The organism is Streptomyces sp. D2-8 (assembly GCF_023184515.1).
In the GTDB taxonomy this organism is placed as follows: domain Bacteria; phylum Actinomycetota; class Actinomycetes; order Streptomycetales; family Streptomycetaceae; genus Streptomyces.
Map to the genome: position 1 here is coordinate 114,448 of NZ_JAAHBP010000018.1, position 57,671 is coordinate 172,118.

At 69.0% G+C, this 57,671-nt stretch carries 51 protein-coding genes and 2 pseudogenes (2 of these 53 only partly in view); 42 read left to right on the forward strand and 11 right to left on the reverse strand.

Features of this window, described 5'->3' with window-relative positions:
* The 5 genes in view from G3I77_RS27755 to G3I77_RS27775 are tightly spaced (at most 35 nt apart) and all read left to right on the forward strand, a layout consistent with a single transcriptional unit that may run on beyond the window.
* On the forward strand, positions 1-892 hold the 3' portion of the coding sequence (locus G3I77_RS27755) for a beta-ketoacyl synthase (RefSeq protein ID WP_248508037.1). 377 nt of this gene lie to the left of the window's left edge; 892 of the gene's 1,269 nt are visible here — the last part of the coding sequence; its start codon lies off the left edge, out of view; the stop codon is at positions 890-892.
* Positions 889-2,139, forward strand: a complete 1,251-nt coding sequence (locus G3I77_RS27760) for a beta-ketoacyl synthase N-terminal-like domain-containing protein (RefSeq protein WP_248508038.1) — start codon at positions 889-891, stop codon at positions 2,137-2,139. The genes G3I77_RS27755 and G3I77_RS27760 overlap by 4 nt, the downstream gene beginning before the upstream one ends.
* A 35-nt stretch (positions 2,140-2,174) precedes the next feature.
* The gene (locus G3I77_RS27765; protein ID WP_248508039.1) at positions 2,175-2,429 is read left to right on the forward strand and encodes an acyl carrier protein; all 255 of its coding nucleotides are present in this window, start codon (positions 2,175-2,177) and stop codon (positions 2,427-2,429) included.
* Position 2,430: 1 nt separating this feature from the next.
* Positions 2,431-2,910, forward strand: coding sequence for an SRPBCC family protein (locus G3I77_RS27770; RefSeq protein ID WP_248508040.1), 480 nt, complete (start codon positions 2,431-2,433; stop codon positions 2,908-2,910).
* A 19-nt stretch (positions 2,911-2,929) separates the two neighbouring features.
* Positions 2,930-3,262 (forward strand): TcmI family type II polyketide cyclase, encoded by a 333-nt coding sequence (locus tag G3I77_RS27775; RefSeq protein WP_248508041.1) that lies wholly within the window; start codon positions 2,930-2,932, stop codon positions 3,260-3,262.
* 83 nt (positions 3,263-3,345) lie between these two features.
* Here G3I77_RS27775 and G3I77_RS27780 read toward each other — a convergent pair whose 3' ends face one another.
* Together G3I77_RS27780 and G3I77_RS27785 are read right to left on the reverse strand one after the other, a co-directional pair.
* A complete protein-coding gene (locus G3I77_RS27780; RefSeq protein WP_248508042.1) occupies positions 3,346-4,374 on the reverse strand; it encodes a methyltransferase in 1,029 nt (342 codons plus the stop codon).
* Positions 4,375-4,465: 91 nt separating this feature from the next.
* Positions 4,466-5,581: a nitrous oxide reductase family maturation protein NosD gene (locus G3I77_RS27785; RefSeq protein WP_248508043.1), complete on the reverse strand. Its 1,116-nt coding sequence runs from the start codon at positions 5,579-5,581 to the stop codon at positions 4,466-4,468.
* 242 nt (positions 5,582-5,823) lie between these two features.
* On the opposite strand from G3I77_RS27785, the gene G3I77_RS27790 reads away from it, so the two are divergent.
* The 3 genes and pseudogenes from G3I77_RS27790 to G3I77_RS27800 all read left to right on the forward strand — a co-directional run.
* Complete coding sequence (locus G3I77_RS27790) at positions 5,824-6,669, forward strand: RNA polymerase sigma factor SigF (protein WP_248508044.1); 846 nt, start codon at positions 5,824-5,826, stop codon at positions 6,667-6,669.
* 27 nt (positions 6,670-6,696) lie between these two features.
* Positions 6,697-7,278: a DUF2867 domain-containing protein gene (locus G3I77_RS27795; RefSeq protein WP_248508136.1), complete on the forward strand. Its 582-nt coding sequence runs from the start codon at positions 6,697-6,699 to the stop codon at positions 7,276-7,278.
* A 347-nt stretch (positions 7,279-7,625) separates the two neighbouring features.
* A pseudogene (locus G3I77_RS27800) lies at positions 7,626-7,958 on the forward strand (ATP-binding protein); the annotation flags it as partial.
* 146 nt (positions 7,959-8,104) lie between these two features.
* Here G3I77_RS27800 and G3I77_RS27805 read toward each other — a convergent pair.
* From G3I77_RS27805 to G3I77_RS27830, 6 genes are all read right to left on the reverse strand, one after another.
* Complete coding sequence (locus G3I77_RS27805) at positions 8,105-9,025, reverse strand: hypothetical protein (protein ID WP_248508046.1); 921 nt, start codon at positions 9,023-9,025, stop codon at positions 8,105-8,107.
* Entirely contained in the window at positions 9,022-10,470 is a 1,449-nt protein-coding gene (locus G3I77_RS27810; RefSeq protein WP_248508047.1) for a GH1 family beta-glucosidase, read from the reverse strand. Before G3I77_RS27810 ends, G3I77_RS27805 begins: the two co-directional genes overlap by 4 nt.
* A 13-nt stretch (positions 10,471-10,483) precedes the next feature.
* Complete coding sequence (locus G3I77_RS27815; RefSeq protein WP_248508048.1) at positions 10,484-11,284, reverse strand: carbohydrate ABC transporter permease; 801 nt, start codon at positions 11,282-11,284, stop codon at positions 10,484-10,486.
* Positions 11,285-11,344: 60 nt separating this feature from the next.
* Complete coding sequence (locus tag G3I77_RS27820; RefSeq protein WP_248508049.1) at positions 11,345-12,304, reverse strand: carbohydrate ABC transporter permease; 960 nt, start codon at positions 12,302-12,304, stop codon at positions 11,345-11,347.
* A gap of 11 nt (positions 12,305-12,315) precedes the next feature.
* Positions 12,316-13,527, reverse strand: coding sequence for a sugar ABC transporter substrate-binding protein (locus G3I77_RS27825; protein WP_248508050.1), 1,212 nt, complete (start codon positions 13,525-13,527; stop codon positions 12,316-12,318).
* Positions 13,528-13,658: 131 nt separating this feature from the next.
* Entirely contained in the window at positions 13,659-14,717 is a 1,059-nt protein-coding gene (locus G3I77_RS27830) for a LacI family DNA-binding transcriptional regulator (protein WP_248508051.1), read from the reverse strand.
* 750 nt (positions 14,718-15,467) lie between these two features.
* Here G3I77_RS27830 and G3I77_RS27835 point away from each other — a divergent pair.
* Complete coding sequence (locus G3I77_RS27835; RefSeq protein ID WP_248508137.1) at positions 15,468-16,757, forward strand: MFS transporter; 1,290 nt, start codon at positions 15,468-15,470, stop codon at positions 16,755-16,757.
* Positions 16,758-16,990: 233 nt separating this feature from the next.
* Here the strand turns inward: G3I77_RS27835 and G3I77_RS27840 are convergent, their stop codons facing one another.
* Positions 16,991-17,239, reverse strand: coding sequence for a hypothetical protein (locus tag G3I77_RS27840; RefSeq protein WP_248508052.1), 249 nt, complete (start codon positions 17,237-17,239; stop codon positions 16,991-16,993).
* Positions 17,240-17,382: 143 nt separating this feature from the next.
* Here G3I77_RS27840 and G3I77_RS27845 point away from each other — a divergent pair, with 143 nt between their 5' ends.
* Positions 17,383-18,288: a LysR family transcriptional regulator gene (locus tag G3I77_RS27845; RefSeq protein ID WP_248508053.1), complete on the forward strand. Its 906-nt coding sequence runs from the start codon at positions 17,383-17,385 to the stop codon at positions 18,286-18,288.
* A 213-nt stretch (positions 18,289-18,501) separates the two neighbouring features.
* Here the strand turns inward: G3I77_RS27845 and G3I77_RS27850 are convergent, their stop codons facing one another.
* Complete coding sequence (locus G3I77_RS27850) at positions 18,502-18,672, reverse strand: hypothetical protein (RefSeq protein ID WP_031106884.1); 171 nt, start codon at positions 18,670-18,672, stop codon at positions 18,502-18,504.
* 449 nt (positions 18,673-19,121) lie between these two features.
* Positions 19,122-20,009, reverse strand: a complete 888-nt coding sequence (locus G3I77_RS27855) for a YihY/virulence factor BrkB family protein (protein WP_248508054.1) — start codon at positions 20,007-20,009, stop codon at positions 19,122-19,124.
* Between the two features lie 567 nt (positions 20,010-20,576).
* Between G3I77_RS27855 and G3I77_RS27860 the strand changes: the two genes are divergently transcribed.
* The 32 genes and pseudogenes from G3I77_RS27860 to G3I77_RS28020 form a co-directional block, all read left to right on the forward strand.
* A complete protein-coding gene (locus G3I77_RS27860; RefSeq protein WP_248508055.1) occupies positions 20,577-21,620 on the forward strand; it encodes a ParB/RepB/Spo0J family partition protein in 1,044 nt (347 codons plus the stop codon).
* Positions 21,621-22,033: 413 nt separating this feature from the next.
* Positions 22,034-23,305, forward strand: coding sequence for a TrpB-like pyridoxal phosphate-dependent enzyme (locus tag G3I77_RS27865; protein ID WP_282574036.1), 1,272 nt, complete (start codon positions 22,034-22,036; stop codon positions 23,303-23,305).
* Positions 23,306-23,353: 48 nt separating this feature from the next.
* Positions 23,354-24,391, forward strand: a complete 1,038-nt coding sequence (locus G3I77_RS27870; protein ID WP_282574037.1) for a BtrH N-terminal domain-containing protein — start codon at positions 23,354-23,356, stop codon at positions 24,389-24,391.
* Positions 24,388-26,460 (forward strand): molybdopterin-dependent oxidoreductase, encoded by a 2,073-nt coding sequence (locus G3I77_RS27875; RefSeq protein ID WP_248508058.1) that lies wholly within the window; start codon positions 24,388-24,390, stop codon positions 26,458-26,460. The genes G3I77_RS27870 and G3I77_RS27875 overlap by 4 nt, the downstream gene beginning before the upstream one ends.
* Positions 26,453-27,142, forward strand: a complete 690-nt coding sequence (locus tag G3I77_RS27880; RefSeq protein ID WP_248508059.1) for a class I SAM-dependent methyltransferase — start codon at positions 26,453-26,455, stop codon at positions 27,140-27,142. The genes G3I77_RS27875 and G3I77_RS27880 overlap by 8 nt, the downstream gene beginning before the upstream one ends.
* Entirely contained in the window at positions 27,139-27,816 is a 678-nt protein-coding gene (locus G3I77_RS27885; RefSeq protein ID WP_248508060.1) for a hypothetical protein, read from the forward strand. Before G3I77_RS27880 ends, G3I77_RS27885 begins: the two co-directional genes overlap by 4 nt.
* Positions 27,803-28,789 carry a BtrH N-terminal domain-containing protein gene (locus G3I77_RS27890; protein WP_248508061.1) on the forward strand — a complete coding sequence of 329 codons (987 nt, stop codon included), beginning with the start codon at positions 27,803-27,805 and terminating at the stop codon, positions 28,787-28,789. Before G3I77_RS27885 ends, G3I77_RS27890 begins: the two co-directional genes overlap by 14 nt.
* On the forward strand, positions 28,786-30,165 hold the full coding sequence (locus tag G3I77_RS27895; RefSeq protein ID WP_248508062.1) for a phenylacetate--CoA ligase family protein: 1,380 nt from the start codon (positions 28,786-28,788) through the stop codon (positions 30,163-30,165). Before G3I77_RS27890 ends, G3I77_RS27895 begins: the two co-directional genes overlap by 4 nt.
* Positions 30,155-30,403, forward strand: coding sequence for a ferredoxin (locus tag G3I77_RS27900; RefSeq protein ID WP_248508063.1), 249 nt, complete (start codon positions 30,155-30,157; stop codon positions 30,401-30,403). The genes G3I77_RS27895 and G3I77_RS27900 overlap by 11 nt, the downstream gene beginning before the upstream one ends.
* Positions 30,404-30,410: 7 nt before the next feature.
* Positions 30,411-31,880 carry a hypothetical protein gene (locus G3I77_RS27905; RefSeq protein WP_248508064.1) on the forward strand — a complete coding sequence of 490 codons (1,470 nt, stop codon included), beginning with the start codon at positions 30,411-30,413 and terminating at the stop codon, positions 31,878-31,880.
* An 11-nt stretch (positions 31,881-31,891) separates the two neighbouring features.
* Positions 31,892-33,394, forward strand: a complete 1,503-nt coding sequence (locus G3I77_RS27910; RefSeq protein ID WP_248508065.1) for a 4-hydroxyphenylacetate 3-hydroxylase N-terminal domain-containing protein — start codon at positions 31,892-31,894, stop codon at positions 33,392-33,394.
* A complete protein-coding gene (locus G3I77_RS27915) occupies positions 33,391-36,426 on the forward strand; it encodes a flavin reductase (protein ID WP_248508066.1) in 3,036 nt (1,011 codons plus the stop codon). Before G3I77_RS27910 ends, G3I77_RS27915 begins: the two co-directional genes overlap by 4 nt.
* Positions 36,423-37,484, forward strand: a complete 1,062-nt coding sequence (locus G3I77_RS27920) for a hypothetical protein (RefSeq protein ID WP_248508067.1) — start codon at positions 36,423-36,425, stop codon at positions 37,482-37,484. Before G3I77_RS27915 ends, G3I77_RS27920 begins: the two co-directional genes overlap by 4 nt.
* Positions 37,485-37,553: 69 nt before the next feature.
* On the forward strand, positions 37,554-38,492 hold the full coding sequence (locus G3I77_RS27925) for a carbon-nitrogen hydrolase family protein (protein WP_248508068.1): 939 nt from the start codon (positions 37,554-37,556) through the stop codon (positions 38,490-38,492).
* The gene (locus tag G3I77_RS27930; RefSeq protein WP_248508069.1) at positions 38,489-39,274 is read left to right on the forward strand and encodes a carbon-nitrogen hydrolase family protein; all 786 of its coding nucleotides are present in this window, start codon (positions 38,489-38,491) and stop codon (positions 39,272-39,274) included. The genes G3I77_RS27925 and G3I77_RS27930 overlap by 4 nt, the downstream gene beginning before the upstream one ends.
* Before the next feature lies 1 nt (position 39,275).
* Complete coding sequence (gene mfnA, locus G3I77_RS27935) at positions 39,276-40,457, forward strand: tyrosine decarboxylase MfnA (RefSeq protein ID WP_248508070.1); 1,182 nt, start codon at positions 39,276-39,278, stop codon at positions 40,455-40,457.
* The gene (locus G3I77_RS27940; RefSeq protein ID WP_248508071.1) at positions 40,454-41,305 is read left to right on the forward strand and encodes a carbon-nitrogen hydrolase family protein; all 852 of its coding nucleotides are present in this window, start codon (positions 40,454-40,456) and stop codon (positions 41,303-41,305) included. The genes mfnA and G3I77_RS27940 overlap by 4 nt, the downstream gene beginning before the upstream one ends.
* Positions 41,305-42,081 (forward strand): ABC transporter permease, encoded by a 777-nt coding sequence (locus G3I77_RS27945; protein WP_248508072.1) that lies wholly within the window; start codon positions 41,305-41,307, stop codon positions 42,079-42,081. Before G3I77_RS27940 ends, G3I77_RS27945 begins: the two co-directional genes overlap by 1 nt.
* Positions 42,074-43,048, forward strand: coding sequence for an ABC transporter ATP-binding protein (locus tag G3I77_RS27950; protein ID WP_248508073.1), 975 nt, complete (start codon positions 42,074-42,076; stop codon positions 43,046-43,048). Before G3I77_RS27945 ends, G3I77_RS27950 begins: the two co-directional genes overlap by 8 nt.
* Entirely contained in the window at positions 43,045-44,427 is a 1,383-nt protein-coding gene (locus tag G3I77_RS27955) for a coproporphyrinogen-III oxidase family protein (RefSeq protein WP_248508074.1), read from the forward strand. Before G3I77_RS27950 ends, G3I77_RS27955 begins: the two co-directional genes overlap by 4 nt.
* Complete coding sequence (locus tag G3I77_RS27960; RefSeq protein ID WP_248508075.1) at positions 44,414-45,121, forward strand: class I SAM-dependent methyltransferase; 708 nt, start codon at positions 44,414-44,416, stop codon at positions 45,119-45,121. Before G3I77_RS27955 ends, G3I77_RS27960 begins: the two co-directional genes overlap by 14 nt.
* Positions 45,121-45,954: a carbon-nitrogen hydrolase family protein gene (locus G3I77_RS27965; protein WP_248508076.1), complete on the forward strand. Its 834-nt coding sequence runs from the start codon at positions 45,121-45,123 to the stop codon at positions 45,952-45,954. The genes G3I77_RS27960 and G3I77_RS27965 overlap by 1 nt, the downstream gene beginning before the upstream one ends.
* Positions 45,955-45,969: 15 nt before the next feature.
* Positions 45,970-47,469 (forward strand): B12-binding domain-containing radical SAM protein, encoded by a 1,500-nt coding sequence (locus G3I77_RS27970; RefSeq protein ID WP_248508077.1) that lies wholly within the window; start codon positions 45,970-45,972, stop codon positions 47,467-47,469.
* The gene (locus G3I77_RS27975; RefSeq protein WP_248508078.1) at positions 47,466-48,218 is read left to right on the forward strand and encodes a DNA alkylation repair protein; all 753 of its coding nucleotides are present in this window, start codon (positions 47,466-47,468) and stop codon (positions 48,216-48,218) included. Before G3I77_RS27970 ends, G3I77_RS27975 begins: the two co-directional genes overlap by 4 nt.
* 4 nt (positions 48,219-48,222) lie before the next feature.
* A complete protein-coding gene (locus G3I77_RS27980) occupies positions 48,223-49,260 on the forward strand; it encodes a BtrH N-terminal domain-containing protein (RefSeq protein ID WP_248508079.1) in 1,038 nt (345 codons plus the stop codon).
* Positions 49,261-49,275: 15 nt separating this feature from the next.
* A complete protein-coding gene (locus G3I77_RS27985; RefSeq protein WP_248508080.1) occupies positions 49,276-49,671 on the forward strand; it encodes a pentapeptide repeat-containing protein in 396 nt (131 codons plus the stop codon).
* 15 nt (positions 49,672-49,686) lie between these two features.
* Positions 49,687-51,465 carry a carbamoyltransferase C-terminal domain-containing protein gene (locus G3I77_RS27990; protein WP_248508081.1) on the forward strand — a complete coding sequence of 593 codons (1,779 nt, stop codon included), beginning with the start codon at positions 49,687-49,689 and terminating at the stop codon, positions 51,463-51,465.
* Positions 51,466-51,534: 69 nt separating this feature from the next.
* Complete coding sequence (locus G3I77_RS27995) at positions 51,535-52,542, forward strand: BtrH N-terminal domain-containing protein (protein ID WP_248508082.1); 1,008 nt, start codon at positions 51,535-51,537, stop codon at positions 52,540-52,542.
* Positions 52,543-52,679: 137 nt separating this feature from the next.
* Positions 52,680-53,576, forward strand: a complete 897-nt coding sequence (locus tag G3I77_RS28000) for a squalene/phytoene synthase family protein (RefSeq protein WP_248508083.1) — start codon at positions 52,680-52,682, stop codon at positions 53,574-53,576.
* A gap of 885 nt (positions 53,577-54,461) precedes the next feature.
* Positions 54,462-55,346, forward strand: a pseudogene (locus G3I77_RS41280) (helix-turn-helix domain-containing protein).
* 84 nt (positions 55,347-55,430) lie between these two features.
* Positions 55,431-57,044, forward strand: coding sequence for an MFS transporter (locus G3I77_RS28015; protein WP_248508084.1), 1,614 nt, complete (start codon positions 55,431-55,433; stop codon positions 57,042-57,044).
* A gap of 225 nt (positions 57,045-57,269) precedes the next feature.
* Positions 57,270-57,671, forward strand: partial view of a lytic transglycosylase domain-containing protein gene (locus tag G3I77_RS28020; RefSeq protein WP_248508085.1) — the 5' portion only. 198 nt of this gene lie beyond the right edge of the window; only the first 402 of its 600 coding nucleotides appear in the window; the start codon lies at positions 57,270-57,272; the stop codon falls past the right edge of the window.

A 57,671-nucleotide genomic window follows, 5' to 3' on the forward strand; every position in this document is an offset into this window, starting at 1 on the left:
GCGCTGGGACGTGGACCACGAGGAGGCGGCCCCGGAGCTGCACCGCGCCTTCACGCCCAGCACCCTCGCCTCGACGGTGGCGGAGCGGTTCGGGGCGCGCGGCCCGGTGCAGACCGTCTCCACGGGCTGCACCTCCGGACTCGACGCGGTCGGATACGCCTTCCACACCGTGGAGGAGGGCCGGGCGGACATATGCATAGCCGGCGCCTCCGACTCGCCGATCTCCCCGATCACCATGGCCTGCTTCGACGCGATCAAGGCCACCTCCCCGAACAACGACGACCCGGCCCACGCCTCGCGTCCCTTCGACGCGGACCGCGACGGCTTCGTCATGGGCGAGGGTGGCGCCGTACTCGTCCTGGAGGAGCTCGAGCACGCCAGGGCCCGCGGCGCCCACGTGTACTGCGAGCTCGGCGGGTACGCCACGTTCGGCAACGCCTACCACATGACCGGCCTCACCAGTGAGGGCCTGGAGATGGCCCGGTCCATCGAGGACGCCCTCGACCACGCACGGCTCGATCCCACCGCGATCGACTACGTCAACGCGCACGGTTCGGGCACCAAGCAGAACGACCGCCACGAGACCGCCGCGGTGAAACGGGTCCTGGGCCCGCACGCCTACGACACTCCCATGAGCTCGATCAAGTCGATGGTGGGCCACTCCCTGGGCGCCATCGGAGCGATCGAACTGGTCGCCTGTGTGCTGGCCCTGACTCACCAGGTGGTACCGCCGACGGCGAACTACGAGACGCCCGATCCCGAGTGCGACCTGGACTACGTCCCGCGCGTGGCCCGCGAGCGCAAGCTCTCCAGTGTGCTCTCGGTGGGCAGCGGGTTCGGCGGCTTCCAGTCCGCGGTGGTCATGAACCGGCCGAGGGAGAAGACACGATGAGCGAACCCCATGCTCGGCGCGCGGCCGTCACGGGAATCGGCGTGGTCGCGCCCAACGGAGCCAGTACCGAGACCTTCTGGAAGTCCACCAGGGAAGGCATCAGCGTCCTGGACCGGGTGACCCGCGAGGGTTGTGAACATCTGCCGCTGCGCGTGGCGGGCCAGGTCCGCGACTTCGACCCGGCGGCCGCGATCGAGGAGCGCTTCCTGGTCCAGACCGACCGGTTCACGCACTTCGCGATGGCCGCGGCCGACCTCGCGCTGGAGGACGCCCAGCTCCACCGGCCCGAGACCGACGGCGCGCCCTTCTCCGTGGGCGTGGTCACCGCGGCCGGCTCCGGCGGCGGTGAGTTCGGGCAGCGTGAACTCCAGCAGCTGTGGGGCAAGGGCAGTCGCTTCGTCGGCCCGTACCAGTCCATCGCCTGGTTCTACGCCGCCAGCACCGGCCAGATCTCCATCCGCCGCGGCTTCAAGGGTCCCTGCTCGGTCGTCGCCGCCGACGAGGCCGGCGGCCTGGACGCCCTCGCCCACGCGGCGCGAGCGGTGCGGCGCGGCACCGACGTGATCGTGGCCGGGGCGACCGAGGCGCCGATCGCCCCCTACTCGGTGGTCTGCCAACTCGGCTACGAGGAACTCAGCACGGTCGACGACCCGACCCGCGCCTACCGCCCGTTCACGTCCGCTGCCTGCGGGTTCGTGCCCGCAGAGGGCGGAGCCATGGTCGTGGTGGAGGCGGAGAGCGCGGCCCGGGCACGGGGCGCGCGCGTACGGGCCCACCTGGCCGGACACGCGGCGACCTTTACGGGAGCCTCCCGCTGGGAGGAGTCCAGGGAAGGGCTCGCCCAGGCCGTCCGGGGAGCCCTGGCGGAGGCCGACTGCGCGCCCGAGGAGATCGACGTGGTCTTCGCCGACGCCCTCGGCGTACCGCGGGCGGACCGGGCTGAGGCCCTGGCCATCGCCGATGCTCTCGGGGTCCATGGCACCCGGGTGCCCGTCACCGCGCCGAAGACCGGGATCGGCCGCGGCTACTGCGCGGCACCGCTCATGGACGCCGCTGCCGCGGTGCTCGCGATGGAGCACGGCGTGATCCCACCCACCCCCAACGTCTTCGACATCTGCCACGACCTCGACCTCGTGACCGGTCAGGCCCGCACCGCCGAGGTACGCACGGCGCTGCTTCTGAGCCGCGGACTCATGGGGTCGAACTCGGCGCTGGTGCTGCGGCACGGCGCCACCGACGCCTCGTAGCGAGGCGCCGTGGAACAGGAGAGGAAGGGATTGGCATGACTGACCGCATCACTGTGGAAGAGCTGTCCGAGCTCATGAAGAAGTGCACCGGTGTCACCGTCGCTCCGGAGGAACTCCGCCGCGACGAGGCGGCCTTCGACCACCTCGGCGTCGACTCGCTGGGCCTGCTGGGCATCGTGGGCGAGCTGGAGAACCGGTACGGCACGCCGATGCCCCCCGACGCCGAACGCTCCAAGTCGCCCCGGCAGTTCCTCGACCTCGTCAACAGTGCCCTCCTGACAGGAGCGTGAGATGACCGGACACACAGAGAACGAGATCACCATCGCGGCGCCGCTGGACCTGGTCTGGGAGGTGACCAACGACCTGGAGAACTGGCCGCGCCTGTTCAGCGAGTACGCCTCCGTCGAGATCCTCTCCCGGGAGGGCCACAAGACGACCTTCCGGCTGACGATGCACCCGGACGAGAACGGCACCGTGTGGAGCTGGGTCTCGGAGCGCGAGCCGGACCGCGACACGCTCACCGTCAGGGCCCGCCGGGTCGAGACGGGTCCCTTCGCCCACATGGACATCCACTGGCGGTACGAGGAGGTGCCGGCCGGCACGCGGATGGTCTGGACGCAGGACTTCGCGATGAAGCCGGAGGCGCCGGTCGACGACGAGTGGATGACGGACAACATCAACCGCAACTCCAAGGTGCAGCTGGGCCTGATCCGCGACCGCATCGAGAAGATGGCCGCGGAGCACGGCGCGACCCGCGGTCTGACCGACTGAGCCGGACGGAGAACACCCCATGCACCAAGCTCTGATCGTCGCCCGGATGGCCCCGGGTTCGGCGCCCGACATCGCCAAGGTGTTCGAGGAGTCCGACCGTGGGGAGTTGCCGCGGCTCGTCGGCGTGACCCGGCGCAGCCTCTTCCAGTTCGGCGATGTGTACATGCACCTGATCGAGTCCGAGCGCGAGCCCGGGTCCGCCATCGCCGAGATCAGCGGGCATCCCGAGTTCCGGGACGTCAGCGAGCGGCTGGCCGCGTACGTCAGCGCGTACGACCCCGACACCTGGCGTTCCCCGAAGGACGCCATGGCGCAGCGCTTCTACCTCTGGGAGCGCGAGCCGGCCGGCTGACCCCCGCCGCCCCTCACCGGTGGCCGGGCCCGCGACGCTGCGGGCCCGGCCACCGGTGGTCTGTGGACGGAGGAGGCGTTCGGTCAGCCGGGTACGTGGCAGTCGAACGCGTGCAGATAGGGATTGACCGGACTGATGTCGTCGATGACCAGGTCCGCCTCGGTCAGCCGGTCCACCATGCTCTGGGTGGTGTGCTTGGCCCCGCCGACGTTGAGGAGCAGCAGCAGGTCCATCGCGGTGCTGAACCGCATCGAGGGCGAGTCGTCGACGAGGTTCTCGATGACCACGACCCGCGTGCCGGGGCCGCCCGCCTCGCGGACGTTGCGCAGCGTGCGGGCCGTGCTCTCGTCGTCCCACTCCAGGATGTTCTTGATGACGTAGACGTCGGCCTTCACCGGGACGGCCGTCCGGACGTCTCCGGGCACCACCCGCGCACGGTCCGCGAGGTCGCCGCCCGCGCGCAGTCTCGGCAGGGCGTTCTCCACCACCCGGGGAAGGTCGAGCAGCGTCCCGTGCATGGCGGGGTACTTGTCCAGCAGGCTCGCCACCACATGCCCCTGGCCGCCGCCGATGTCCGCCACCGACGCGTTCCCCGTGAGATCGAGAAACTCTGCCACGTCGCGCGCCGACTGCACGCTGGAGGTCGTCATGGCGCGGTTGAAGACGTCAGCCGACTCCGGGGCGTCCTCGTTGAGGTAGGGGAAGAACTCCTTGCCGTACAGGTCCTCCACCACGTTGCGGCCGGTGCGCACCGCCTCGTCCAGCATCGGCCAGACGTCCCAGGTCCATGGTTCGGTGCACCACAGCGAGATGGCGCGCAGGCTGTTGGGGTCGTCCTCGCGCAGCAGCCGGGAGACGTCGGTGTGCGCGAACGTCCCGTCCGGGCGTTCGGCGAAGACGCCGTAGCAGGACAGGGCTCGCAGGAGCCGTCGCAGCGGGCGGGGCTCGGCCTTCACCGCGGCCGCGATGTCCTCCACGGCCATGGGGTCGTCACCGAGGGCGTCGGCGACGCCCAGCCGGGCGGCCGCGCGGAGGGCGGCGGCACATGCCGCCCCGAATGCGAGTTCCCGCAGCCGCATGGACGGCGGAGGTGCGGGCTGAGTGGTCGTCATGTGCCGCCTTTCTACTTGGATCACCTGAAGCACAAGGATTTCTGGGCATTCGCGGAGTCTCTTGGCTCCGCGAAAGGCAACGGTGGAACGGTCAGCACAGGCCGGCAGGCTGGGACGAGCGGCACGAGTTGCCGTGGAACGTGTTGCCGCTACCGGGGTCCGTGTTGACCAGGTCTGCTGGGGAATTGCCCTGCAGCAGGTTGTCGCTGATCCGGTTCCGCTCGCTGGTGGTGCCCACGAAACTCTTGAACACGACGATGCCGCCCGACAGCGGGGAGCTGCCGACGTTGTCCTTGATCACGTTACGGGTGATCAGGTTGTCCTCGGCGCCCGTCAGGACGATGCCGGATCCCTGCAGGGCGTCCAGCCGGGCGGTCTTCGGACAGAACTTGTTGTTGCGCTCGATGCGGTTGTCCCGCACGGTCACGAAGCCGGCCTTCGGCTTGTTCTCGTCGCCGACGACGAATACCGCCGCGCAGTTGCCCGTGAGGCGGTTGCCCGCGACGGTCAGGTTGCGCAGTCGGCGGACGGTGACGCCGATCCGGTTGCCCTCCAGCCGGTTGCGCTCCACCACCGTTCCCCCGGTGTCCGTGGCACCCTGCTCCTCCGTCACCGTGTTGGCGAGGAACAGGCCCGCGTCGCCGTTGTCCCGGGCAGTGTTGTTACGGAACACACCACGGGCCGAGTGCTCCGTGGCGATGCCCCACACTCCGTTCTTGACCGCGGTGACTCGCTGCACGGTCAGCCCGTCGGCCTCGTCGGCATAGAGGCCGGTCCTGTCGAAGCCGGTCACCGTCAGGGAGGAGATGGTGACGCCGTCGACGCTGTGGTCCTTCGTGCCCACGACGCAGATGCCGTTGCCGGCCGCGGCGCAGCTGTTCGCGTCCTTCGCGGCGCCCGATCCGGCGCCCGATCCGGCGCTCGGAGCGGTGGTGGCGGTGCTCGTGCGCGCTGCCGGAACGAGCACCGTGCCGCGGCCCATGCCACGCAGGGTGAGGCCGGGCGTGGTCACGTTGACGCTCCCGTGGTGGGTGCCGTGCGCCAGCAGAACGGTGTCGCCCGGCCGGGCGGTGTTCACCGCCTTCTGGATCGATTCCCCCGGTTTCACCAGATGGACCGTGTGGGCGGCGGCCGGCGGGGCGGCCCCGAGGCCCGTCCCGAGCAGCGCTGCGATGCACGCAAGAGGTGCGATATGGCATTTTTCCATATTGAGCACGTTATGACGTTAAAGGTCGCAAACCAGTGGGATGGGCCATCCGGCGGCGTGGCCCCCACCAGCCCCCGGCCATGTGCTGGTGGAAGTGAGCTCCTGACCGGATTCGATGACGCGAGGGTCCTCCCTTTCTCAACGTGCGGGCGTAGATGCAAGATGTGGGGGTATTCGCCTGGCGGCGTCGGCTGCACTCAGCCGGTCGCGGCGGGTGGCTTCGATCGTGGGAGGGGTACGTCATGGTGCTCAAGAGCGTGACGGCAGCGAAGACGCAGGCACGCGAGTTGCCGGAGGTCGCCGATCCCTCTCGCGTCGCGCCGCAGGATGCCCGCGAACTGTCCAGGTTGTTCTTCGACCAGCTTGCGGTGCTGGAGGAAGGCACGCCGGACTACCAGTACGCGCGGAACACGCTGATCGAAATGAACATGTCCCTGGTCCGCTTCGCGGCCGGCCGGTTCCGCAGCCGGGGGCCGGAGGAGATGGAGGACATCGTCCAGGTCGGCATGATCGGCCTGATCAAGGCGATAGACCGGTTCGACCTCTCCCGGGAGGCCGAGTTCACCTCCTTCGCCGTCCCCTACATCGTGGGTGAGATCAAGCGGTTCTTCCGCGACACCACCTGGGCCGTGCACGTGCCCCGCCGACTGCAGGAAGCCCGCGTCCAGCTCGCGCGCGCCACGGACGAGCTGCGCAGCCGCCTGGGGCGCACCCCGACCGTGAAGGAACTGTCGGAGCTGATGAGCCTTCCCGAGAAGGAGGTGCGTGAGGCCCGCCTCGCCGCGAACGGCTACAACTCCTCCTCCCTGGACGCCACCATCAACGGCAGTGAGGACGGCGAAGCGGCGCTGCAGGACTTCATCGGCGCCGAAGACCAGGCTCTGGAACTGGTGGAGGACTTCCACACCCTGGCCCCCCTGATCGCTCAGCTCGACGAACGGGAGCGGGCGATCATCCACATGCGGTTCGTGGAGGAACTGACCCAGGCCCAGATCGGCGACCGTCTGGGCGTCTCGCAGATGCACGTCTCCCGGCTGCTGTCGCGCACCCTCACCCGGCTGCGGGAAGGCATGCTCACCCATCGTTGAGAGGGCGCCCCGAGCGCGGACCCCTCCCTGGCCGGGGCCGCGGCCTGGCGGATCCACGAGATCGCCGGCGACTTCCGGCTCGAGGATCTGTGGGCGCTGCCGACGCCGGGCGGCCCGGACGACCTGCACCACCTGGTCCAGCAGATGGCGGATGGCAAGGACGGTCCGGACGGCGGCAACCCCGTCGGCCGCTTCCTCTTCGCGGTGCGCTGGAAGCTCGGCGCGCTGCTCGGCTGGGACAAGCCGGACGCCGGCGTCGGCGGCCGGGTGGCGACGCTGCGCGACCGGCTGCCGGACGACCTGCGCGAGGGGCCGCAGGGGCCAGACCTCAGCGCGGCTCCCTTCACGTCGGTCTTCCAGACACACGACGAGTGGGCCGCCGAGTACGCCAACAAGACCATGCACGGGGTGATGCACATCGGCTGGGTCGCCGACGGGAACGGCGGCTACCGCGGCCAGATGGCCGTCCTGGTGAAGCCCAACGGCCGCCTCGGCTCCCTGTACATGCTCGGCATCAAACCCTTCCGGTACCTGGGGGTATACCCGGCCCTGATGCGATCGATCGGCCGGGAGTGGCGAGAGAACACGGCGCGCCGAACGGCACGGTGACGCCGCCCCTCCCTGTAACCCAGGCTCCACCCAAGCCCCCGCCACCCCGCAGCCCGGTCTCGCAGCGGTCGGGACCGCCATGGACCAGGCGCGGCCCCGCCCACCGATCCGCATCCAAGGATCAGCAGCGAACTTCACCAAGACCGCTGAGGTGGCCTGCGGCCCGGCTCACTTCGCCGCGACGCCCCGGAGTGCTGCGGCATGCCCGGCCCACGCGGGTCTTCCGGGCGGAAGCGAATGATCCGGACCCGCGACAGCGAACGCAAGGGTCACGCCGTGCTTCGCGATGACCAACCGGCAGCCCTGCGCGACCCGTTCCTGCATCCGCTGCACCGTCCAACGCGCTCGTCCATACGCCGCCGGGCACTCCGGTCGATGTACGCGTGGGTAGGGCCCTGGCAGGGGCGACGACCGGAGGCTCACCGACGCTGGCCACGGGCACGCCGATCTGCGTCACCGAAGTCGCCGACCAGGGGCCGGGACTGTCGCCGGAGGAGGCCGAGCGGGTCTTCGAGCGCTTCTACCGCGTCGACCTCTCCCGCTCCCGTGACCACGGCGGCAGCGGCCTCGCCCTCGTCATCGCCACGGCGATCGCCCGGGGCCACGGCGGCCGCCTCGAACTCGACACCGGAGCGGGCACCGGGTGCACGTTCCGCCTGACGCTTCCGGTCCGGGACTGAGCGACGCCCCTGCGGGTGCGGCCCTTCGCGGCCATGCAGGTCAAAGCGGCGGCGCGGGGGAGTGCCAGAGGCCGCCGCCCTCGCAGGGGCGCGGCGCCCCACGACGAGTTGCTGCGTTCCGGACTGCGCTGTCTGTGAGAGCTGTGTCAGCTCCCCGTGAGGAGTGCCGTGAGGTGGGCCGTGCCCGCGGGAGCGGCGAGCAGAGTGCCGAGCGCGGTCCGCTCGGCCGACGCCGGCGAGCCGGTGTCGCCCGGTTCCGCCTGCGCTCCGACCAGCAGCACCTGCCACGGCCCCGATACCCCCTCCGCGTCGACCGTGACCGTGTCGCCGTCGCGCGTCGTCCGGAAGACGGCCGCCGTGCTGTCCCGGGCGCCCGGGGCCGGGATCCGCGTCACGACCGTCGCACCGTCGACGGGCGCGTGGACCCGCAGTGTCACCCCGTGCGCCCAGTCGTACGCCGCCGCGTCGTCGCTCACGCCGTACGGGACGACCGAGCCGGGCCGGGCAAGCAGCGGCAGGCTGTCGTAGCCGTACCGCTCGCGTCGCCAGCCCGGCCCCCGGACCTGTTCGCCCGACAGCACAGGCGTCCAAGTGCCGTCAGGGAGCGTGAGTTGCGCCAGCGAGTGGTGGCTGCCGTCGCCCAGGACCGCGAAGCCGGTGCCGCGCGCCTTCGCCGAGGTGAGGACGCGACCGTCCGCGGTGAAGTCCAGCCGCCACCGGGCCGCGGTGTCCACCCGCAGGGACAGCTCCCCGGTCGTCAGCTTCAGCAGCGAGCCCTCCCGGGTGACCTTCGCCGCGTGGCCGGGCTCGGTGTGCAGCGCGAACTCCGGGCCGCGCTCGGCGGCGCCCGCGTGGTGGGTGGAACGAAGGCCGATCACGCCCTCGGCGGGGGACCAGCACTCGACGGTCAGCAGCGGGCTGTTGAGGGTCTGGCCGCGGCGCGTGACGTGCCGCACCGGCGCATGCAGCGTGAACCGGTCCTCCTCGAAACGGACGTCGGCGACCTCGGCGGCGCAGGACGCCTGGACGCCTTCGCGCATCAGCCAGTAGCCGTCGGTGAACTTCATCGAGGGTCCTCACCAGGGGTGGTGCGGGCGCGGTGCGCGGCGATCAGCCGCTGGTACCAGCGGTAGCTGTCCTTGGGGGTGCGCGTCTGTGTGTCGTAGTCGACGCGGACGATGCCGAAGCGCTGGCCGTAGCCGCGGGCCCACTCGAAGTTGTCCAGCAGCGACCACACGTAGTAGCCGCGCACGTCGACGCCCGCGCGCAGGGCGGCGGCGAGCGCGTCCAGATGGCTGTGGAGGTAGTCGACCCGCTCCACGTCGCGGACCCGGCCGTCGGCGTCGACGGTGTCCGCCTCGGCCGAGCCGTTCTCGGTGATCACGAGCGGTGGCAGCGCGGGATAGCGCTCGGCCAGGTCGACCAGCAGATCCGTGAAGGTGTGCGGGACGACGGGCCAGCCCATGGTGGTGTGGCGGACGTCGCCGCGCCAGGTCTCCTCGGCCCGGACGTCGACCGCGGTGCGGGTGGCCGGGTCCGGGGCGCGGTACGGGGCGTCGGCGACGGTGATCGGCCGGTAGTAGTTGATGCCGACGAAGTCGAGCGGCGCGCCGATGAGGTCGAGGTCGCCGTCGAGGCGGTACGAGTCGTTGCCGGAGGGGAGCAGCTCGCCCCAGGTCTCGGCTTCGTGCTCCGGGTAGCGCCCGGCGAAGAGCGGCTCGAACCACACGTCGTTGTGGAGCGTCTCGACGCGGCGTACGGCGGCCAGATCGGCGGGAGAGTCCGTGGCCGGCAGCAGCCGGTCGGGGTTGAGCGTGATCCCGACCTCCCGTGCCCCCGCCGCGCGCAGGGCGTGCACGGCCAGCCCGTGGCCGACGAGCAGATGGTGTGCGGCGGCGAGCGCGCCGCGGCCCTCGCGGGCGCCCGGGGCGTGGGCGCCCGCCGCGTAGCCGACGAAGGCGCTGCAGAAGGGCTCGTTGAGCGTGATCCAGCGGTCCACCCGGTCGCCGAGCCGGGCGGCGACCACCCCGGCGTACTCGGCGAACCGCTCCGCCGTCTCCCGTACCCGCCAGCCGCCCCGGTCCTCCAGGGCCTGGGGGAGGTCCCAGTGGTAGAGGGTGGCGGCGGGGGAGATGCCGGAGGCCAGCAGCTCGTCGACGAGCCGGTCGTAGAAGTCCAGCCCCGCCGCGTTGGCGGGGCCGGAGCCGGTCGGCTGGACACGCGGCCAGGCGAGTGAGAAGCGGTAGCCGTCCACGCCCAGTTCGCGCAGCAGCGCGATGTCCTCGCGGTAGCGGTGGTAGTGGTCGCAGGCGACGTCACCGGTGGCGCCGTCCGCGACGCGCCCGGGCTCGCGGCAGAAGGTGTCCCAGATGGACGGGCCTCTGCCGTCCTCGTCGTACGCGCCCTCGATCTGGTAACTGGCCGTGGCGGCACCGAAGAAGAAGCCGGCCGGGAACTCGGGGAATTCACGGAACCCGGTGGACTCGGTGGACTTGGTCTCGGAGAAACTCACAGGGAGAACCGCCCTACTTGACCGATCCGCCGGTGATCCCGGCGGCGATGTACTTCTGGGCGACGACGAGCAGGATCGCGGCCGGTACGGCGGAGAGCACCGCGGTCGCCATGACCGCGCCCCAGTCGCTGACATGTGCGCCGACGAACTGGTAGATGCCGAGCGTGATGGGCTTGACGTCGTCCGTGGTGTTGAGGGTGAGCGCGAACATGAAGTCCGACCAGGCGAAGAGGAAGGTGAACAGTCCCGCCGTGATCAGGGCGTTGCGGCTCATGGGCAGCACGATCCGCACGAACGCGGTGAAGCGGTTCGCCCCGTCCACCATCGCGGCCTCGACGACCTCGCCCGGGATCGACACCATGAACGCCCGCAGCAGCACGACCGCGAACGGCAGACCGAGCGAGGCGTCCGCCAGGATCAGCCCCAGATAGGAATTGACGAGGTCGAGCTGCGCGTACGCGCCGTAGAGGGCGTTGGCGATGACGATGCCCGGAACCATCTGCGTGATGAGCGTCGCGAAGACGATGCCCTGCCCGCCGCGGAGTTGGAACTGGGCGAGTCCGTACGCGGCGGGCGCGGCGAGGGCGAGACAGACGACGACGGCACCGAGTGCGACGACGAAGCTGGTGAGCAGCGAGCCGCCCTGGGTGCTGATCGCCGTGTCGAAGTTCTTCAGGGACGGTGAGACGGGGAACCACTCGGTGGCGGCGATGCTCGACTCGGGCTGGAGGGCGGTGTTGAGCATCCAGTACACGGGGAAGAGCAGCACGGCGAGGATCAGCAGCGCGGCGCCGGTGTTCCCCACCGAACGCATGCGGAGAAGGCTCGCCGGTCGTTTCGTCGATCGGTTCATCGTCGATCGGTTCATCGTCGGTCACTTCCCCTTGCCGAAGTCGGCGCGGTCGGCCCGCAGGTACAGCACGGCGAAGACCGCGCTGATGACGATCAGGACGTTGCCCACCACGGCGCCCTGGCCGAAGTCGAGCTGAAGGAAGGAGAGCCGGTACGTGACCGTGCCCAGCGTCTGAGTCGAGTCCGCCGGCCCGCCCGAGGTCAGCGCCAGGATCAGATCGAGGATCTTCACCGTCGACATGAAGCCCAGCACGACCACGACGGTGATCACCGGGCGCAGCATCGGCAGCGTGATGCTGCGGAACGTCCGCCATGGGCCGGAGCCGTCGAGCGACGCGGCCTCGTACAGGTCGCGCGGGATCTCCTGGAGACCGCCGTAGAGGATGACCATGTTGAACGGGATGCCGATCCAGATGTTGACCAGGACCGCCGACAGCAGTGCCACGCCGGGGCTGCTCAGCCACGGCACGCCGTCCTGCGGGACCAGGCCGACCGCGTGGAGGGCGGTGTTCAGCATGCCGTGGTCCTGGTCGAGGATGCGCCGCCAGACGACGGCGGAGACGACCATGGGCACGAGCCACGGCAGCAGCAGGATGGCGCGCACGAAGCCGGAGAGCCGGAAGCGGCGGGAGAAGAAGACGGCGAGGGCCAGGCCGACGGTGAACTGGCCGAGCAGCGAGCCCACCGTGAACAGGGCCGTGTGCCACAGGGCGTCGGTGAACAGCTCGTTGGCGAAGACGGCGCGCCAGTTGTCGAGACCGTTGAACGGTGCCTCACCGGTGAAGTACGTCTTCGGCGTGTAGTGCTGGAAGCTCATCACGATGTTGCGGACGAGCGGGTAGCCGAAGAAGAGCGCCATGTAGGCGAGCGCGGGAGCGACGAAGAGCCAGCGCAGCAGCCCACGGCGCCGCGGAGCACGGCCGGTTGCGGACTTCGCTTCGGCGGCGCCGCCCCTACCGGGCGCCTGGGTGATGGTGGTCATGGCCGGTTCCCTCACTTCCCCGCCGAGGCCTGCTGCTGGGCCCGGTGCAGGGCCTGTTCGGGACCGGTCCGGCCCGTCAGCACGGACTGGAAGGCGCCCGCGAGGGCGTCGCCGACGACCGGCCAGCCGGTGCCGACCTTCGCCGTCCGGGAACGGGCGGTGGTGACGAGCTCGGCGAAGGCGGCGAGCTTCGGGTTCTGCTTCGCGTACGCCCGTGCCGCCGTGGCGCGGGTGGGCACGTTGTTGACCGACTCGCCCCACTGGAGCTGGTTCTCCTCGGAGTTGAGGCAGTTCAGGACCTTGCCCGCGTTCTTCTCCCGGGCCGGATCCTCGTCGTTCTTCGGTACGGCCATGACGGTGCCGCCGATGGGCGGCACTGCCGGCTTGCCCGCCTCGGGCACCGGAATGCTCGCGACCGCCCAGTCCACGTTCTTCTGGGCGCTGAGGACCGGCACCTGCCACGGCCCGTTGATCATCATGGCGGCGCGGCCCGCGACGAACTGGTCGTTGACGTCCTGCTGGTTCCAGTTGACGACGGACCTGGAGGCGGAGCCGTCCGTGACCAGGTCCTTCCAGAGCTGGAGAGCGGCCTCGCCCTTGCCGTTGTCGATCCTGGTCTCGTCACCGCCGGCGGACCAGAAGAACGGAAGGAACTGGTAGACGCCGTCCGCGTTCGGGCTCGCGCTGAAGGCCATCCCGTACGTGTCGCCCGCGGTCAGCTTTTTCGCGGCCGCCCGCAGCTCTTTCCAGGTGGCGGGCACGGCGATGCCCGCGTCCCCCAGGAGCTTGGTGTTGTAGATCAGCGCGAGGGAGTTGACGGAACGGGCGATGCCGTACTGGGTGCCGTCGTACGAGCCGAGGGACTTCGCGCTCGCGGAGAGGCCGGAGGTGTCGACCCCGACCTCGTCGAGCGGCCGCAGGCCCTCGGTCTGCGCGAACTGGGGCAGCTCCGAGCCGTCGAGCTCCAGGATGTCGGTGAGCGAACCGGACGACGCCATCCGCAGCGCCTTGGAGGCGATCTGGTCGGCGGGCACGCTGATCTGCTCGACCTTCAGGCCGAGCGGCCTGGCGCAGCGGTCGAAGAACCGCTGGTTGGCGGTGTGCTCGGCGGTGTCGGTCGCCGAGTTGAGCACGGTGACCGTGCCCGGGTCGGGCTCCGCCGCACAGCCGGTCAGCCCTGGCGCGACGATGACACAGGCAAGGGTGGCGGCGAGCGCGGGCACGCGTCCACGTCTTGCTCTGATGCGTCCTGCTAGGAACGGCAAGGCTGGTCCTCCGTTACAGGTGCGGCCCTGGACATGCGGTGGTCCGGTGACGGGCGTCGCCGGCCGTGCCGTGCGGACGGTCCGAGTGGTCAGCCGGGCGACGGCGGTGCGACGACGGGCCCCGCCATCCGCGGCTGGATCAGGTGGTGCGGTGCGTCGGAGGGCAGGTCCGAGGCAGGTGCGACGGGCTCCTGGGAAGACGATGGCCGGTCGTCGCGGCCGGAGCCGATCGCGTCGATGGCGAGCCGGGCCACGGCCGTGGACATCTCCGCGACGGGCAGGTCGATCCGCGGCAGGTGCCGGATGCCCAGCTCGTCCGGGAGGCTGCCGACGAGCACGACGGTCAGATCGTGGGGGACCCGCAACCCGGCCGCCGCCACCGCGTCCAGCAGGCAGGGGAGGAGGATCAGATGCTGCACCACCAGCGCGGTCGGGGCGGGCCGCGCGGTCAGCGCCTCGCTCAGCCGCCGCACCAGGACGTCCGGGTCGCGGTGGGACGGGATCACGCGGACATCGGCCCCGGTCTCGACAGCCGCTCGCCGGGCGCCGTCGAGACCGTGCAGGGCATATCCGCGGCGTGCGGCGACCTCGTGCTCGGCCGACGAGAGGAAGAGGATCCGCCGGTGCCCGGCTTCGGCCGTCTCACGCACGGCGAGGGCGACGGCGGCCTCCCAGTCGAGGTCGGTCCAGGGCAGCGCCGCGTGATCGTCATGACCGAGCAGCGCCCCGGGGAAGCCCAGTTCGCGCAGGACCTCGACTCGGGGATCGCGGTCCTCGACCGCCATCAGCACCGCGGCGTCCGCGAGCCTGCTGCGGGCCACCCGGCGCAGCCCCCCGATGCCGTCGCTGTCCGTCATCAGCAGCACGTCGTACCCGTGCACACGGGCGGCATCGGTGACGTCGATCGCGAACCGCCCGTCGATCGCCCGGTACGCCCCGGGCACGCGCGGCGCGGCCAGCGCGAGCACCCGGGTCCGTGCGCTGCGCAGCGTACGGGCACTCGCGCGCGGGTGGTACCCGAGCTCGTCGATAGCGGCCTGCACCGCGCGCCTGGTGTCCTCGGAGATCTTGCGCGACCCGCTCAGGACGTACGACACGGTGCTCGGCGCGACGCCCGCCCGCTCGGCGACGTCCTTGATCGTGGTCATCTCCACCCCCACCCGGCCCGTCTCGGGCCCCATAGGCTTCGTCGAATCAATCGAATCGATTCGATAAGCGGGGAGACCTTAAGCACGGCGGGTCGGGAAGGGCAATACCTCGAGCGCTGCGTCCGGCCACGACACGTCAGCGACCGGTCAGGAGACGGAGGAACCTCTGGGCTTGCTCAAGGGGAGATTGAAGTCGCCAGGGCGGAGGGCATGGTCCGGACAGTCGGTGCGCCTGGCCCGGTGGAGGGGGGAAGCGATCGTGACTGCTTTGGTCGTAGTGGCCGTTGCCGCGATGGCGATGGCGGTGCTGTGTGCCTGGCTCGTGCGTCGGGCTTGGCGGCGTGCCTGGGACGATCTGGGCCGGCAGGCATCCGGGTACGGCCGGGGGAGTGGGCAGCGGTACGGCGCGTGGCCGACCAGCGGCGGTACGGGTGCGGCATTGGCGGCAGGAGACGCCGGCGCCGCGTCCAGCGGCTCGTCCTGGTACGCCGCGGGTGACGCCTGCGACGGCTCGCCGTCCGGTTCTTCCGGCAGCGCTTCCTCCTCCTGCTCCGGTGGTAGTTCGTCGTCCTGCTCCGGCAGCAGCTCGTCGTCCTGCAGTAGCAGTTCGTCATCCTGTGGCAGTTCCTGTTGACGGCTGGGGAGTGCCATCGCGGTTGGACGACCGATGCTGACAGGTCGTGGCAGGCCAACTGATTAACCGATGCGGCAAGTTGGAGTACTCACGGCATGATGCCTCGCGTGGACTCGATGAACGACACGCCGGATCGGCCCCGAACCCGCTGGGGAGTATTCACCCAACCGGACTTCCGACTGCTCTGGACCGGCGAGACCGTGAGCGGGCTGGGCAACGGCATCACCGCGGTCGCGTTGCCGCTGATCGCGGTGGAGCTGTTGGACGTCAGCTCCACCGCCGTCGGCCTGCTCGCCGGGGCGGTGTGGCTGCCCTGGCTGCTGGTGGGGCTGCCGGTAGGCGCGTGGGTGGACCGGATGCACAAACGACCACTGATGATCACGTGCGATCTGGTGGCCGTCGCGGCGCTGGTGAGCGTTCCTCTGGCGGCGTGGCTCGACGCGCTCACCTTCCAGCACCTGGTCGTCGTCGCGACGATATGCGGCACGGCGGCGGTGTGCTTCAACACCGCCTACCACTCGTACATCCGGATCGTGCTCGACGGCCGTGACCTCCTGGAGGGCAACGCCAAACTGCAGGGCAGCGAGGCCACGACCCGGGTTGCCGGGCCGGGGGTGGCCGGGCTGCTCGCCCAGACGCTCGGGGCGGTCACCGCGCTGGTGGCCGACGCGGTGACGTTCTTGATCTCCGCGGTCTGCCTGAAGCGGATCAGCGTGGTCGAGCCGGACCGCGCTCCGGACGAGGAACGCGTCCCCCTCCGACGGCAGATCATGGAAGGGCTCCGGTTCGTGGGCCGCGACCGGTACCTGCGGCCTATGGTCACCTGGGGCGCCGTGATCAACATGGCGCTCATGGGCTACCAGGCGGTCCAGGTGGTGTTCCTGGTCCGCACCGTCGGGCTGAACCCTGGCATGGTCGGGCTGCTGCTGACCAGCGGCAGCACCGGTGGCATCGCGGGCGCGCTGGTGGCCACCAGGGTCAGCCGGCGGTTCGGCACCGCTCGCGGACTGCTTCTCCTGCAGATCGCCACCGCGCCGTTCGTCCTGCTCCTGCCGATGACCACGGCAGGGCCGGGGTTGCTGCTGTTCGCGATGGGAGCTTTCGTCGTCGGGATCGGCGTTTCCGTGGCCAACGTCGTGGTCGGCAGCTTCCGGCAGACCTACTGCCCGCCGGACATGCTGGGCCGGGTCGTGGCGACGGCCATGATGATCAACCACAGCACCATCCCGATCGGATCCGTGCTCGGCGGCGTGCTCGGCGACACCGTCGGGTACCGGCAAGCCATGTGGATCATGACGGGTGTAGTCGCACTCAGCTGGCTCATCCTCGCCATGAGCCCGATGCGCCACGAGCGTGACCTTCCGCAGGCCCATGAGCCGGGAGAAGCGCACGCCAGGAGTTGTTGATCGCTGTTGCTTTCACCTGGCTGCCGTCGCAGGCTGCGATCAGTGCGGTGAACCGTGAGTCCCAGCCGGTGAACAGCTCGATCGGCCGCACCTGGGCGGCGGCTGGGTCGCCGAACGGGGTCCCACTGGCCGCGAACCAGTCCTCGGCGGTGTTGTGGAAACTGAGGTTGCCGCGCCCCACCATCGCGCAGGGTCCGGGTGGGTGCGGTCGATGTCAAGAAATGCCGATCTCTTCAGCCGGGAGGCAGGTGTGCAGGTGCGGCGAGTACCGTGCGGTACCTGAGCCAGGCGTCGGCGCTCAGCAGGTCCTGCAGTCGGGTGAACAAGGCGAGCAGTTCAGGGCCCCACTTGTCGCGAAAGGTGAAGTCGCCGTGAACGAGGTCGAGTTCGTTGGCGGCCGACAGTTCGGCGAAGGGCCGGCGCAACTGTGGCCCAGGAGGGCGAGAACGACCGGTGAACCTGTCGGGCGGGTTGGTCGGCACCCGTACAGCGCTTTCACCGGTCCGGATCCGTGCGAAAGCACCGGACGGGTTGCCGCCTGGGCCCTGCAAGGATCTTCCGGCACCTCAACACCCCAGTCAATCCTGGGAATTGCTCCACATACCCCAGGTGTAGCTTGGGTGCTGTGACTCTGGAAGACCTTCGCGTGTTCGTGGCCGTGTGCCGGGCAGGAAGCCTCAGCGCCGTGGCCCGTGACCTGTCCTGCACGCAGTCCGCAGTGAGCCAGCACGTCAAGCGCCTGGAACGGGAGACGGGTATGAGCCTGTTGGAGCGTCAGCCGCGCGGTGTCGTTCCCACAGCGGCGGGGCGCATCCTGTGCGATGCCGCAGCCGACGGGATCGCCGGGCTCGATCTTGCGCTGCGCCGCCTCGGAGACCTCATGAACGGTGAAAGCGGTTCCGTGCGTGTCGCGACCGGCGGAACGACCGTCCGGCACTTCATGGCTGAAGCGATCGTCTCCTTCCGTCAGTGTTATCCGAAGGTGAGCCTGGAGTTCCAGACCGAGACCTCCAGCCGCGGATGCTTCGACGCTCTCCTGGCCAACAACCTCGACCTGGCCTGGATCACCGTCGGCGGCCCGGTGCGTGGCATCGAGCAGCGCCCCGTCGTCGAACTGCCTTGGGTGCTCGCCGTGCGGTCCGACGATCCGCTCGCTGTCCGGCCACGCATCGACGCCTCCGACCTCGCGGGCATCCACCTCGTCCGACTGCCACCGAACTCCACCTCCGGTGCCCGTCTGGACGCCGCCTTGGCCGAACTGGGCATCCGGGTCGGTTCGAACACAAGCGTCGCCGACTGGGACACAGCCCTGCTCCTCGCCGAACTCGGTCTGGGCCACGCCGTCGTCCCCGCCGTACCGGGTCACGCGACGCCTGGTGGCGGCGGCCCGCTGCGTCTCATCCCCATTCCGATGTTGCCGACGCTGCGGGTCGGCTGGGCCGTACGCCGCTGGGACGCCCTCTCCCCACTTGCTCGGACCTTTGCCGATACGGTCGCCGCAAGGTGCACGACGACGCGCGGCCCTACATGAGTACGGATCGCGTGGTCGATTCGGGTCGACGGCACTCCGCCCGCCGCGGCCCGCCGTCCTCGGGGAGTAATCGGGGCGCGGTCCCCCTCGCGACTGCCCGCTCCTGACGTGTGGAGGAGCGAAGCCGGGGAGATGCCCCGAGACGGGACGATGGGACATGCCTGTGGGCCCCGGGAGTTCCCGGGGCCCACAGGCCGGCTGCTGTGTGGTGGGTTACCAGCGATACCAGCGGCCCTTGCGGCCTCCTGTGTCCGCACTGCGCAGCACGAAGCCGAGCAGCCAGACGACCAGCACGATGACGGCGATCCACCACAGTGCCTTCAGCGCGAATCCCGCGCCGAAGAGGATCAGAGCAAGAAGCAGGACGAGAAGCAGGGGAACCATAGTTATCAACCTCCGTTGCTCCTCGTGCCCGGCGATTCGAAGAACACGCGGCCAATCTGCCTGGTTTCTTCACTGCTTCTGCGGGAACTGGACCGAGTTTCGTCACCGGCTTTCACCTCCCGGATGGCGGACAGACCCGGCGCGTCCGCACCTTTGCGCAGCGCGCCCCTCGGACTCCGTCATGTCGGGGCGGGGCACGAGAACCTCACCGAGTACACGTAGGCAGTCCTTATAGGAGGTGTCGATGAGATGGTCCGGACGGTCCGCGGGTCTGCCGCTGCTGATGGCGGTCGGGGCCGTGGCGGCCGCGGCGTGCACGACGAGCGGCAGCAGTGACGGCGACGAGTCGGCCTCCTGCGTCTACCGGATCCAGTACCACCGACCAGCCCAGCTGAGACAGCAAGCACCACCACAGGTTCGCACCACGCTCCGGATCGCCCGGCCGCAGACTACGAGAGGTCTGCCGCAGACAACGCACGATCGGCTTCTGCCCCTCGAGCGGGCCTCGCCAGCTCCGCGTTGAACTGAGCGCCGACCAGAAGGGCCAGATTGGCCAGCCACAGCCAGACCAGGAAGACCACGACGCCCGCCAGCGAACCGTACAGACGGTGGTAGGTACTGGCGTGGGAGGTGTAGACGGCGAATCCGAGCGAGACGGTCAACAGGAGCACTACCGCCAAGGTGCCGCCGGGCGCCATCTGCCTCACAGGACGGGAAGGCGCGGGGCCCGAACGGTACAGGACGAGCACCAGGGCGATGGCGACCGCAGCCACGACCGGCCAGCGCAGCGCGTCCCAGACCGTCTGCGGTCCGGTACCCAGGTTCAGCGCCTCGCCCAGACGCCGCGCCAGGCTGCCGGTGATGAACAACGTCAGGGTGGTGGTGAGGAGCAGTGAGATCAGGACGAGGGCCGTGGCGATGATGCGCGGAGCCGTACGCCAGACCGGCCGATGCGCACTGATGCCGTACATGGCGGGCAACGCCCGACGGAACACGCTCAGATAGCTGGATCCCGACCACAGGGCTCCCGCCCCGCCGAGGAATATCAGAGTCCATACCGCTGACGACTGTTCGGCCATCTGTCGCAGTGTGCTGCGCAGCAGAGCGCGGGACGCGAGCGGAGTGGCCTGAGACAGTCGATCGATGACCTCCGGTTTGGCCGCCGGCATGGTCAGACCCACGATCGACAGGATCACCAACAGAACCGGAAACAGGGCCAGGACCGCGTAATACGTCAAGGCGGCAGCCCAGTCCGTGACGTCGTCGTTCCAAACCGCCACCGGCGTACGTCGCAGCGCCGCCCACCACCGAGTCGCGCGACTCTCTGTGCCATCCATGAGGCGGATGCTCTCACCCCCTGTCCTCGAGCCGCTTCCTGAGCCAGACGTGGCGGGCCACGTGCTGGAGGACGCCCGTCCAGGTGCTCGGACGAGGCATCCCACACTCGCCGCCGGCGCAGCGGCGCACGGGCCAACTCGTCGAAACTTTGCTCTTTACGCCGGCCAAGAGAACTTGCTGTCCCGTCCAGATGGACAGGACGGATCATGCGTCCGAACACCGGGGATACTTCAGGTCCGACTGGAGGGATCCGATCATTCCGTCTACGGGTGAATGCTTTGCACCGCCGCCGTCACCCGATCGACGATCACGAAATGATCGACTTACCCAACTGGACCGTATGACAGAGCCCTTGCGTCGAATCGATCCTCCTGACAGTGTGCGGGAGTCGGTTCGGCATTGCGTCGCGGGGGAGACTCGATGTTGCACACCTTTCCGATGGCCGCCCATGACAGATCTTCCATTCCTCGATCCGTGGTTCGCCGCGCTGCCTGACGTCATCCGCAACCGGATGAGTCGTATGACAGCTGGTAAGTCCGCTGGGAGTTCGCTGGGGAGGAAGAGCGATGGACCACATCTCGGCATCCATGCAGGAGCCGATGCAGCAGCACCTGAGTCGTTCAGAATTGTACTTTGGTGGACTCCTATCAGAGATCACCCGTGTGCCGATAAGCCGAATCATGGTCGTGGGCTCACTCCGTGCGGTCGGGGAGGATCCACGGCACATCAGTGCGCTCGCCGAAGTGTGCTCCGAACTGCCGCCGATTGTGATCCATCGGAAGACGATGACCGTCATCGACGGCGTGCACCGGCTCAGGGCGGTCGAGAACAGCGGCGCCACGCACATCAGTGCCGTGCTCTTCAACGGTGACGAGCGAGAAGCCTTCGTGCTCGCGGTCAAGCTGAACAGCAACCACGGTCTGCCACTCTCCTTGGCCGACCGTAAGGCCGCCGCCCTCCACATGCTCGCCGACTTCCCGGAGTGGTCCAACCGGCGGCTGGCGAGCGTCGTCGGCCTGTCGGACAAGACCATCGCCGCGCTGCGGCTGCGGTCGGGTGCGGAAATTCCGCACCCGACCGCCGTGCGACTCGGGCGTGACGGGGTGGCCTATCCGCTGGCGGCGGCCGAAGGCCGCAGACGCGCGCTGGTGTACCTCGCCGAGAATCCCGACGCGTCCGCGCAGGAGGTGGCGCGCGCCGCGGGCATCTCGCTCACCACCGCGAAGGGCGCGCGAAAGCGGGCCCGCGCAGGTCAAGGAGAACCGCAGACCGCGGTGCAGCCGAACGACGGACCGGTCCGGGAGGGCGGGGCCGGCCACCCCGCGCTCGTGGAACGTCCCAGGGCGCACCCGGCGAGCGCGGACCTGTCACTGGCGGTCCGGCGTCTGCGGGCCGATCCCTCGCTTCGGTTCACCGAGGTCGGCCGGAAGCTGCTGCGGACACTGGACCCCTCGGCCACGCAGCCGCACGACTGGGCGGCGATGGCGAGCAGCCTCCCGATCCACTGCGCGCCACTGATCGCCGAGCTGGCACGGCACCACGCCGAGAGCTGGCAGCTCCTTGCGGAATCGTTGACGGAACGGATCAATTCTCGAGACACTGACGCATAGTTCTGCGGGTTCAGTAGGCGCCCTTGCCGAGGCCTTCGGTGCGGCGTCTCCAGGTGTTTCCGCAGGCATCGCGTCCCCACTTCGTGCGGACCTTTTCGCGAAACGCTGCCGCGACAGACTCGGGCGCACCCTTGCCCTTTCCCGTGAAGCTTTCCGGCTGGCGGTTTCCGGAACCTGATCAACCGCTGGGGCAGATCCTGCCCTGCAGCGGTAACGCTGAAAGCCCGTGATTGTTGAATTTCGACCTAATGTTCAAACGGTTGCGCGGCTCTCGGTCGCTGCGTACGCTGACTCTCACATTTTTGAAGCGGGGGAGCGGGGGGAATGTGACTTCGTACAGCCCAAGCCATGTTGGGCGTGAGCAATCGCCCGTGCCTCAGCCCGCTAATCCTGGCGGTCCGTCACTATCAGGAATGCCCACACATTGGTACAACTTCCTGGTGGATCTGCCCGGCCCTATGCCCGAGGTCAGGGACTCCGGAAGCCCTACCGCCGCGGAGATATCCGCAAAGGTCAGGCCACGAACTCTCATTGAACAGAACGCTTCCGACGAACAATGGATTGCGATACCCGAACCGGTCGTCGAATGGCTGCGGCAATGCGGCCGACCGACCCCGCTGCACCGGGCGCGCCGGCTCGAGAAACATCTCGGTACCGGCGCGAGGATCTACCTCAAGCGTGAAGACGTCCTCCCCAGCGGCAGCTTCAAGCTGAACACCGCGATAGCCCAGGCGTACTACGCAGCCGAAGAGGGGCGAACCACCCTCGTCACCGAGACCGGTGCGGGCCAATGGGGAATGAGTGTCGCGCTGGCGGCGAAGATGTTCGGTCTGCAAGCCGAGATCTTCATGGTGAAGTGCTCGCTCGAGCAGAAGCCCTACCGGCGTCACTACATGGAGCTCCTGGGAGCGAAGGTACGGCCGTCGCCGTCGACTCACACGGCCATCGGACGGAAGATCCTCGCGGAAAACCCGGGCCACCCCGGCAGTCTCGGCACCGCGATCAGCGACGCGATCGAGCACGCTCTGGGCAATCCCGACGCCGCGTATCTCGCCGGCAGCGGGATGCCGCACGTCTACCTCCATCAGACGTTGCTCGGGCTCGAGGTCGCGAAGCAGCTCAAGGAAATCCACGGCGAGGACCTGGGCGTCGACGGGCGCGGCGACCACCTCATCGCGTGCTCGGGCGGCGGAAGCAATCTCTGCGGTCTCATCGGCCCACACGTGCGGGCCAGGGCCGACGGAGCGGACCTTCGCTTCCTTGCCGCCGAATCCACGGCGGCGCCCCGGCTCACCCAGGGCGTCTACGAGTACGGCCGCACCGACCTGGGCGGATTCACGCCCGAGGTGCTGGGCTACACGATGGGGGAGAGCTTCATCCCACCGCCCAACCACGTCGGCGGCCTGCGCAACCATCACAGCTCCGCCCTGGTCAGCCTGCTGCGGCGCAAGGGTGTCCTGGACGCCGTCGCCTTTGATCAGCGGACGGCCCTCGAGGCCGGCCGGCTGCTGTTGCAGACCGAGGGCCTGTTGCTCGCCCCCGAGGCCGGTCACGCGGTCGCCGCGGCCCTCGATGTCGTGGCCAAGGCCGACGCCGAAAACCTCGAACCGGTGATCGTGGTCCTGGCCAGTGGCTCCGGTTTCCTCGATCTGCAGGGCTACAAAGAAGCACTGCTCGACGCATAGCCGCACCATCGTTCACGGCATCTTCGCACCATGCGATTGGGAAGCCATATGCGCTTGGCGACATTTCAGCCCCAGCTCGGCGTTCATTGCGAGACGACCACCCTTCGCAACATGATCCACCACGCCGGCGCCGACATTTCCGAAGCCATGCTGTTCGGCCTCGGCCAGGGGATCGACTTCCAATACTGGGATGCTCCGGACCCCGGTCGCGGTGCGCCGATGCTCACCGGTCGGATCGAGCCCGCCCTGCTGTCCCGCAACGCCTGCAAGGCCCTGGGTGTGGAACTGCGCGAAGCGCGCTCGCCCGACCCGGAATCGGCATCCGCCGCAGCGGCGGAGCTGCTGGAGGCGGGACATGTCGTGGGCGTGTCCGTCGACATCTTCTACCTCGACTACTTCTCGTCCCGGAGCCATTTCGCCTCGCACTACATCGCGCTGTACGGGCTCGACGACTCCCTCGCCCACGTCGTCGACACCGAACAGCAGGGCGGGGCGCAGACACTGCCGGCCGAGTCGCTGCGCCGTGCCCGCGCTTCCGACGAAGGATTCATGCCCTCGCCCCATCTGCACCTGTACGTCGAGCGGCTGCCGGCGCGGCTGACCACCGACACCGACGCGGTCCTGCGCGAGCAGATCTGGAACGCCATCCGGCTGACCGCACAGAGGATGTCCGGTGACCGCGGACCGCGATTCGGTATCCGCGCCCTGCGGCGGGCCGCTTCCGAGATCGCCGGATGGAGCGACACCCTCGCCTCTCCGGACGAGACAGTGCCGGGTGTCGGTCGCTTCTGGCGCTTCGCGGGAACCGGGGGAGCGAACTTCCGCAAGCTCTACCGCGAGTTCCTGCTGGAGGCGCGGCAGCGGTACGGGGACAGCGAACTCGACTCGTTCGTCGAGGACTTCGGCGACGTGCAGCGGCAGTGGGACCAGGCGATCGACATGCTGACGGCCTACCGCCGTGCGGACGACGGGCGAGGGCAGCTGGAAGCAGTCGCGGCCCGGCTGAACGCGATCGCCGACGCCGAACAGGCCGTCTTCGAAGGGCTGCTCGTGTCGGCCGCCAAGCGGGCGGGTGAGCAGGTTTGACGGTCACCCGGTTGAAGTCCGTCTGCCGTATGTGCCACGGCGGATGCGGCGCCATCGTCGAGCTCGTGGACGGCGTCCCCACCGACATCCACGGGGACCCGGACAATCCCACGAGCGAGGGCTACTTCTGCATCAAGGGCAAGGCGTCACTGGACCTCCTGCGCAGCCCGGACCGGCTGACCACGCCACTGGTGCGGACCGGCCCGCGCGGCTCGGGGACGTTCCAACCGGTCAGCTGGGAAGCCGCCCTCGACCGGATCGCCGGCGAGCTCGCCGCGACCATCAGTCGGCACGGGCCCGAATCCGTCGTCCTCGGCCAGGGGACCGACCGCAACTACCAGGAGTGGGTGTTCCGGCTCGCCAACGCGATCGGGACACCGAACGTCGTCGGCCCGGCGCACGTCTGCTTCTATCCGCGGGTCATGGCCTCGATCATGACGTACGGCGCCTTCACGTTCTGCGACTACGACGGCGATCCCGAGGTGATCCTGCTCTGGGGCAGCAACAAGCCGAGCACCCACTCGGACGGCGTGATCGGAGTCAAACTGCTGCGGGCCGTGGAACGGGGCAGCCGCGTCATCACCGTCGATCCGCGACGGACGCAGACCGCCGCCCGGTCCGCCCTCCACCTGGCAGTCCAGCCGGGAACGGACTGCGCACTGGCACTCGGCATGATCAAGATCGTCATCGACGAAGGTTGGTACGACCGCGACTTCGTCGCCGCGCACACCTCCGGGTTCGCCGAACTCGCCGAGCACGTCAAGGCGTACGACATCGAGCGGGTCGCACGGACCACCGGACTCACACCCCAGCTCATCCACGAAGCGACCCGCTCCTACGCGCTCGCCTCACGGGCGTGCATCGAGGCCGGAACCGGTCTGTCGCAGAACGAGAACTCCTTCGACACCCACCGCGCCATCGCCATCCTCGCCGCGATCTGCGGCAATATCGACGCTCCCGGCGGGGACGTGATCTGGGAACCGATGCCGATCGAGGGCCGGCGTGCCTTCCCCCGCCCGGATCTGCTCCCCGAGGAGCAGGCGAAGAAGCGGATCGGCGGCGACAAGCACAAGATCCTTTCGATGTCCGGCTGGGTGGCGCCGGGAGATCTGCACGAGGCCATCACGACCGGGTCGCCGTACCCGATCACCTCGATGGTGATCTTCGGCAGCAACATCCTGGCCTCGCACGAGAACACCGAGCTGGTCCGCACCGCCCTCGACAAGCTGGACCTGGTCGTCGTGTGCGACCTGTTCATGACGCCCACCGCCCGGTACGCCGACGTGATTCTGCCGACCTCCAGCTGGCTCGAGCGGGACCAGGTCGTCGAGTTCAACTCCTACATCGCGGCTCGGCAGAAGATCGCCACCGTCGACGGTTGCCGCTCGGACGAGGAGATCATCCTCGAACTCGCCGAGCGGCTCGGCCTGAGCCGGCACTTCTTTCCCTCGCTGGAAGCCGCTCTCGACGCCAAGCTCGCCGGCATCGGCCTCACCTGGCAACAGTTCACGAAGGTCGGCTACATCCGCAACGAGAAGCGGTACCACAAGTACCGCGACGGCGGATTCGGCACCCGGTCAGGGCGCGTGAACCTGATGAACAACGGGCTGCGGGCCATGGGCTACGAGCCGTTCCCCGTCTTCCGGTGCCCGCCGGAGGCGGACCCGGCACTGCCGTACGTGATGACCAGTGCCCATCCGCGCCAGTTCTACAACACCGAGTTCCACCAGCTGCCGACCACCTCGCGCAGCCAGACCACGGCACGGGTGACCGTCCACCCGGACACCGCCAAGCGGGAAGGGCTGTCGGACGGCGAAGAGGTGGACCTCTTCACGCGGGCCGGTGCGCGCGGGGTGCGCATGACGGTCAAGATCTCCGACTCCGTCGCACCGAACGTCGTGATGGCGGATGCCGGCTGGTGGTATCCGGGCGAGCCCTCGATCGACGAGTCGCTCAGATCCTCAGTCAATCTCCTGACGACCAACGACCGTTCCGACGTGCACATGGGGAGCGCGACGATGAGAGGTGTAGCAGTGGGAATACGGCGGCTGGGGCCGGACCGTGGCTAGCGCGCGGGGCACCGTCGCCGCCCGGGTGCCGGAAACCGACGAGGGCCTGCAGGGCGACGAACTGGCCCTCAAGTACGACGAGATGCAACGCCACATCCGGGACAACGGCTGGCTCCAGGAGAAGATCGACGACATCCTGGCGGCGGAGATCGACTCCGGCGAGGTCCTGGAGCTGGGATGCGGTCCGGGCTACCTCGGCCTGGAATGGATCACTCAGGCGAGCGACTCCGCTCGGCTCGTCGGCCTCGACATCTCACCGGCGATGCTCCGGCGGGCGAGCGCCAACGCGGACGGGTACGGCGTCGCCGGGCGATGCGCCTACGAATGCGGCACCGTGCTGGCCCTGCCGTTCGAGGACCACCGCTTCGATCACGTCATCAGCGCGTCCTCGCTGCACGAATGGGCGGACCCGGTGACCGCCCTGTCGGAAATGCATCGCGTACTCAGGCCGGGCGGACGGTACTGCGTCTCCGATCTGCGCCGGGACGTCGACCGGACGACATTCCAGTTCATGAAGGCCAACATCGCGGCCGACATGCGCCCGGGCTTCCGTACCTCGATCCGGTCCTCGTACGTCAAGAGCGAGATCGAGGAGCTCCTGCAAGGCACCGCGCTCGAACAGGCCGTCGTGACGGAAGCGCAGATGGGGATCGTCATCACCGGCAGGAAGGAAGCGCCATGAACGCACTCGCGGGAAGTTCTCCGGCCATCACCGCCACGCGCGACGGGCGCTTCCCCGACCGCGCCGGCTTCGACCGCTCCTGGGAAGAGATCCTTCAGACGTCGAGCGCGTGGCGGGACCTCGACTGCGGGCAGTACCTGTCGGCCTGGTGCGGATATGCGCCGGAGCACGTCGTCGAGAAGTTCGCCGGGGTCAATCACGTCGGCATCTACATGGGCGACTACGACAGCGACGACGAGGTGTTCGGCTGGAACGCCTACCTGAACGACCTCCGGGCGTCCGGCCGGATCACCACCATCGAGATGGGACCGTCGTACATCTCACCCCGGCAGTACGGCACGCCGGGATGGTGGAACTCGATCGTTCTCTCCGACGGACGCGTCATCGAGATGTTCGCCTGCCGCCGGTTCGGCCCCTGGGCGGACCGCCCCGCCGGCGAGCGGGGACGTCTCATGTCGCACGTCGCCATCGACGTGCACACCGACACCGACGTCCGCTACCTCCTGGACGTCCTCGACCGGGACGTCGACCACCTCGAGAACATCGCGTTCACCGAGGCGGACGAACTCGGCCACACCTACGGGCACCTGCGCAACAACGACAGCGGCTCCGTGCTCGAGATCGTCTACGAGGAGCCGCGCGGCGGAACGGGGCACGGCGATGGCGGTCATTGAGATCTCGCCGCACTCCGGTGAGCACTGCGAATCCACCGCGCTGCTCAACATGCTCCGCAACCACGACATCGAGCTGAGCGAGCCGCTGATCTTCGGGCTGGGACAAGGCCTGTCGTTCCTCTACTGGCACTCGAAGCAGATGCCGAACCCGTTCCTCGCCGGCCGGGTCAAACCCGACCACCTCATGCGCAACGTGGCGGACGCTCTCTCCCTCGAGCTGCGGGCCCAGGAGACGTCCTCGACGGCGAAGGCCGAGGCCACGCTGATCGAGGCGCTCGACCAGGGCGATGTGGTCGGGCTGAAACTCGACCGCTACCACCTCGACTACGCGCGGGAGAACCACCACTTCGCCGCGCACTACGTCGCCTGCATCGGATACGAGGACGACAGGTTCGTCGTCGTCGAGACCCGGTCGCTCGGCGTTCAGTCGACCTCGCGGGAGAGCCTCGCCCGGGCCCGGTCCGCCAAGGGACCGATGTCCTCGCGCAACCTGTCGGTCCGGGTGGACCCGCGCGGATACGACGAGTCGATCCTCGCCAAGGCCTGCCAGACCTCGATCCTGGCCACCGCACGGGAGTTCCTGACTCCGCCGATCACCAACATGGGGTTCAAGGGGATCGCGAAGGCCGGCTCGCTCATGCGGGGATGGCACGACCGGCTCGACCGTCCCGTCGAGGCGATGAGCGCCGTCGGCACCAGCATGGAGGAAGGCGGAACGGGCGGCGGACTCTTCCGGACGCTGTGGGCGCAGTTCCTGGAGGAGGCGCACGAGCTGACCGGCATCGAGGCCTACGACGAACTCGCCGTCGAGTACCGCCGCATCGCCAAGCGCTGGACCGACGTGGCGAACCTGCTGCGCGAAGCCGACGACGCCAGTGCCCGGCACTCCCTGGACGAGGCGGCGTCGATCGTCGACGGCCTGGCGGCCGAGGAACGAACGGCGATGGCCCGGCTGGAGGAGGCGTCCCGATGACCACCCTCGCCCGGCCGACCGGCCACGACCCGCGCAGCAAACTGCGCGACACCCTCGTCTCCCGCGTCGACATCGCGCGGAAGGTCGCCGCGGTCACCTCACTGGACCGGCAGGCGCTCGACGCGTGGGCGGCGGAGGCGCTCGCCGCGACCGTGGAGCACGCCTGCCGCAACTCACCGTTCTACGCCGACTTCGTCCCGGCCGATGTCGCCCGAGCGGCCGCACAGGGCCGTCCGCAGGCGTTCGAGGCCATCCCCTTCACCCGGCGTGACCATCTCTCCGCCGCCTACCCGCTCGGCATGCTCGCCGTGCCGCGGCGTGAGGTGATCCGGTTCGACGAGAGTTCCGGTACCGGCAACGGGCGCCCGATCGCGGCGTTCTTCACGATGGCTGACTGGCTGGAGAACAATCTCACCGTCGCCGGGCTGCTGGCCGCCGTACTGGACGAGCGGGACGTCGCGGCCATCGCCGTCCCCTACGAGCTGGCCGGGGTGGGCCAGGACCTCGACCGTGCCATCGAGATCCTCGGGTGCACCATCGTGCCGCTCGGCGCGGCCTCACCGTCCTGCACTCCGGACCGGATGGTCGACGCCCTGCTGCGTTCGGGCGCGACCACACTGGTGTGCTCCGGAACGCGCGCCCTGTTCCTCGGCGAGACGGCCCGCCGCCGTGGCATCGACCCGCGCAGCGACCTCGCGGTCTCGAAGATCCTCATGGCGGGGGAGGGTGCGTCACCGGCCAAGAAGCGGCGCCTGGCCGATCAGTGGGACGCCGTCGCGTACTCGATGTTCGGCATGACCGAGACCAACACACTCGCCATGTTCTGCCGCGAGCGTGAGCTGCACCTGGTCGAGACACGGACGTTCTTCGAGGTGGTCGATCCGGAATCCGGCGAGCGGCTGCCGGACGGCTCCGTCGGTGAGCTGGCCGTGACGACGCTGGCGAGCCGGGCCATGCCGCTGCTGCGGTACCGGACGGGTGACGTGTGCCGGATCGAGGCGGCGCCGTGCGGCTGCGGTTCCCCGTTGCGTCGGCTGCACCACCGCGGCCGGATCGGTGACCGGATCCCGGTCGGTGACCGCTGGACCTCCCAGCTGGAGATCGAGGACATCGTCCTGAGCGCCATGACCACAGCGCCGTACTACTTCGCCTTCGACATCGACGCGGACGTCCTGGAGATCGCCCTGCCGCCGTCGGGCGCCGACGAGGCGACCCGGGCATCGATCGCGGCCGGTGTCCGTGACCGTCTCGGAGCGTCCACACGATTCCGTCCGCTGGACACCGACCGGTTCGAGACGGCGCTGCGAACCTCGGCCAAACCGACGATGCGCAACTTCAGTGCCTACGGGGGAGGAGGGACTGCCGGTGCGGGTTGAACTGCCGCTTCCCACACGCATTCCGATCGACGGGCGCTTCGAGATCGATGACACATGCATCGACTGCAAACTCTGCAACGACCTGGCGCCCGACAACTTCGACGCGGACCTCGACAACGACGTCCACTACGTGTGCAAACAGCCCGAGTCGCCCGACGAGCTCGAGCGGGTCCTCGACGCATTCGAATCCTGCCCCACCGAATCGATCCGGTACTCAGCGGCACCCAGCGAGGAGTGATGGCGCAATGTCAAGCCTGGACGATCCAGTGAAAGCCGACATGTGCGCCGGCCGACGGCAGACGACCGAACTGGGACCGGTGGCCGAGAGCTACGACCAGCTGCACCGCATCGACCTGCTCGGCGAGGCGCGGGCCGCACGAGGAGTGCCGGAGGGCACCTACGACTCGACGGTGTGCGCCGTCCTCCAGGCGTCGGAGGTGTGCCTGCTCAACCTGGCCCGGCTGGCGCGCCGGACCCAGGAGTGCCTGCTGGCCGACGACATCCCGGCCGCCTCCCGCTACGTCCAGTGGGCCGTCGGGTTCCACCGGCTGCTGCGCCGGCTCGGCACGGTGATGCTCGACGCCCGCGGCGTCTTCGGAGCCGGCGTGGCCGCCGGGACCACGGCCGTGAGCATCTCCGAGTCCGGGGGCTACGCGGCCTACGTGGAGGCGCTGCGGGGGCTGGAGGACGTCGCCAAGGGCTCGCTGCTGGCCGGTGCGCCCGAGCTGACCCGCTCCACCATCGCCACCAAGAGCATCGACGACTCGCTGTACCGCGTGCTGCACGGCATCCGGACCGGCTGCCACGACGCGACCAAGTGGGAGAGCGACCTCACCGCCGTACCCGTCGGGGTGAGCCGGAGCACCGACGAGCTGATCTCCGCCGAGACTCTGGCGCGGGCGGTCGCCGCGACCGAGCTGAACGCGGGCACCCTGCACGGCGAGTTCGTCGCCCTGCACCAGGTCCCGGAGATTCTCTGCGCCGAGGCGAACGACCACCTCGAGGTCGCGATCCGGGCGATCCGCGCATCGGCCCTGAGCCGGGCGGCGCAGCACCTGACGGCCTGCCGGGAGCTGCTCGATCCGGTGGTCGAGGCGCAGCGGGTGATGGCCGAGCACCTTGCGACCGGGGAGTACCACGGGTTCCGGACCAATCTGGGACCCGCGAGCGGCACACACTCCCTGTCGATCAAACAGCACATGTTCCGGGACCTGTTCAAGCACATGTGGAACGACCTCGAGTCCTGGCTGAGCTCGCTCGGCGATTCGTCGCTCGAGGAGACCGTCCGGGACATCGACGCACGCCGTCACGACGACCCGGAGGCATGGCTGCGGCACACCGTGGTCGACCAGGCGTTCAAACTGCACTCCGCCCACCAGCAGTGGCGGCACGAGCATCTGCACATGCCCCGCAACTGCCTGGGCAGCGGCGGCACCAAGTCCATGATCGGCATTCCGGACGGGCCCCAGGCGGTCTACAAGATGAGGGACGCGGCCAACGCCCAGCACTCACTGGCCACGATCCACCGGGCACGCCGGACGCCCCTGACGAACGCCGTGCCGGACTCGCCCCTGGCCAAGCTGATCACCGATCCCAGCTCCCTCGACTCCGAGCTGATGCGGGTCGTGGGCGAGGCGACACGCGAGTACTTCCCCCAGGTGCAAGAGCAGGGCTACCAGCCGTTCCGGTCCGGTGCGGCCGAGCGGAACCCGTAGGAGCGCGGACGGTGACCACCACAGGATCCACAGCATCCGACAGCGTCATGCCCACCGAAGAGACCGCCCTCCTGCCGGGTTCCCCCGCCGGAGCCTGGCGGGGGGCGGACTACGTCGCCAGCCTCAAGGACGAGCGCGAAGTCTGGTGCGACGGACGCCGGGTCGACGTGACCGGCGACCCGGGCTTTCGGCCCATGCTGTCCACACTGGCCGACCTCTACGATGCCCAGCACCTGCCCGACCGGGCGGACGAGATGCTCCACCGGTCGGACACGTCCGGCAACCTCGTCAGCCTGTCGTACCTGGCGCCGGCCGACCGGGACGACCTCAGCCGCAAGTGGGCCAACTCCCACCGGTGGGCCAAGGCCTCCTACGGCCAGCTCTCCCGGATACCCGACTTCATGTCGAACGTCGTGGTCGGCCTGTACGACTACCGGTTCGAGCTGGCCAAGGTCGATCCCGAGTTCGGGCGCAACGCGGAGAACTACTACCACTACTGCCGTGAGAACGACCTCACGCTGACGCACGGCCTGGGCGACCCGCAGATCGACCGTTCCTCGACCCCCGCCGACCGGCCGGAACTGGGCTTGAGGGTCGTGCGACGCGGCGCCGACGGCATCGTCGTGCGGGGAGCCAAACAGATCGCCACCCTGGCGCCGTACGCCCACGAGGTGCTCATCTACCTGTCGCCCGCGAACTACCTGCGTGAAGACCCGAGCTATGTCTGCTGGTTCGCCGCTCCACTGGCGACGCCGGGCCTTCGGGTGCTGTGCCGCACGTCGTACGCCGACGGCTCGGGCGGCCTCTCGGCGCGCTACGACGAGCAGGACGCCATGCTGGTGTTCGACGACGTGTTCATCCCGATGAACCGGGTCTTCCTGCTCGACGACTCCCAGGCGGCCGTCCACGGGTTCGGCGAGCTGAACAAGTGGTCGCTCTACACCGGCCAACTGCGCTACTACCACCGGCTGCGCACCATGCTCGGTGTCGCGTCGCTGCTGGCCCAGGCGATCGGTGTCGACAAGTTCCGGCAGGTCACGGATCTTCTCGGCGAACTCACCTCGTACGTCGAGATCGTGCGGCTCGGCCTGGCCGCGATCGACACCGAGTGCCGGCCCACCCCCTCGGGTCTGCTCGCCCCCGGTTCGACGGCCGCGCTCGACGCGGTCGCCGGCCGCTTCTCGACACGGGGCTCGGAGATCATCCGGCAGATCGGTGCGTCGGGTCTGATCATGCAGCCCTCGGACGCCGATCTGGGTACGTCCGAGCTGCGCGCGGTGCTGGACACGTACATGTGCGGCCGCGAGATGGGCGTGGACGAGAAGTCCCGCATCTTCCGACTCGCCGCCGACCTGGCCGTCGACCGTTTCGGGATGCGCCAGGAGCTCTACGAGACGTGGAACCGCGGTGATCCCGCCCGGGTCCGCTCGATGCTCTATGCCCGGTATCCCGACCTGCAGCACTGCGAAACCCAGGCCCGAAACCTGGCCGAAGGGCGGAACGACACCACATGAGTCTCGACAGTATTCGGCTCGAGGGAGTCACGACCCACAACCTCAAGTCGGTCGACGTCTCCTTCCCCAAGGGAAAGCTGGTCGTCGCCGCGGGCGTCTCGGGGTCGGGCAAGTCGTCCCTGGTCATCGACACCCTCTTCGAACACTCGAAGACGCTCTACCTGGGGGCCCTGTCCAGCAAGTCCCTCGACATGGGCGACGGCGACTACCAGTTCGACCGGATCGCGGGGACGCAACCACCGGTGGCACTGCGCCAGCGCGACGGCGGCTACTCCAACCCCCGCTCGACCGTGGGGACCCTCACCGGACTCGACGGCCTGTACCGGCTGTTGTTCGGTGCCGGCTCGCGGCCGGTCTGCCCGGCCTGCCTCGGCCCGACCGGTGCGGACCTGTTCTGCGACGACTGCGGCTGCTTCGCCGAACCACACTCCGCGAAGCACTTCAGCCCGAACCGCAAGGAAGGCAAGTGCCTCCAGTGCGACGGCATCGGCGAACTCGTCGGCTTCTCCCTGGACAAGATCATCCCGGACCGGTCGAAGACGCTCACGGAGATCTGGGACGGCGCCGACCCCGGAACGTTCGCCGTGCCCAACGTGCGCAAGGCCTTCGAGGCGATGGCCACGGACATCGGCCTGGACCTCGGCCTGCCGTTCGAGAAGCTGACCCCGGAGCAGACCGAGCGGGTGCTGCACGGCTCGGACACGATCTACACGCTCAAGATCCGCAAGGTCACCAACGACTTCCGCTTCGAGGGCATCCTGGGCTTCCTGGAACGGGCGTACCGCAACGCCTCGTCGGCCGCCCGCAAGAACGCCTTCACCAACTACCTCGGACGCGAAGTCTGCCCCGCGTGCAACGGGGGGAGGCTGCGCCCGGAATCGCTCAAGGCGACGGTGGCCGGGCACACCTTCCCCGACTTCCAGAGCGACGAGCTGTCGCGTTCGATCACCCGCTTGCGCGACGGGCTCGCCTCCGGTGACGTGCCGGCGCAGGTCCGCGAGCTGGCCTCCGCGATCGTCAAGCAGAGCACGAACATCGAGGACGTCGGCCTGGGGCACCTGCAACTGCGGCGGCCGGTCACCACCCTCTCCGGTGGTGAGCTGCAGCGGCTGCTGCTCGCGCAGCATCTGGCCAGCGACCTGACCGGGGTCATGTACGTCCTCGACGAACCGACCGCCGGTCTGCACGAGGCCGACACCGGGAGGATCCTCGACTCGCTGCGACGGCTGCGCGATCTCGGGAACACGGTCATCGTCATCGAGCACGACGAGTCGGTGATCCGTGCCGCCGACTGGATCGTCGAGCTGGGACCAGGGGCCGGATCCCGCGGCGGCGAGATCGTCTTCGAGGGCCGCTTCGCCGACCTGCTGAACTCCGGTGACTCACCGACGGCGACCGCGATGGTGTCCGACGGGCCGTCACGGACGAGGACCGACCTCTCCGGCGCGCCCTGGCTCGAGGTGCGCGGCATCACGCGCAACAACGTGGTCGACCAGGCTGCGAAGTTCCCGCTCGGCGGACTGACCTGCGTCTCCGGGGTGTCCGGCGCGGGCAAGAGCTCACTGGTGGCCGGCCTTCACGCATCGGTCTCCCGGGCCATCGCCCAGCGGTCGACGGGCGCGGCGGCCGAGAGCACCGGCATCGAGGGAGCCGAAGCCCTGGACGACGTCATCTACGTCGAGCAGCGCCCGATCGGCCGCTCGAGCCGGAGCACGCTGGTCACCTACATCGGCATCAGCGACCACGTCCGCGACGCCTTCGCCGCCAGTGCCGACGCCGTCGAGCGCGGACTCGGCCGCGGCGAGTTCAGCCCGAACGTCGCCGGCGGGCGGTGTGAGGCCTGCAAGGGTCTCGGGCTGGCCGAGATCGAGATGACGCTGTTCAAGAGCGAGTTCATCGTCTGCCCCGAGTGTGAGGGCCGCCGGTTCCAGGAGCACGTCCTCGAAGTGCGGCTGGGCGGCAGGAACATCCACGACGTGCTGTCGATGACCGTCGAGGACGCCCTCGAATGGTTCGACGCCAAGAGCAGTCCCAAGGTCGTCCAGGCGCTGGGCGTGCTCAGCGAGTTCGGCCTGGGCTACCTGCAGCTCGGCTGCTCGACGACCACACTTTCCGGCGGCGAGGCCCAGCGGCTCAACCTGGCCGGGGAACTGCTCAAACAGCGCCGCAGCCGCACGCTGTTCATCTTCGACGAACCGACCCGGGGCCTGCACACCGCCGACATCCGCCACCTCATGGCCCTGTTCGAGCGGTTGATCTCCACCGGCAACACCATCGTGGTCATCGAGCACAACGTGAAGGTGATCGCCATCGCCGACTGGGTGATCGACCTGGGGCCCGGTGCGGGCCGCGAAGGCGGCCGGGTGGTGCACAGCGGGACGCCGGAGGAACTCGCGGACAACGCGGCCAGCGTGACCGGCCGGTTCCTCCGCCGGCTGCGCGACGAACCCGCCGCGGTGACGCCGTTGCGCGACCCTGCCGGAAGCCGGCAGTCGAGTGCGGCGCCGGACCTCGGTGTCCTCGGCGAGCTTCTGCCCCGGGCCGTCACCGTGGTCGCCGGCACGGCGCGGCAGTCCGAGCGGAACGGGCCGACACCGTACGGACTGGTGATCGGCTCGCTCACGGTCGTCTCCGACGAACTCGCCCTGATCGGCTTCCTGGTGCGCTCGGGCAGCACCAGCTGGAACGCCATCGCGGACACCGGCCGGTTCTGCGTCAACATCCTCGGCGAGGACCAGCGCGAGGTGTCCGACGCCTTCTCGCAGGGCAGGCCGGACAGCCGCTTCGACGCCCTGTCGTGGACGCCCTCCGCCAACGGCTGCCCACGGCTGTCGGGCGCCCTCGGCACCATCGACTGCAGCCTGAAGTCGTCCTACCGGATCGGCGACCACGAGTTCGTCCTGGCGACGGTCGTCAGCGTCGGCATGGAGTCCGGCACCGACCGCCGGCCCCTGCTCCGGACCGAACAGGGCGCCAGCGCGCTCGACGACTACGGGTGGCGCCGATTCGCCCGGGAAGCGGAGGCCAGGTGACGACGACCACGTCCATCGCGACGCACTACGAGCAGTTCCTGGAACTGCTCAGCCGCGACACCCGTGACACCCGCGACGCGGCGCAGACCGCCGACACGGCGGACGGCCGCGACGCGGTCAGCGCTCGGTACGGCGAACGGGTCGACCCCTCGGGCGGATCGCAGCCGATCGTGATGACCCGCGACGAGTGGATCCTGAACCAGATCGACCTGACGCTGGCGCTGGGCCGGCTGCTGACCGAGGACGACGTCGTGGTCTCGGCCGTGCCGTACGAACTGTCGTTCATCGGCGCCGAGGTGGACCGCGTGATCGAGATGATCGGCGCCTCGGTGATCAGCGTCGGGACGAGCGGGACCATCTGCCCGATGCCGCGGCTGCTCGGGCTGATCGAGCAGTACGAGGTGACGGCCCTGGTGTGCTCGCCGAGCTTCGCCGCGGAACTGGCGAGCCTGGCGGTGTCGCTGGGGCGGCGGCCGGAGGACTCGACGATCCGGATGATCATCTGCGTGGGGGAGGCCTGCTCCACCGAGCGCCTGGACCGCATCGGCGCCGCCTGGGCGGCGAGGACCTCCGCCCTCTACGGGACGCCGTCGACGCCGACGGTCGCCGTCGCCTGCGACCACGGCGCACTGCACCTGTGCGACCACCGGCTACGGGCGGAGGTCCGCGGCGGTCCGCGCGGCGAGCTGCTCCTGGACGGCTCACCGACCGGCGAGCTCGTCGAGCTGTGGCCGGCGGACCGCCGCTGTGACTGCGGTTCCGCGAGCCGGGTCCTGGTGCCGCTCGGCAGCACGGCGTCGGCGGTACGCGGACCGGACGGGCTGGTCTCGGCGCTGGACGTGGAGCGGATCGTGTTCGGCCACAGGAGGCTCGCACCGCACTTCGCCTGCTCCGTCCGGGGCGGCACCTTCCACGTGACCTGTGCCGTGACCGACCCCCGAGCGGTCGACACGGGCGCGATGCGGCGCGCGATCCGCAGCGGCATCGGCGAGGCGCTCGGGGTCGAGGCGGAGGTCACGGTCGTCGGCGTGCAGGACTGGAGTACCGCCACGTCATGACCCGCACCCGGCCGTGGCACGCAGCCGCCGCGGCCGATCCACCGGTGGCATCTCGAGGAGACAAGACGCATGAGGGTAGCGGTAGTACAGACCCAGTGGGTCGACGATCATGAAGACGGCCTGCGCAACGCCTACCAGGCGATCGAGGACGTCTGCGGTGCCGGCGACATCGACCTGGTGTGCTTTCCCGAGTTCCTGCTCGGCCCGCCGTGGTACATGCCGGGGCAGGACGGCCTGAAAGGGCGGACCGACACCCCGATCCCGGGGCCGGTCGTCGACGGCTTCCAGTCCCTGGCCCGCAAGCTCGGCACGCACATCCTGCTGGGGTCACTCGTGGAGGACCTGCAGGACGGCATGTACCGGAACACGTCCCTGCTGATCGGCCGGCAGGGCGTCATCACCGGACGCGCCGTCAAGGCACACGCCTTCGGCAACGAGATGGTGGTGTGCCGCCAGGCGGACTCGCTCGGCGTCATGTCGACCGAGTTCGGGCAGATCGGCATCGCCGTGTGCTCGGACTTCTGGATCCCCGAGGTCGTCCGGATGCTGGCGCTGGCGGGCGCGCGAACGGTCTTCGTACCGGGCGGGACGCTGGGGCAGAACCAGCCGCTGATGGTGAACGCCCTGCGCACGGCGGCGTACCTGAACGACGTCAACATCGTCTACGCGAGTTCGGTCGGCGTCGTCCGCGGCAAGCGCGGGGACCGGCTCGTGGAGATCCACTTCGCGGGCACCAGCCTGGTCGCCGGCCCGGAGGGCGTGATCGCGCAGGCCGGCAGCGACGAGCCGGAGACACTCGTCGTCGACGTCGACGAGCCCGCGGCCGGCGACGGCCGCCGCTGGCAGCAACTCCGCAGGCCCGGCGCCTACCGGACGCTGCTCACCCCGTACGTGGGAGCGGACCGGGATCTCGCGGCCGAACTGCGGGCGAGCCTGACCGGGGGCGGCGGCCCGGACCGGGGCCGGCCCGTCTCCGCGACCAGTACACGTGAGGGGACTCGTTCGTGACCATCTTCGTAGCGCAGCACGCCCGCAGGGCGACCCCGGAGGCGACGGCCTCCGCCGTACTCGACGATCTCGACAACCGGGTGACCGACGAGGCCTCGTTCGTCGTCCTCCCCGAGAACGCCTTCACCACCGGCGGCAACGTCCAGGAGCTGCCCCCGCGGCTGCGTGAGCAGTGCCTGGACCGGCTGACGGCACTGGCGCGGACCCGCGGCACCTACGTGCTCACCGGCTCATGGGCGGAGGCACGGCCGGGCGGGCTGATGCAGGTCTCCAGGCTGCTCGACCCGAGCGGATCGGAGTGCGCCCGGGTGGAGCGGCCCGTCCTCGACGACGGGACGACCGGCACCGGCGACGACTTCCCGGTCGTCGAGACGCCGTTCGGCCACGTCGGCGTGCTCCTCGGCCCCGACTTCTGGCTGATCGAACCGCCGCGCATCGAATGCCTGGCCGGTGCCGAACTGCTGCTGGTCGCCGGGTCCCTCGACGGCACGCAGCAGGCCGCCCAGCGCGCCGCGGTGTGGGGCATCGCGACCCTCAACACCGTCGCGGTCGCCTTCGCCGGTTCGCTGAGCGAACGCTGCGGTGGGGGCAGTGCCGTGGCGGTGCCCGAGGGGTTCGTCACCGAGGCGGGCACCGACGAGGGCGTCATCGAGGCGCCCTGGGACGTCGAGAAGATACGGCATCTGCGCGAACCCGACCTGCGCTTCCAGCAGACCCTGTGGTTCGGGCTGTGGGCGCGCCGGACGGAGCTGTACACGGACCTGACGGCGCAGGTGAGCTGAGATGCGCATCGCCGGTGCTCCCGCCTCCGACGTCCGACGGCGGATCGCCACAGAGCTGGCAGACGACGTGCCGTGGAACCGGGTGCTCAATTCCATCTGCACCGAACCCCACCCGCTGGGTGTGGAGATGGCGTCCGCCGCCGCGCACACCAACCTCGGTGACGTGCGCATCTTCCGCGGCACCAAGCGGATCGAGCGCAAGGTCGTCGAGCTGCTGCTCGATCTGCTGGGCAACCCCGGCGGGTCGGGGAGTCTGGTGTCCGGAGGGACCGAGGCGAACCTGATCGCGATGCTGGTGGCCCGTGAGTCGGCGCGCGCCCGGGGGCGGCTGACCGACCGGCCCGAAGTCGTCGTCAGCAGCACCGTGCACTTCTCCTTCACCAAGGTCTTCGGCCTGCTGGGGCTGACCCCGGTGGTCGTGCCGGTCGACGACACCTTGCGGCTGCCGGCCGGCGAGGTGGCCCGGCGGATCGGCGAGCACACCGTCGCGGTCGTCGCGACCGCGGGCAGCAGCGAGTTCGGTGTGGTCGACGCGGTCGACGAGATCGGACCGGTGGTGGCGGGACGGGGCGTGCACCTGCACGTGGACGCGGCCACCGGCGGCTTCATCATCCCCTTCGCCCGTGAACTCGGCCACGACCTACCGCAGTTCGACTTCACCGTCGACGGCGTCGACTCGATCACCATCGACCCGCACAAGTACGGACTGGCCAACGTCCCGGCCGGGGCGATCCTGTTCCGGGGCGCGCAGGACGCCGGACGCTTCGCGGTCGATTCGTTCTTCCTCGACACGCCGGTTCACCACACCCTGCTCGGCACCCGTCCGGGCGCCGCCGCGGTCTCCACCTACGCGGTGCTGGAACACCTCGGGCGTGACGGCTTCCGCGACCTCACCCGGACCAACTTCGAGGTGACGCGGTACCTGGTGGACGGGTTGCGCGCGGCCGGGCACGAGTTGTTCGCCGAACCGCAGCTGAACATCGTGGTGGTCAAGATGCCGCACGCGGTCCGGATCTCGCAGCTGCTGGAGTCGAGGGGCTGGATCGTCTCCACCTCGAAGCGATTCGGCGAAACCCTGCGGCTGGTCGTCACCCGGCATGTGACACCCAAGATGCTGGACGAGTTCCTTGCGGAGCTGGAACGGGCCTGTCAGGACGTCGCGGCCGAGGCGGCGCTGCGATGAGCCTCTTCCGTGGCCCCCGCACCCGGCTCGCCGCCCTGCAGATGCGGATCGAGCCCGGGCAGCGGGACGAGAACCTCGCGCGAGCCGCGAAGCTGCTGTCCACCGCGCGAGAACGCGAGGCCGACCTGGCGTGCCTGCCGGCGACGTTCGCCACCGGCCTGAACTTCCCCACGCTGCGCACCGACGCGACCGCCGAGGACGGCCCCGTCGTCCAGTTCCTCGCGGAGCAGGCCCGCACCCTCGGGATGCACATCGCCGCGGGCGTGCTGCTGTCGGCCGGGCGGGACGTCTTCGACGCCGCCGTGCTCGTCGGCCCCGGCGGCGACCCGCTCGGCTGGTACCACCGTGCCTGCGTGTGGGCGGGGGAGTCCGAGTACATCTCCACCGGCTCGCCGGGCGAGGTGATCGACACGCCGGTCGGGCGGATCGGCCTGCAGGTGAGCTACGACCTGCGGTTCCCGGAGGCGAGCCGGCAGTACCTCGCCCAGGACGCCGACCTCGTCGTCTGCGTGGCGAACCTCTTCGGGTCGTTCTCGCACCCACTGCGCTCCCTGTGCCGCGCGCGGGCCGCCGACAACGAGTGCGCGCTGGTGTTCGCCAGCGGGGTCGGCGAGAACCGCTTCGCGAACATGACCTACGTCGGCCGCAGCATGATCGTCGACGGTCTGGTGCAGGACGCCCGGGAGGACCCGGAGGCGGACATCCTCGCCGAGGCCGCCCCGGGCAGCCAGGAAGCGGTGATCGACGCGGACGTGCACTGGCGGCAGCGGCGGAAGGCGCGCGCCGGCCTGCCGTTCCACGACGACCTGCGCTCGACCTGGAGCACGATCCACGGGGGGCGCGCCTGATGAGGGCAACGCGTATGCAGCCGGAGTCCGGCTGGCTCGGCGACGTGCTCGGGCTCGTCGTCATGGACATGCGGCAGTTCTTCGACAACCGCCTGTTCGCGGTGTCGACGCTGCTGACGTCGGTGTCGATGGTGCTGGCCTTCGGGGCGGCGACCGACCAGATGGTGAGCCCGGCGCCGACGGCCGCCAACTACTTCGGCTTCGTCTTCCCCGGCATCATCGGCGCCGGCATCATGTTCAGCTGCACCTACACCGTCGGCTACACGGTCATCATCGACCGCAACCGCCGCACGATCGAGGACCTGATCCTCTCGCCCCTGTCGTACTCGGGGTTCCTGCTCGCCCGGATCGTCGGCGTGGTGCTCAAGTGCCTGTTCCAGTTCGTCCTGGTGCTGCTGCTCGGCGTCGGGGTCTTCGACGCCCGGATCGAGTCGGTGCCGCTGTTCGTGCTGGGCTTCTTCACCGCGTGCACGGCCTTCGCCGGGCTCGGGATCCTGATCGCGACGTACACCAACGAGATCTCCTTCCCGGCGGTCGTCAACATCATCGTCATCCCGCTCATGTACTTCGCCGGGATCTTCTTCCCGCTCGACAACCTCGGGACGCTGGGCGACGTCTTCGCCAGGCTCCCCCTCTCGGTGCACATCGACATCTTCCGCGCCGCCACCTCGCCGGACGTCTCCGCCACCGGGGCGTCGGTGCTGGCGGTGGCCTACTCGTTCCTTGCCCTCTCCATCGCGGCCTGGGCTTTCCGCAGGAGGATCGGCCATGGCTGACACCGCAAGCACCGCAGCGCCGGTCCTGTCGGTCAACCGGCTCGAGCACCGGGTGAGCCCCGACTTCGCCCTGCGCTCCCTCACCTTCTCGGTGGACGCCGGCGAGGGCGTGGCCATCATCGGCACCAACGGCGCCGGGAAGACCACGCTGATCCGGCTCGTCGCCGGCCTGCTGCGCCCGTCCGGCGGTGAGGTGCGCATCTGCGGCACCCCGCCCCGCCGCTGGGGGCAGGTCGGCCGCCACATCGGGTACGTCCAGCAGGCCAAGGACCTCCCGGACGGGGTCAGTGTGGAGACGTACGTCAAGCACCAGCTCAAGCTCAGGCGGGCCGACCCCGGGCGGTACGAGGAACTGATCGCCCTGGCCGAACTGGAGCAGTACCGCCACCAGTACGTGCGCAGTCTCTCCGGCGGCAGCCAGCGCAAGCTGCACGTCATCTGCGCCGTCGCGCACCGCCCCGACCTGCTGATTCTCGACGAGCCGACCACGGGCCTGGACCCGACGGCGCGCGAGACGCTGCTGGATCTGCTGGGGAGCCTGAAGAAGGACGGCGTCGGCGTGCTGTTCGCCAGCCATCACCGCGACGAACTCCTCGCGCTGGCCGACTCGGTCGTGGTGCTCCACCAGGGCCGCCAGATCCAGGACGCCTCGCTCGACGCCGTCACCCGGTGGGGCGAGCGCTCCAGCCTGATCCTCGAGGCCTTCACCGAGGCGCACCTCGCGCGGCTGCACGACTGGGCCGGGCAGGAGGCGCAGGCCGGCGAGCTGGTCCGTTCCGTGCGCACCGTCGACCAGGGCGTGCGGCTCGACCTGACCGACGGTGACCATCAAGGCACGCTGGCCGAGGTGGTCGCCCGTGCCCACGCCGCCGGCCTCGCACTGCGCTCCGCGTCCTACTTCCAGCCCACTCTGGCGGACGTCGTCCGTTCCATCGTCGACCAAGTCGAACCGGAGGACATCGCATGAGCATCACCACCACGACCACGAGCATGCCGTTCTGGAAGGAATACCCGGAACGCGACAGCGAGTGGGTGCGGCAGTACCCGACGAAGCACGTGCCGGTGAACGAGGAGGAGGTGTTCGCCCGCAAGCCCATGGGCGTGTACGTCCACATCCCGTTCTGCAACCGGCTCTGCTTCAGCTGCCCGTACATCAAGCACCAGACCGACCGGGACCTGACCCGCACCTACCTGGACGCGCTGAAGACGGAGATCACCAACTACGCCGAGCGGCCGTACATCCAGGACCACGTCATCACCCTCGGCTACATCGGCGGCGGCACCCCGACCGCGCTGACCGCCCCGCAACTCGACGACCTGCTGGGCCACATGTACAGCAGCTTCAACGTCGAGGAAGGCGCGGACTTCTCCATCGAGACCACCCCGGTCGACATCAGCGAGCGCAAGGCCACCGTCCTGCTGGAACGCGGGATACGCCGCATCAGCCTCGGCGTGCAGACCTTCGTGCCGGAGGAACTCAAGAACATCGGCCGTCCGAACGACCCGGAGATGCTCAAGGAGAGCATCCGGCTGCTGCGCCGCTGCGGATTCGAGAACATCAACATCGACCTGATGCACGGCATCAACGGGCAGACGATGGAGAGCTGGGAGCACAGCCTCGACGTCGCCATCGAACTCGGCGTCACCTGCATCTCGTTCTACACGTACATGGAGTTCGCGCAGATCTCCACCAAGCGCAGGAAACTGCCGCCGGTCCCGGAGAAGGCCGTGGTCGACGACATGTTCCTGTTCGCCGCGGAGAAGCTCTCCAAGAACGGCTTCCTGGGCTACTACGGCGACTGCTTCGCCAAACCCGGCTACCAGCCGAAGTACGGCGAGACGTCGTGGAGCGAGGACATCCCCATCATCCCGCTCGGCCCCACCGCGACCGGGCACCTGCGCGACCACTGGTACTTCAACGAGCCCGACATCGGCCGCTACATCCAGACGGTGATGGAGGGCCGGCTGCCGATCTCCATGGGCAAGCACATCACCAAGTCCGAGGCGATCCGGCGCTCGATGGTCCTGGGCGTCAAGGCCGGGCGGATCAACCGGGAGCGTTTCCGCCGGATCCACGGCGTCGACTTCATGGAGATGTTCCGCGCCGAGATCGACGACCTGATCGAGAAGGAACTGATCACCGCCGACGAGCACGGCATCGAGGTGACCGGCCCGAAGGGCTGGTACTACCTGGACAACATCTCCAAGGCGTTCTACTCGCCGGAATTCCGGCGCTACCCGCAGCACCTGGGAGCGGACATCTCCAACTTCATTTCCAGCCAGCCGATTCCCCTGCAGATCACCACGCGGCCCAAGGACGAGGAGGCCGGCTGTGACCACCACTGAAGCCCGACTGCTGAACCTGACCGACCGGGTGCCGCAGCCGTCACCGCACGACGACATCGACAAGGTGCGCTTCTACGACCTCGGCATGCGCCGCTCCGCGCTGATGGCGTACAAGCGGCCGAGCGACCGCATCCTGGCCAACGTCCGCGACGGGATGACCGACCTCGTCGAGGTCGGTTTCAACACCGGCCTGCTGTCGCTCCACGTGGCCGGCAAACTGCCGGACCTGGCCGTATCAGGGGTCGAGGAGAACCAGAACCTCGTCGACGTCGCCGAGGACAACCTGACGCTGGCCGTGTGGTCCAACAGCGCCGGCGACGTGGAGTTCGAGATGGCCAAGCTGAACCGGCTGCCCTTCCCGGACGACTCCGCGGACATCGTCTTCTCGTTCTCCTCGCTGCACCGCTGGCGCCGGCCGGTCGAGACGCTGAAGGAATGCGCCCGCATCTGCAAGCCCGACGGCGTCGTGATCATCGAGGACATGAACCGGCACGCCGAGGAGGGGCACATCACCTTCATCCTGCAGTTCGTGAAGGAGGGCGGCGACGAGTTCATGCGCTCGGTGCAGGCCGCCTACACCCGGGACGAGGCGGCCGAGCTGCTCGGGGAGGCCGGCCTGGCGGACTGGCAGGTGGTCGAGGAGGACCTCGGCCTGGTGATCTCCTCGCGTCCCCTCGAACCGGTGAGCACGTGATGCCCGGGACGAAGATCGCCGTCGTCCAGATGGAGTCCAAGCTCGGCAAGCCGGCCCAGAACCTGCGCCGCGCCGAGCACTACATCCGCGAGGCCGTCGGGCAGGGCGCCGACCTGGTCTGCCTGCCCGAGGCGTTCTCCACGTCCGGCAACATCCTCGAAGTGGCCGACGTGTCGGTGCCCATCCCGGGGCCGGAGACCGAGTTCCTGTGCGAGCAGGCGCAGCAGGCCGGCGTGCACCTCGTGGCCGGACTGCTGGAGCGCGGCGACGACGGAAAGTACTACAGCACATCGGTTCTGTGCGGCCCCGAGGGAACGGTGCTCGGCCACTACCGGCGCGTGCACTGCCACGAACTGGAGGCCCGCTACCTCTCCGGCGGATCGGAGTACCCGGTCTTCGACGTCGAGTTCGGGCGCATCGGCCTGATGCAGGGCTACGACATCAACTTCCCGGAGGTCGCGCGGGAGTACTGCCGCCGTGGAGTCGACGTCATCGTGTGCTCCGCGCTGGTGCCCGAGATGTTCGCGTACGTGGCGAACATGCGACTGCCGGTCAGGGCGGTGGACGCCGAATGCGTCATCGCGTTCGCCTCCGGGATCGGCACCAATCTGTTCGCGGGATTCGGCTACATGGGGCGCAGTCAGATCCTGGCGGACCCGCTGTTCCTCGAAGCCGAACGATTCGACTTCGTCGACGGCGACGAACGGATGGTGGACCTCGGCAAGGAGCCGGGCGTCGGCGTCGTCGAGGTCGACCTGGGCCGTATGCGCCGCTACCGCGCCAAGGCCACCCTGAGCGGCGACCTGAAGCCGGCGACGTACTGGCAGTCCTGACGAGAGTGAAGGCCCATGCGCGTACTGCTCATCTCCACCAACAAGATCCGGGTGCCGCGGCCGGCGCTGCCCATCGGCATGGCCTACATCAGCGCCGCGCTCAAGCACGCCGGGCACCACGTCGACGTCCTGGACCTGCTCTGGGAGTCCCGGGAGCTCAAGGCGGTCCGGGAGAAGCTGACCACCGAGACGTACGACGTGGTCGGCATCGCCGTGCGGAACCTGGACAACCTGACCTTCATCGACCCGGTCTTCTTCGGCCCGATGACCGAGAAGATCGTCCAGTGCGTACGCAAGTACACCAGCGCCAAGGTCGTCCTCGGCGGATCCGGCTTCTCGGTCGAGCCATTGTCGTTCTTCGAGTACGCCCAGCCCGACTACGGCATCGCGGGTGAGGGCGAGGCCGGCATCGTCCAGCTGCTGGACTACCTCGAGTCCGGCGGACGGCTGCAGTCGATCTCGGGACTCTGCTACCTCGACGAGAACGGGAAGTTCTGCCAGAACCAGTCGAGCTCGGCGTTCGACCTGGGCGCGCTGGAGCCCGACCGGTCCGTGTACGACCCCCGGTACTTCGAGGAGGGCGTCTCGGCGGCCTCCGACCTCACCCGCGATCACCAGCCGGCCATCGAGACCCTGCAGACCAAGCGGGGCTGCAAGCTGTTCTGCTCCTACTGCATCATCCGCAAGACCGAGGGCAAGGGCGACCGGTTCAAGGACCCGGCCGAGGTCGTCGGCGAGATCCAGCGGGCGATGGCGGAGAACCCGGCCGTGCGGGAGTTCGAGATCGTCGACGCGACCTTCAACTACCCGATGGAGTACGCGGCCGAGGTGTGCGAGGAGATGATCCGCGCCAAGCTCGACGTGCCCTGGTACTGCCAGTTGACTCCGAACGCGGTCTCCCCGGAGTTCGTCAAACTGCTGCACGCGGCCGGCTGCATCCGGGTGGACCTCGGCACCGACGCGCTCACCGACGAGGCCCTGGCTGACCTGATGAAGGGCTTCGACATGGCGCGGGTCCTCGAGATCGACCGCCTGTTCACGGCCAGCCCGATCGAGCACACACACTGCATCTTCCTCGGCGGGCCGGGGGAGACCCCGCAGGCACTGAAGGAGTCGATCCGCTTCACCGAAAAGTTCCTGAATCCGGCTCAGATCTACGCCAACCTCGGCATCCGGATCCTCAGCGGCACCAAACTGCAGCGCCAGGCCGTCAAGGCCGGGATCCTGCGCGACGGCCAGGGCACGTTCGTCCCGGCCTTCTACGTGGAGCCGGCGATCCTCGCCGACCGGGACACGCTCGACTTCGTGCGCAACGCCTACCTCAGCCACAAGAACTGGTACCTGTGGTGGGGCCTGGGCGGGCAGAACCTGACGGACCGTTCGAGGGACACCGTCCAGGCCGTGGCCGACATGCAACAGGAGTACGAGTACGTCATGCAAGGCAAGCCCCGGCTGGAACGCGCACCGAAGCCGGTGACGGCCCAGCCGCTCAAACTCACGATCGGCACCCCGTGACCAATGTTCCAGCCGCCGCCGACGAGCTGGCGAAGACACTTGTGGCCAGGGCCGACCCGGACTTCGCGGTGCGCATGCAGCGGTACTTCCCGCACGAGATCCGGGCCCTCGGGGTCGGCAACGCCGCGGTCGGCGAGATCGCCGCCGACTACTTCCGCGAGCGGCGCGACACTCCCGCGGCGACGCGGCTGCTCCTGGCGGAGGAGGTGCTGGCGCGCGCCGAGTACCACGAGGAGGTGCTGCTGGGCTTCGCGGTCCTGCACAAGGTCGCCAGGGCCGGTCTCGGCGGCGAACTGCTGGACCGCTGCGAGCACTGGCTGGAGACGTACGTGTCCAACTGGGCGCAGTGCGACGACATGTGCCTGAAGCTGCTGTACCCGTTCTTCCTCGGGCACCCGGAGCTGATCCCGCACACCCGGCGCTGGGTCGGATCCGCCTCCCCGTGGGCCAGGCGCGCCGCGAACGTGGCAGTCGTGAAGTTCGTCCGGCGCAAGGTGGGCCGGACGGTCTTCGAGCTGCCGCTGTCGCACGTCTTCGACAACTGTGTCCGGCTGATGCACGACGACGACGTCTACGTGCAGAAGGGCTCGGGCTGGCTGCTCAAGGTCACCGCCGAGGTCCACCCCGACGAGGTGGCTCGGTTCCTGCGCACCTGGCACACCGACATGCCCCGCGACACGTTCCGGTACGCGGTGGAGAAGATGGACCCGCGGCTGCGGCGGTCCTTGATGGAACTGGGACAGGGGTGACGTGATGAACGCGACCGGCCGCTACGTCCACCGGCGGGGCATCCACTGCGAGTCGGCCTGCCAATGCGCGGTTCTCGCGGCCGGCGGGTACGAGGCGGACGAGGATATCGTGTTCGGGCTGGACGGGGGTTTCGGGTTCTCGTTCTTCCCGGCCAACGGCAACGCGCCGGACATCGTCGTCGGCAAGCAGGCGATCATGCCCCTCCGGGCGTCGCGGCTGATGGGCGTCGAGGTCGTCACGCACGCGCCGAAGTCCGCGGCGGGCCTGGCCAGACTGCTCGAATCGGCGCCGGCCGTCATGACCCGGGTGGACCTCGGCCTGCTTCCGTACTGGGGCCTGGAGGGGCGCTCCTCCTTCGGCGGGTACTTCGTCAACGTGGTCCGCCCTCTCGGAGCCGATGCGTTCGAGGTGTCGGACCCGGCGTTCGACGAACCCGTCTCCGTGACTGCGGCAGAGCTGCAGGCGGCCCGGTCCAGCCGCAACTCGCCGCCGCTGAACCCGGACTGGAAGGCGTACGTCTTCGGCGCGCCGCGGCGGACTCCGCAGCTGGACCGCGTCGGTCCGGTGGCCGTGCGCACCCTGTGCCGCGAGGTCCTCAAGCCGGGCAGCCGGAATCTCGGCATCCCCGGGATGAAGCTGCTGGCCACGACGGCGGCGTCCTGGCCGCAGTCCAAACACGGCGAGGTGGAGGACGTCGACCTGACCGGCCGAGTGATACGCACCGACGCCCTGGCGCGTCAACTGCTGCATCTGGGCCGCCAGATCGAGTCCTTCGGCACAGGAGGCGGGCTGTTCCGCCCGATGATCGGCCGCTACCTGAACAGGGTCGCCGACAGCACGGGCGAGGCACGCTACGCCGTGGCCGCCGGGCAGTTCCTCGACAGCGGCCGGCTGTGGTCGAACCTGGGAACGGCACTGCTGACAGCGGGGACCGTCACCGCGCGCGGCGATCTCAAGGCGCTCGTGGACGCCGTGGCGGACACGGCGCGGTCCGCGATGGACGTCGAGAAGCGGGCGCTCACCGCGCTCACCCCTCTGTAGACGCGAGGTCGAGACATGCCCACCGAGGACGAGACCGTACTGCTCCAGGGGCCCCGGCACTGGAACGAGCACGCCCGCCGGTGCCGGGCGCAGGGGCCCTTCCGGCCCGACCTGCGCAAGGCGGTGCTGCACGGCGCCGACCTGCAGGGCGCCGAACTCGCCGACGCGGACTTCACCGACGCCGTGCTGACCGAGTCCTATCTGATCTCCGCGGACCTGAGGGGCGCGAACCTGGAAGGCGCCGACCTGTGCGAGGCCTACCTCATCCTCGCCGAGCTGAACGGCTGCCGCCTCGTGGGCGCGAACCTGGACGGTGCGGACCTCAGCGGTGCCGATCTGACCGGCGCGGTCCTCGACCCGGGCTTCCGGCGGTCCACCGTGATCTCGGACTACCTCACGATCTGGCCATAGCGAAAGGAGCTCCTCATGATCGTTCTGGGCTACAACGGGTTCGGCAAGTCTGCGGAAATCTTCGGACGCCTCTTTCGCGCCACCGGCATCGACCGTCACCTGCTGTACGGCCATGACTCGTCCGCCGCCCTCGTCATCGACGGGAAACTGGTCGCCGCCGTCGAGGAAGAACGGCTCAACCGGGAGAAGAAGACGTCGAGTTTCCCGGTCAACGCGATGCGCTGGTGCCTGGAATCGGCCGGGATATCCTTCGACGACGTCGATACCTTCGCCTTCTCCTGGCAGTTCTCCCAGGATGTGGTGAACAAGATGATCGCCGAGATCACCGAAGACCCGGCGGCGTCCGTCGAGCAGAAGTTCGCGCGTTTGCAGCGTCTGGCGGAGACGCATGCGGCGATGTTCAGTGAGGCCGCGACCGAAGCCGACTTTGTCGAGCACGCGGGGCACCGGCTGAACCCGGAGAAGCTGGTCCGGGTCCCGCACCACATCGCGCATCTGATGACGGGATACCACCTGTCGGGCGGCAGGGACGCGGCATTCCTGGTCAGCGACGGTCGCGCCGAATGGCTGTCGTCGATCATGGGTGAGGTGCGCGACGGCCAGGTGAAGATCTTCGACGACATGACCATCGACTCGCGGCACTCACTGGCGATGCTCTTCTCCGTCGTGACGCGCTACCTCGGATTCGTCCCGAACAATGACGAGTACAAGGTGATGGGGCTGGCCGGCTATGGTGCGCCGCCCGAGCCGAACCCGTTCCTGGAACACGTGGTCGAGGTGTGCCCCGACGGCACCTACAGGATTCCCTATCCGGCGAACGCCGTACCCGCCTACTACGAACTCTTCGATCGCATCTTCGGCGGAGACGAGCAATGCCGGGAAGAGTTCGACTACCGGGTACGCGTGGCCGGTGCCGCACAGCACATGCTCGAGACGGTGACCGCCGGCCAGATCCGGACGCTGGAGGCCCGGAGCGACCTCCCGCGCGTGATCTTCGAGGGCGGACTCGCCCTGAACTGCGTCAACAACAGCAAGCTGCTGGAGCGTTCGCGCTTTACCGAGATGGATGTCAGCTTCGGCGCCAGCGACGTCGGGGTGGCCATCGGGGCGGCACTGTTCGCCGGCGGGCAGGCCGGCACACCGCCCCGGATCAGCACGACGCCGTATCTGGGTCCGAGCTATGACGGGCAGGACATCCAGGCGGCCCTCCAGCAGTACGCCGACCAGGTCGTCTGGCGGGAACTGGACCCCGCGGACGTGCCGCGGGAAGCCGCGACCCTGATGCGGGAGCGATGCGTCATCGGATGGTTCCAGGGGCGCATGGAGTACGGGCCGCGCGCCCTGGGCAACCGCAGCATCCTGGCCAACCCGAAGTTCCCCGACATCAAGGACATCATCAACGAACGCATCAAGCACCGCGAGCAGTTCCGGCCCTTCGCCCCCGTGGTCCTGGAGCACCTCGCCCCCGACGTGTTCGAGCTCGGCAAGAAGAAGTCCTCGCCCTACATGACCTTTGTGGTTCCGGTGCGGCCCGAGTACCAGGACAGGATCCAGGGCGCCTGCCACGTCGACGGCACCTCACGGATCCAGACGGTCACCGAGCAGAGCAATCCGCTGCTCGCCCGGCTGCTGCGTGAGTTCACCGAGCTGACGGGGATTCCCTGCCTGATCAACACCTCGTTCAACGTCGCCGGCGAACCCATCGTCTGCTCGCCCGCGGATGCTCTGTCCTGCTTCCTCAAAACGGAGATGGATCATCTGTTCCTCGGCAACTTCCTGGTGTCCCGAATGTGAGCGGGTGAACGCCTTCCTGATCTTGGCGTCCGCAATCGAACTTCAGAAGGTTGCGCTACGCTCTACGCGATGGAAGGGAGACGTGAACAGGTGTCGCTTTTAGAAGCAGATCCGTACGTCGGTAAACACTGCGAGTCGACCACACTCGTGAATCTGTTGCGGCAGCGAGAAGTCGACTTGTCGGAGCCGCTCATCTTCGGGCTCGCCGGTGGCCTGTCGTTCATCTACTGGCGGACGAAGCAGATGCCGACGCCGTTCATCGGTGGCCGTATCAAGCCCGACACGCTGTCGGACAATCTCGCGAATGCGCTGAACTTGCGGCTGTCCGTTCACGAGACGTCATCGGAGAAGCGGGCGAGGGATCATCTGCTGGCCGAGCTTGATTCCGGAACCGTTGTCGGACTCAAGCTCGACCGCTACTTCCTCGACTACTCCACCGACGACTTCCGGTTCGCGGCCCACTATGTCGCCTGCGTCGGGTACGACGACGACCGTTTCGCTCTGGTCGAGACTCAGCCGCTGGGCCTGCAATGGGCCTCCGGCGAGTCCCTCGCGACCGCGCGAAACGCCCGGGGGCCGATGAGTTCGCGTAACCGCGCCTTCACCCTCGACCTCCCGAAGGGCGGCCTTCCCGACCTGGGGAAAGCAGCCCGCAAAGGAATCAAGACGGCGGCGGAGAACTTTCTCAATCCGCCGATTTCCAACTTCGGTTACAAGGGCATGCACAAAGTCGCCGACCTGATGCCGAAGTGGCTCGACGACCTCGAGTCGCCCGCGGACAGCCTTCCCGAGATCTGCACGATCATGGAGGATGCGGGAACCGGCGGGGGCCTGTTCCGCAAGATGTGGGCGGAGTTCCTGGCGGAGACCGCCGACCTCACCGGTATCGGCGAATTCCAGGAGACCTCGGACGCGTACCGCGAGCTGTCGAAGAAGTGGACCGAGGTGGCCGGACTTCTGAACGAGGCGGGAGCCTCGTCGTCCCGAGAATCACTCCACAGCGCGTCAAAGATCGTTCATGAGGCCGCCGAGAAGGAACAGCGAGTGATGCAACGCCTGATGGAACTGTCGAGCTGACGAGTTCGGCAGTGGCCTCGCCTGACGGGAGCGAGGGCTCGCGCGGGGTGTCCCCCGAGAGCTCCTCGCCTCGTGGGAACCTTCGAGGCGGGGCCGGACTTCGACACCCGGGCCGACGCGCTGCCTATGATCGGCCCATGACGGCATGGAGTCGGTGTCTGGACGCCGCGGGGATCCGTGAGCCTGAGCTGCGCAGCGCGTACGGCGCCCAGAGGAAAGCGGTACGACGGCATCGCCGCTCCTCCCACATCGCGGCTCGCGTCCTGCTGCCGGCCGCGCTGCAGCCCCACGCGCTGGCCGCCACCGCGTTCATGGATCACGGGGACAACCTCCTCGACACCGGCCCGAAGGCGCAGCGGGCCTCGGAGTGGGGGGACTGGGAACAGCGGGTGCGCAAGGCACTGGAGACCGGGCGCGGCGACGACCCGCTGATTCTCGCGTTGCTCGCCACGACGCAGCGGTATCCGCGGCTCCGCGAGGCGGTGGAGGAGTATCTGCTCACGGCCGAGGCCGAGCTCGAATTCGCCGGACTCGCCACCGAAGCCGACTATCAGGCCTACCTGGACGCGTATTCGCTGCCCGCCTTCATGCTGGTCGGCACCCTGTTCGCGCCGGAGACCGGCCACGACCGGTACCGCTCGGCGTGCCGGACCCTCATCGAGGGCAGCCAGCGGCTCGACTTCGTCAACGATCTCGCCGAGGACCTGCGGGAAGGACGGCCGGGCATCCCCGCGGAGACAATGGAGCGTTTCTCGGTAACCGTGGAGGACCTCCGGGCCGGTCACGAACCGCCGGGCTTGGCGGGCCTGGTGAGCCGGGAAGTGCAGACGGCGCGCACGGCACTGCACTCGGCGAGAGAGGTGGCGGCCCTGGCGACGCCCCCTGGCCGCGCGCTGCTGGGAGCCATTGTTGATATCGAGCTGCTCACCGCGGACGCGGTCCTCGCACGTGGCCCCCGACTGCTGGACGGCCCGGCGTCACCGCCCCTCGCGGCCACCGTACGAACACTGCTGAGCGCCCGCCGCGCGGCGTGAGGACGGTGGAGACGGCTTCTCCGGTCTCTCCGGCGTGACGATGCCGGCCGCCGGGCAGCTCCAGGGCTAACTCCGAACGGGCTCAGCAGCCCCCGCAGCAGCCTGGAATGCCTTCATGTCGGGACCTTCCTGCGGTGGGCCAGCTTCCTGGGGGAGGGCTGTGCAGGCGGTGCCTACAGATGATGCCCGCGGTCAACGCGCGTCCGTCAGAGGGCAAAACGGATGCCGCAGTCGCCGCGCCCAAGCCCCGCGAAATCCTGTTGGCGGGCCGCGGCGACCCTTGGTGGTTCGAGCTGGAGGACGGGTGCCGGTTCTTCGACCGACACCTGAAGTGAGGCCGGGCCGTCTGGCAGGCAGCAGACGGTAGGCGGTGGGCCAGGATGCGCCTCGTCGAGGACAGGTCCCGGCCCTCCCCGATGGCGGCGCTCGGCCACCAGCGCCCGGTCCGGGTCGGGTCGGGCCGGGTCTCATCGCCACAGGTGTTTCGGTGACCGGCCTCATGCAGGGCACTGCGTGCGACGGGCCGCTGAGGTTCCGCGATGCGGCCGCCTTCACCCGACCGAGTGGGGATCCCTGCCTGGCACCCTGACGCGGATGAGCGCGGGGCGTCACCGCCGCCGACGGCGGCTCGACGAGGAACTGACCCGCCGTCGGCTCGTCCGCGGGCGGGAGGTCCGGGAATGGATCGCCGACCTTGGCGCGCTGCCACGCCATGCCGGTGAACCTGTGCGGTCACAGCACCAGCAGCCTGGCCACGAGGCTAATTACAAAGACACAGTCCGTTTTGGCTGTCCGGCGGACACGCAGCATGGCACGTGATCAACAACTCTTGTTCCATGGCAATCTTCGGGCCAGCGATGACTTGGAGCCGGAGGTGCACCGCTCGTGGCGGCGAACATCAACCCCACTGGCAGGAGACGCCGTCTGGAAGCCGAGCTCCGTCGGCTGCGCCAGGCCAGTGGGCTGAAGAGCACGGAAGTGGCCAAGCGGCTCATGGTGTCCCAGCCCAAGATCAGTCACATGGAGAACGGCCGCCGTGCCATCAGCCCTCGTGACGTGCGCGATCTGTGCGGCCTCTACGGAGTGACGGACCAGCAGGTCATCGACTCTCTGATGCAGTTGGCCAGGGAATCGGGACAGCAGGGCTGGTGGGACGCCTACGGCGACGTCCCTCAGAGCGTCTATATCGCCTTGGAGACGGACGCCGCCTCCCTCCACCTACGAGCCGATCGCGGTTCCCGGGCTGCTGCAGACTCCCGCCTACGCCCAGGCCGTCATGGGCGAAACGATCCCTCGGCTCACGACCCAGTAGGCTGCCGTGCGCTTCAGGGTGCGGTTGCGCCGGCAGCACCGGATCTACGACCTGGCCTGCCCGCTGCGTCTGTGGGCCGTCCTGGACGAATCGGCACTGCGCCGTGTCGTCGGCGGCCCGGACGTCATGCGTGAACAACTGGAGCACCTGAACGCACTCGGGGCCGAGCCGCACATCACGGTGCAGGTCCTCCCTCACACGGCGGGCGCTCATCCGGGCCTGTCCGGACAGTTCTCCATCCTCAGTTCGCCGACAGCACCGCCGCAGGGGTGGTGTTCATGGAACGGTTCACCAGCGATCTCTACCTGGAGAAGCCATCCGACGTACAGCAGTACAGCATGCTGTACGAGCACCTCCAGGCCCAGGCGCTCAGCCCTGCCGACACCCGCGACCTCATGACCGACCTCATCAAGATGTACGTCGGCACGGCGAGCCGCCTCGAAAGAGCAGTTCGGTGAAGCCGGTGCGAAAACGTCCGCCAACCGGTTGATCTCCGAGGCGGGCCGAGGAACCGCCGCCGGGAGCGCTGGGACGATGCGCCCATGACATCCAAAACCGGCACGGGGAGTTCGGCAACGGCAGGCCTCGTCCTGTTGACACTCGCGGCCGGGCAGTTCCTGATGGCGCTCGACAGTTCCGTCATGAACGTCTCGATCGCGACGGTGGCTGACGACATCGGCACGACGGTGACCGGCATCCAGGGTGCGATCACGGCCTACACCCTCGTGATGGCGATGTTCATGATCCCCGGCGGCAAGGTCGGCGTGATCATCGGCCGCAAGCGCGCGTTCCTGATCGGCTGCGTCATCTACGGCTGCGGATCCATGACGACGGCGCTCGCCCCGAACCTGCCCGTTCTCCTGATCGGCTGGTCGTTCTTCGAAGGCGTCGGGGCGGCGCTCATCCTGCCCGCGATCGTGGCGCTCGTCGCCGGCAACTTCACCGCGGATCGCCGCCCCGCCGCCTACGGACTCGTCGCGGCCGCAGGAGCCGTGGCGATCGCGGTCGGGCCGATCATCGGGGGTGTCGCAACGACGTACTTCTCCTGGCGCTGGGTCTTCGCCGGCGAAGTCGTGATCGTGCTCGGCATCCTGGTGCTTGCCCGCCGCATCACCGACGCCCCGACCGGCCAACGCCACCCCGTCGATCTCGTCGGCGCGGCGCTCTCCGCCCTCGGGATCGGGATCTTCGTCTACGGCGTACTCCGCTCGGACGAATGGGGCTGGTTCAAGCCGAAGCCCGACGCACCCTCCTGGCTCGGTATTTCCCTGGTCGTGTGGCTGATGCTGGCGGGTCTGCTGCTGATCTGGCTCTTCCTGCGCTGGGAGGCCCGCCTGGTGGAGCAGCGCAAGGAGCCCCTCGTGGACCCGGCGCTCCTACGGAACAGGCAGCTCACCGGCGGCCTGACCATGTTCTTCTTCCAGTACCTCGTGCAGATGGGCGTGTTCTTCGTCGTACCGCTCTACCTCTCGGTCGCACTCGGCCTGTCCGCGCTCACGACCGGGGCACGCATCCTGCCGCTCTCGCTGACACTGCTCGCCGCGGCAATCCTGATCCCGCGTCGTTTTCCGGATGTCTCACCGCGGCGCGTCGTCCGGCTCGGGATCCTTGCGCTGCTCGCGGGTGCGGTGGTCCTGATGGCCGCGCTCGACGCAGACGCCGGTGCGGAAGTCGTCACCATCCCGCTCCTGCTGATCGGGCTCGGTATGGGCGCGCTGGCCTCCCAGCTCGGGTCCGTCACGGTGTCCGCGGTGCCCGACAAGCAGAGCGCGGAGGTCGGCGGCATCCAGAATGCGGTCACCAACCTCGGTGCCTCGATCGGTACGGCACTCGCCGGGTCGATCCTCATCGCCGCGCTGACGGCTTCGTTCCTGACCAGCGTCGAGCAGAACGAGGCGATCCCGGCCGACGTCAAGAGCCAGGCGACCGTCGAGCTCCAAAGCGGGGCGCCCTTCCTGTCGGACGCCCAACTCAAGGACGCCCTCGACGCGGCGGGCACGAGCGAGGAGGTCACCCGGGCCGCGCTCGACGCGAATGAGGAGGCGAGGCTCGACGGCCTGCGCGCCGCACTCGCGATCCTCGCTCTGGCCAGCCTCCTCGCGATGTTCTTCACCCAACGGATCCCGACCACCCAGCCCGGCTCCGCGAAACCGTAGCGGTCCTCAGAGGCGGATGACCGGCAGCGCCCTCCGGGACGCAGTAGCACCGAGGGAGGGCCTGGCGCCGGGACCATGTCGGGCCGGCGCGCGTCGGGCTGGAGGATGCGGATCGGCGGTCCGGTGCGCTGGATTGATGCCGGTCCGCGCGGGCACGCGCACCCCGGGATGGTGGATGTCCTGCCGTTCAGGCGGGGGCAGGCGGCAGGGGAGAGGTGAGTGGGGATGCCCGAGCGGTCTGTGGCGGCGTCGAAGCAACGGTCGCAACCGGTGGACCCCGGTGGTGTTCGGACGCCACCGTTGCGGCCCGGCGGTTACGACCCGGCCGACTACGCCGCGCAGGTGGCGTGCAGCGCCCGGGAGGCCGGAGTGTCGCCCCTGCTCGTGATGACCGTGCTCCACAATGAGGCGTACAAGCCGCACCATCCGCTGCTGGAGCGGCTGTGGCAGTGGTGGAAGCCCGGTGCGTCCTTCGGAGTGGCCAACATGCACCGCGCGACGTTCGAGGAAGTCCGGCGAACGCACGGCCTGTCGGAGCGGTGGCAAGACCTTCGCGACGATCCCGCTTTCGCCGTCCACGCGGCGGCCTTGCACCTCAACGACCTCGACCGCAGCCTTCCCAAACGG

Coding starts and splice junctions, on each gene's coding strand:
- G3I77_RS27760 (WP_248508038.1), top strand. CDS start 889: ATGAGCGAACCCCATGCTCGGCGCGCGGCCGTCACGGGAATCGGCGTG.
- G3I77_RS27765 (WP_248508039.1), top strand. CDS start 2,175: ATGACTGACCGCATCACTGTGGAAGAGCTGTCCGAGCTCATGAAGAAG.
- G3I77_RS27770 (WP_248508040.1), top strand. CDS start 2,431: ATGACCGGACACACAGAGAACGAGATCACCATCGCGGCGCCGCTGGAC.
- G3I77_RS27775 (WP_248508041.1), top strand. CDS start 2,930: ATGCACCAAGCTCTGATCGTCGCCCGGATGGCCCCGGGTTCGGCGCCC.
- G3I77_RS27780 (WP_248508042.1), bottom strand. CDS start 4,374: ATGACGACCACTCAGCCCGCACCTCCGCCGTCCATGCGGCTGCGGGAA.
- G3I77_RS27785 (WP_248508043.1), bottom strand. CDS start 5,581: ATGGAAAAATGCCATATCGCACCTCTTGCGTGCATCGCAGCGCTGCTC.
- G3I77_RS27790 (WP_248508044.1), top strand. CDS start 5,824: ATGGTGCTCAAGAGCGTGACGGCAGCGAAGACGCAGGCACGCGAGTTG.
- G3I77_RS27805 (WP_248508046.1), bottom strand. CDS start 9,025: ATGAAGTTCACCGACGGCTACTGGCTGATGCGCGAAGGCGTCCAGGCG.
- G3I77_RS27815 (WP_248508048.1), bottom strand. CDS start 11,284: ATGCGTTCGGTGGGGAACACCGGCGCCGCGCTGCTGATCCTCGCCGTG.
- G3I77_RS27820 (WP_248508049.1), bottom strand. CDS start 12,304: ATGACCACCATCACCCAGGCGCCCGGTAGGGGCGGCGCCGCCGAAGCG.
- G3I77_RS27830 (WP_248508051.1), bottom strand. CDS start 14,717: ATGACCACGATCAAGGACGTCGCCGAGCGGGCGGGCGTCGCGCCGAGC.
- G3I77_RS27835 (WP_248508137.1), top strand. CDS start 15,468: ATGAACGACACGCCGGATCGGCCCCGAACCCGCTGGGGAGTATTCACC.
- G3I77_RS27850 (WP_031106884.1), bottom strand. CDS start 18,672: ATGGTTCCCCTGCTTCTCGTCCTGCTTCTTGCTCTGATCCTCTTCGGC.
- G3I77_RS27855 (WP_248508054.1), bottom strand. CDS start 20,009: ATGGATGGCACAGAGAGTCGCGCGACTCGGTGGTGGGCGGCGCTGCGA.
- G3I77_RS27860 (WP_248508055.1), top strand. CDS start 20,577: ATGGACCACATCTCGGCATCCATGCAGGAGCCGATGCAGCAGCACCTG.
- G3I77_RS27865 (WP_282574036.1), top strand. CDS start 22,034: ATGCCCACACATTGGTACAACTTCCTGGTGGATCTGCCCGGCCCTATG.
- G3I77_RS27870 (WP_282574037.1), top strand. CDS start 23,354: ATGCGCTTGGCGACATTTCAGCCCCAGCTCGGCGTTCATTGCGAGACG.
- G3I77_RS27885 (WP_248508060.1), top strand. CDS start 27,139: ATGAACGCACTCGCGGGAAGTTCTCCGGCCATCACCGCCACGCGCGAC.
- G3I77_RS27890 (WP_248508061.1), top strand. CDS start 27,803: ATGGCGGTCATTGAGATCTCGCCGCACTCCGGTGAGCACTGCGAATCC.
- G3I77_RS27895 (WP_248508062.1), top strand. CDS start 28,786: ATGACCACCCTCGCCCGGCCGACCGGCCACGACCCGCGCAGCAAACTG.
- G3I77_RS27905 (WP_248508064.1), top strand. CDS start 30,411: ATGTCAAGCCTGGACGATCCAGTGAAAGCCGACATGTGCGCCGGCCGA.
- G3I77_RS27915 (WP_248508066.1), top strand. CDS start 33,391: ATGAGTCTCGACAGTATTCGGCTCGAGGGAGTCACGACCCACAACCTC.
- G3I77_RS27925 (WP_248508068.1), top strand. CDS start 37,554: ATGAGGGTAGCGGTAGTACAGACCCAGTGGGTCGACGATCATGAAGAC.
- mfnA (WP_248508070.1), top strand. CDS start 39,276: ATGCGCATCGCCGGTGCTCCCGCCTCCGACGTCCGACGGCGGATCGCC.
- G3I77_RS27940 (WP_248508071.1), top strand. CDS start 40,454: ATGAGCCTCTTCCGTGGCCCCCGCACCCGGCTCGCCGCCCTGCAGATG.
- G3I77_RS27945 (WP_248508072.1), top strand. CDS start 41,305: ATGAGGGCAACGCGTATGCAGCCGGAGTCCGGCTGGCTCGGCGACGTG.
- G3I77_RS27950 (WP_248508073.1), top strand. CDS start 42,074: ATGGCTGACACCGCAAGCACCGCAGCGCCGGTCCTGTCGGTCAACCGG.
- G3I77_RS27955 (WP_248508074.1), top strand. CDS start 43,045: ATGAGCATCACCACCACGACCACGAGCATGCCGTTCTGGAAGGAATAC.
- G3I77_RS27965 (WP_248508076.1), top strand. CDS start 45,121: ATGCCCGGGACGAAGATCGCCGTCGTCCAGATGGAGTCCAAGCTCGGC.
- G3I77_RS27970 (WP_248508077.1), top strand. CDS start 45,970: ATGCGCGTACTGCTCATCTCCACCAACAAGATCCGGGTGCCGCGGCCG.
- G3I77_RS27980 (WP_248508079.1), top strand. CDS start 48,223: ATGAACGCGACCGGCCGCTACGTCCACCGGCGGGGCATCCACTGCGAG.
- G3I77_RS27985 (WP_248508080.1), top strand. CDS start 49,276: ATGCCCACCGAGGACGAGACCGTACTGCTCCAGGGGCCCCGGCACTGG.
- G3I77_RS27990 (WP_248508081.1), top strand. CDS start 49,687: ATGATCGTTCTGGGCTACAACGGGTTCGGCAAGTCTGCGGAAATCTTC.
- G3I77_RS27995 (WP_248508082.1), top strand. CDS start 51,535: ATGGAAGGGAGACGTGAACAGGTGTCGCTTTTAGAAGCAGATCCGTAC.
- G3I77_RS28000 (WP_248508083.1), top strand. CDS start 52,680: ATGACGGCATGGAGTCGGTGTCTGGACGCCGCGGGGATCCGTGAGCCT.
- G3I77_RS28015 (WP_248508084.1), top strand. CDS start 55,431: ATGACATCCAAAACCGGCACGGGGAGTTCGGCAACGGCAGGCCTCGTC.